This is a genomic window from Clostridium sp. HBUAS56017 (genome assembly GCF_007115085.1).
GTDB classification, from domain to species: Bacteria; Bacillota; Clostridia; order Clostridiales; family Clostridiaceae; genus Clostridium; species Clostridium cibarium.
The window spans coordinates 1-57,671 of record NZ_SULK01000007.1 but is presented as its reverse complement, the minus strand read 5'-3'; the positions used below and the strand labels follow the sequence as shown (position 1 = coordinate 57,671).

The 57,671-nt window shown below is 29.3% G+C and carries 56 protein-coding genes, 1 riboswitch and 1 other annotated feature; of the genes, 4 read left to right on the top strand and 52 right to left on the bottom strand.

Features of this window, described 5'->3' with window-relative positions; all coding sequences use genetic code 11:
• Positions 1-291: 291 nt before the first annotated feature.
• From FAY47_RS08120 to hemA, 18 genes are all read right to left on the bottom strand, one after another.
• Positions 292-831, bottom strand: coding sequence for a GNAT family N-acetyltransferase (locus FAY47_RS08120; RefSeq protein WP_143316204.1), 540 nt, complete (start codon positions 829-831; stop codon positions 292-294).
• Positions 832-1,070: 239 nt separating this feature from the next.
• On the bottom strand, positions 1,071-1,865 hold the full coding sequence (locus FAY47_RS08115; RefSeq protein ID WP_185966768.1) for an abortive infection system antitoxin AbiGi family protein: 795 nt from the start codon (positions 1,863-1,865) through the stop codon (positions 1,071-1,073).
• 323 nt (positions 1,866-2,188) lie between these two features.
• Complete coding sequence (locus FAY47_RS08110; protein ID WP_143316202.1) at positions 2,189-2,707, bottom strand: hypothetical protein; 519 nt, start codon at positions 2,705-2,707, stop codon at positions 2,189-2,191.
• A gap of 86 nt (positions 2,708-2,793) precedes the next feature.
• A complete protein-coding gene (locus tag FAY47_RS08105; RefSeq protein WP_143316201.1) occupies positions 2,794-4,350 on the bottom strand; it encodes an ABC-F family ATP-binding cassette domain-containing protein in 1,557 nt (518 codons plus the stop codon).
• A 136-nt stretch (positions 4,351-4,486) separates the two neighbouring features.
• Positions 4,487-5,035: a DUF3867 domain-containing protein gene (locus FAY47_RS08100; protein ID WP_143316200.1), complete on the bottom strand. Its 549-nt coding sequence runs from the start codon at positions 5,033-5,035 to the stop codon at positions 4,487-4,489.
• Between the two features lie 93 nt (positions 5,036-5,128).
• Positions 5,129-5,656 (bottom strand): hypothetical protein, encoded by a 528-nt coding sequence (locus FAY47_RS08095; RefSeq protein WP_143316199.1) that lies wholly within the window; start codon positions 5,654-5,656, stop codon positions 5,129-5,131.
• Between the two features lie 88 nt (positions 5,657-5,744).
• A complete protein-coding gene (locus FAY47_RS08090; RefSeq protein WP_143316198.1) occupies positions 5,745-6,530 on the bottom strand; it encodes a sirohydrochlorin cobaltochelatase in 786 nt (261 codons plus the stop codon).
• Between the two features lie 2 nt (positions 6,531-6,532).
• On the bottom strand, positions 6,533-7,816 hold the full coding sequence (hemL, locus tag FAY47_RS08085) for a glutamate-1-semialdehyde 2,1-aminomutase (protein WP_143316197.1): 1,284 nt from the start codon (positions 7,814-7,816) through the stop codon (positions 6,533-6,535).
• 4 nt (positions 7,817-7,820) lie between these two features.
• On the bottom strand, positions 7,821-8,792 hold the full coding sequence (hemB, locus tag FAY47_RS08080) for a porphobilinogen synthase (RefSeq protein WP_143316196.1): 972 nt from the start codon (positions 8,790-8,792) through the stop codon (positions 7,821-7,823).
• Positions 8,792-10,270: a uroporphyrinogen-III C-methyltransferase gene (gene cobA / locus FAY47_RS08075; protein ID WP_143316195.1), complete on the bottom strand. Its 1,479-nt coding sequence runs from the start codon at positions 10,268-10,270 to the stop codon at positions 8,792-8,794. The genes hemB and cobA overlap by 1 nt, the downstream gene beginning before the upstream one ends.
• A 4-nt stretch (positions 10,271-10,274) precedes the next feature.
• The gene (gene hemC, locus FAY47_RS08070) at positions 10,275-11,153 is read right to left on the bottom strand and encodes a hydroxymethylbilane synthase (RefSeq protein ID WP_143316194.1); all 879 of its coding nucleotides are present in this window, start codon (positions 11,151-11,153) and stop codon (positions 10,275-10,277) included.
• 168 nt (positions 11,154-11,321) lie between these two features.
• Positions 11,322-12,284 (bottom strand): sulfite reductase subunit C, encoded by a 963-nt coding sequence (asrC, locus tag FAY47_RS08065; protein ID WP_143316193.1) that lies wholly within the window; start codon positions 12,282-12,284, stop codon positions 11,322-11,324.
• 12 nt (positions 12,285-12,296) lie between these two features.
• Positions 12,297-13,088, bottom strand: a complete 792-nt coding sequence (gene asrB / locus FAY47_RS08060) for an anaerobic sulfite reductase subunit AsrB (RefSeq protein ID WP_143316192.1) — start codon at positions 13,086-13,088, stop codon at positions 12,297-12,299.
• Between the two features lie 2 nt (positions 13,089-13,090).
• Positions 13,091-14,098 (bottom strand): anaerobic sulfite reductase subunit AsrA, encoded by a 1,008-nt coding sequence (gene asrA, locus FAY47_RS08055; protein WP_143316191.1) that lies wholly within the window; start codon positions 14,096-14,098, stop codon positions 13,091-13,093.
• Between the two features lie 10 nt (positions 14,099-14,108).
• Positions 14,109-14,882: a formate/nitrite transporter family protein gene (locus FAY47_RS08050; RefSeq protein WP_143316190.1), complete on the bottom strand. Its 774-nt coding sequence runs from the start codon at positions 14,880-14,882 to the stop codon at positions 14,109-14,111.
• 108 nt (positions 14,883-14,990) lie between these two features.
• Positions 14,991-15,665 carry a Crp/Fnr family transcriptional regulator gene (locus FAY47_RS08045; protein WP_143316189.1) on the bottom strand — a complete coding sequence of 225 codons (675 nt, stop codon included), beginning with the start codon at positions 15,663-15,665 and terminating at the stop codon, positions 14,991-14,993.
• On the bottom strand, positions 15,655-16,320 hold the full coding sequence (locus FAY47_RS08040) for an NAD(P)-dependent oxidoreductase (protein WP_185966767.1): 666 nt from the start codon (positions 16,318-16,320) through the stop codon (positions 15,655-15,657). The genes FAY47_RS08045 and FAY47_RS08040 overlap by 11 nt, the downstream gene beginning before the upstream one ends.
• Positions 16,278-17,477 (bottom strand): glutamyl-tRNA reductase, encoded by a 1,200-nt coding sequence (hemA, locus tag FAY47_RS08035; protein ID WP_143316187.1) that lies wholly within the window; start codon positions 17,475-17,477, stop codon positions 16,278-16,280. The genes FAY47_RS08040 and hemA overlap by 43 nt, the downstream gene beginning before the upstream one ends.
• Positions 17,478-17,745: 268 nt before the next feature.
• Between hemA and FAY47_RS08030 the strand changes: the two genes are divergently transcribed.
• Entirely contained in the window at positions 17,746-18,387 is a 642-nt protein-coding gene (locus tag FAY47_RS08030) for an undecaprenyl diphosphate synthase family protein (RefSeq protein WP_143316186.1), read from the top strand.
• Positions 18,388-18,442: 55 nt separating this feature from the next.
• Here FAY47_RS08030 and FAY47_RS08025 read toward each other — a convergent pair whose 3' ends face one another.
• From FAY47_RS08025 to metA, 5 genes are all read right to left on the bottom strand, one after another.
• Entirely contained in the window at positions 18,443-19,867 is a 1,425-nt protein-coding gene (locus FAY47_RS08025; RefSeq protein WP_143316185.1) for a HAMP domain-containing sensor histidine kinase, read from the bottom strand.
• 1 nt (position 19,868) lies between these two features.
• A complete protein-coding gene (locus FAY47_RS08020; RefSeq protein WP_143316184.1) occupies positions 19,869-20,570 on the bottom strand; it encodes a response regulator transcription factor in 702 nt (233 codons plus the stop codon).
• Between the two features lie 121 nt (positions 20,571-20,691).
• Positions 20,692-22,044 carry a sodium-dependent transporter gene (locus FAY47_RS08015; protein ID WP_143316183.1) on the bottom strand — a complete coding sequence of 451 codons (1,353 nt, stop codon included), beginning with the start codon at positions 22,042-22,044 and terminating at the stop codon, positions 20,692-20,694.
• An 81-nt stretch (positions 22,045-22,125) separates the two neighbouring features.
• Positions 22,126-23,124 (bottom strand): tyrosine-protein phosphatase, encoded by a 999-nt coding sequence (locus FAY47_RS08010; RefSeq protein ID WP_143316182.1) that lies wholly within the window; start codon positions 23,122-23,124, stop codon positions 22,126-22,128.
• Positions 23,125-23,134: 10 nt separating this feature from the next.
• Entirely contained in the window at positions 23,135-24,058 is a 924-nt protein-coding gene (gene metA, locus FAY47_RS08005; protein WP_143316181.1) for a homoserine O-succinyltransferase, read from the bottom strand.
• 237 nt (positions 24,059-24,295) lie between these two features.
• Between metA and ade the strand changes: the two genes are divergently transcribed.
• Positions 24,296-26,032 (top strand): adenine deaminase, encoded by a 1,737-nt coding sequence (gene ade / locus FAY47_RS08000; protein WP_143316180.1) that lies wholly within the window; start codon positions 24,296-24,298, stop codon positions 26,030-26,032.
• Between the two features lie 153 nt (positions 26,033-26,185).
• On the opposite strand, the gene yidA is transcribed toward ade, so the two are convergent.
• Positions 26,186-26,995: a sugar-phosphatase gene (gene yidA / locus FAY47_RS07995; RefSeq protein WP_143316179.1), complete on the bottom strand. Its 810-nt coding sequence runs from the start codon at positions 26,993-26,995 to the stop codon at positions 26,186-26,188.
• A 132-nt stretch (positions 26,996-27,127) separates the two neighbouring features.
• Between yidA and FAY47_RS07990 the strand changes: the two genes are divergently transcribed.
• Complete coding sequence (locus FAY47_RS07990; RefSeq protein ID WP_143316178.1) at positions 27,128-28,045, top strand: hypothetical protein; 918 nt, start codon at positions 27,128-27,130, stop codon at positions 28,043-28,045.
• A gap of 79 nt (positions 28,046-28,124) precedes the next feature.
• A complete protein-coding gene (gene ytaF, locus FAY47_RS07985; protein WP_143316177.1) occupies positions 28,125-28,748 on the top strand; it encodes a sporulation membrane protein YtaF in 624 nt (207 codons plus the stop codon).
• 76 nt (positions 28,749-28,824) lie between these two features.
• Here the strand turns inward: ytaF and FAY47_RS20260 are convergent, their stop codons facing one another.
• The 28 genes from FAY47_RS20260 to FAY47_RS07855 form a co-directional block, all read right to left on the bottom strand.
• Positions 28,825-28,962, bottom strand: coding sequence for a clostri-philic family protein (locus tag FAY47_RS20260; RefSeq protein WP_185966766.1), 138 nt, complete (start codon positions 28,960-28,962; stop codon positions 28,825-28,827).
• A gap of 58 nt (positions 28,963-29,020) precedes the next feature.
• Entirely contained in the window at positions 29,021-29,659 is a 639-nt protein-coding gene (locus FAY47_RS07980; RefSeq protein WP_143316176.1) for a peptidylprolyl isomerase, read from the bottom strand.
• 14 nt (positions 29,660-29,673) lie between these two features.
• A complete protein-coding gene (locus FAY47_RS07975; RefSeq protein WP_143316175.1) occupies positions 29,674-30,078 on the bottom strand; it encodes a DUF3785 family protein in 405 nt (134 codons plus the stop codon).
• Between the two features lie 156 nt (positions 30,079-30,234).
• The gene (locus FAY47_RS07970) at positions 30,235-32,541 is read right to left on the bottom strand and encodes a hypothetical protein (protein ID WP_143316174.1); all 2,307 of its coding nucleotides are present in this window, start codon (positions 32,539-32,541) and stop codon (positions 30,235-30,237) included.
• Positions 32,542-32,593: 52 nt separating this feature from the next.
• Positions 32,594-33,613, bottom strand: coding sequence for a prepilin-type N-terminal cleavage/methylation domain-containing protein (locus FAY47_RS07965; protein WP_143316173.1), 1,020 nt, complete (start codon positions 33,611-33,613; stop codon positions 32,594-32,596).
• A gap of 13 nt (positions 33,614-33,626) precedes the next feature.
• On the bottom strand, positions 33,627-35,792 hold the full coding sequence (locus tag FAY47_RS07960) for a hypothetical protein (protein ID WP_143316172.1): 2,166 nt from the start codon (positions 35,790-35,792) through the stop codon (positions 33,627-33,629).
• Positions 35,793-35,803: 11 nt separating this feature from the next.
• Positions 35,804-36,727 carry a prepilin-type N-terminal cleavage/methylation domain-containing protein gene (locus FAY47_RS07955; RefSeq protein ID WP_185966765.1) on the bottom strand — a complete coding sequence of 308 codons (924 nt, stop codon included), beginning with the start codon at positions 36,725-36,727 and terminating at the stop codon, positions 35,804-35,806.
• Positions 36,728-36,736: 9 nt separating this feature from the next.
• On the bottom strand, positions 36,737-37,996 hold the full coding sequence (locus FAY47_RS07950; protein ID WP_143316170.1) for a hypothetical protein: 1,260 nt from the start codon (positions 37,994-37,996) through the stop codon (positions 36,737-36,739).
• A 1-nt stretch (position 37,997) separates the two neighbouring features.
• Positions 37,998-38,546 carry a PilN domain-containing protein gene (locus FAY47_RS07945; RefSeq protein WP_143316169.1) on the bottom strand — a complete coding sequence of 183 codons (549 nt, stop codon included), beginning with the start codon at positions 38,544-38,546 and terminating at the stop codon, positions 37,998-38,000.
• Between the two features lie 9 nt (positions 38,547-38,555).
• Positions 38,556-39,740 carry a type IV pilus assembly protein PilM gene (gene pilM, locus FAY47_RS07940; RefSeq protein ID WP_143316168.1) on the bottom strand — a complete coding sequence of 395 codons (1,185 nt, stop codon included), beginning with the start codon at positions 39,738-39,740 and terminating at the stop codon, positions 38,556-38,558.
• A 94-nt stretch (positions 39,741-39,834) separates the two neighbouring features.
• Positions 39,835-40,281: a prepilin-type N-terminal cleavage/methylation domain-containing protein gene (locus FAY47_RS21180; protein WP_207706229.1), complete on the bottom strand. Its 447-nt coding sequence runs from the start codon at positions 40,279-40,281 to the stop codon at positions 39,835-39,837.
• A 50-nt stretch (positions 40,282-40,331) separates the two neighbouring features.
• Positions 40,332-41,534: a type II secretion system F family protein gene (locus FAY47_RS07930; RefSeq protein ID WP_143316167.1), complete on the bottom strand. Its 1,203-nt coding sequence runs from the start codon at positions 41,532-41,534 to the stop codon at positions 40,332-40,334.
• 15 nt (positions 41,535-41,549) lie between these two features.
• Positions 41,550-43,241, bottom strand: a complete 1,692-nt coding sequence (locus FAY47_RS07925) for a GspE/PulE family protein (protein ID WP_143316166.1) — start codon at positions 43,239-43,241, stop codon at positions 41,550-41,552.
• 43 nt (positions 43,242-43,284) lie between these two features.
• Positions 43,285-44,037 carry an A24 family peptidase gene (locus FAY47_RS07920; RefSeq protein WP_143316290.1) on the bottom strand — a complete coding sequence of 251 codons (753 nt, stop codon included), beginning with the start codon at positions 44,035-44,037 and terminating at the stop codon, positions 43,285-43,287.
• A gap of 234 nt (positions 44,038-44,271) precedes the next feature.
• Positions 44,272-44,421, bottom strand: coding sequence for a hypothetical protein (locus FAY47_RS20255; protein ID WP_185966764.1), 150 nt, complete (start codon positions 44,419-44,421; stop codon positions 44,272-44,274).
• Positions 44,422-44,493: 72 nt separating this feature from the next.
• Positions 44,494-45,795, bottom strand: a complete 1,302-nt coding sequence (locus FAY47_RS07915) for a metallophosphoesterase (RefSeq protein WP_143316165.1) — start codon at positions 45,793-45,795, stop codon at positions 44,494-44,496.
• A gap of 112 nt (positions 45,796-45,907) precedes the next feature.
• Complete coding sequence (locus tag FAY47_RS07910; RefSeq protein WP_341480419.1) at positions 45,908-46,294, bottom strand: ACT domain-containing protein; 387 nt, start codon at positions 46,292-46,294, stop codon at positions 45,908-45,910.
• 90 nt (positions 46,295-46,384) lie between these two features.
• Positions 46,385-46,957 carry a xanthine phosphoribosyltransferase gene (locus tag FAY47_RS07905; protein ID WP_143316163.1) on the bottom strand — a complete coding sequence of 191 codons (573 nt, stop codon included), beginning with the start codon at positions 46,955-46,957 and terminating at the stop codon, positions 46,385-46,387.
• Entirely contained in the window at positions 46,941-48,281 is a 1,341-nt protein-coding gene (locus FAY47_RS07900; RefSeq protein WP_143316162.1) for a nucleobase:cation symporter-2 family protein, read from the bottom strand. Before FAY47_RS07900 ends, FAY47_RS07905 begins: the two co-directional genes overlap by 17 nt.
• Before the next feature lie 94 nt (positions 48,282-48,375).
• Positions 48,376-48,477: riboswitch (purine riboswitch) on the bottom strand.
• A gap of 38 nt (positions 48,478-48,515) precedes the next feature.
• Positions 48,516-49,682 carry an aminotransferase class I/II-fold pyridoxal phosphate-dependent enzyme gene (locus tag FAY47_RS07895; protein WP_143316161.1) on the bottom strand — a complete coding sequence of 389 codons (1,167 nt, stop codon included), beginning with the start codon at positions 49,680-49,682 and terminating at the stop codon, positions 48,516-48,518.
• Positions 49,679-50,161, bottom strand: coding sequence for an Lrp/AsnC family transcriptional regulator (locus tag FAY47_RS07890; RefSeq protein ID WP_143316160.1), 483 nt, complete (start codon positions 50,159-50,161; stop codon positions 49,679-49,681). Before FAY47_RS07890 ends, FAY47_RS07895 begins: the two co-directional genes overlap by 4 nt.
• Positions 50,162-50,211: 50 nt before the next feature.
• Positions 50,212-50,460 (bottom strand) — a binding site (T-box leader).
• 48 nt (positions 50,461-50,508) lie between these two features.
• Positions 50,509-51,714 carry a pyridoxal phosphate-dependent aminotransferase gene (locus tag FAY47_RS07885; RefSeq protein WP_143316159.1) on the bottom strand — a complete coding sequence of 402 codons (1,206 nt, stop codon included), beginning with the start codon at positions 51,712-51,714 and terminating at the stop codon, positions 50,509-50,511.
• Positions 51,715-51,817: 103 nt separating this feature from the next.
• On the bottom strand, positions 51,818-52,711 hold the full coding sequence (locus FAY47_RS07880; protein WP_143316158.1) for an ROK family protein: 894 nt from the start codon (positions 52,709-52,711) through the stop codon (positions 51,818-51,820).
• Positions 52,712-52,726: 15 nt separating this feature from the next.
• Positions 52,727-54,124 carry a glycoside hydrolase family 1 protein gene (locus FAY47_RS07875; RefSeq protein WP_143316157.1) on the bottom strand — a complete coding sequence of 466 codons (1,398 nt, stop codon included), beginning with the start codon at positions 54,122-54,124 and terminating at the stop codon, positions 52,727-52,729.
• Between the two features lie 181 nt (positions 54,125-54,305).
• Positions 54,306-55,712: an ATP-binding protein gene (locus tag FAY47_RS07870; RefSeq protein ID WP_143316156.1), complete on the bottom strand. Its 1,407-nt coding sequence runs from the start codon at positions 55,710-55,712 to the stop codon at positions 54,306-54,308.
• A complete protein-coding gene (locus FAY47_RS07865; protein ID WP_143316155.1) occupies positions 55,696-56,364 on the bottom strand; it encodes a response regulator transcription factor in 669 nt (222 codons plus the stop codon). Before FAY47_RS07865 ends, FAY47_RS07870 begins: the two co-directional genes overlap by 17 nt.
• Before the next feature lie 420 nt (positions 56,365-56,784).
• Positions 56,785-57,168 carry a DUF3783 domain-containing protein gene (locus tag FAY47_RS07860; protein ID WP_143316154.1) on the bottom strand — a complete coding sequence of 128 codons (384 nt, stop codon included), beginning with the start codon at positions 57,166-57,168 and terminating at the stop codon, positions 56,785-56,787.
• Positions 57,169-57,197: 29 nt separating this feature from the next.
• On the bottom strand, positions 57,198-57,554 hold the full coding sequence (locus tag FAY47_RS07855; RefSeq protein ID WP_143316153.1) for an arsenate reductase family protein: 357 nt from the start codon (positions 57,552-57,554) through the stop codon (positions 57,198-57,200).
• Between the last annotated feature and the right edge of the window lie 117 nt (positions 57,555-57,671).

The window sequence follows — 57,671 nt, the reverse complement described above, 5'->3', positions numbered from 1 at the left end:
AGTATAATTCCATTTTATGTTATAGTCAATATAATAATCCAACCTTGAATAAAAGATAAAGTAATAAATCAATTCAGATATGGCGCATCCTATTCTACAACTTTGAGTTATTTTCATTATATAAATAACATTGTATAACTTTCATATATCCCTAAATAAAATATCTATTATATAACAAAAACAGCCTAAACAATACTGTCTAAGCTATTTATATTAATCATCAAATAAGTTGTCGTTATATTCTTTTTAATGTCCAACAAAGACTCCATAACATGTGTAGTTTTCATATACTTAACACTTAAAGTCATTCCAATTTACTGGGGTAACTTTTTCATTTCGCCAATCTTCTCTTGTAATACCATAACCAATTGCATCATATGGTTTTCCATCTTGACCCACCCATGCTTTTCGATAATGTGCTTCTTTAACAAAACCACACTTATGAAATACACATCTCATAGCATAATTATCTTGCCTTGTATTAGCTTCTATTCTTTCTTTTTCAGAAAAATTATTAAATACATAATCAACAAGCCACTTAACAGTGATTGTACCAATTCTCATACCTTTGTATTTACTCAAAATTCTTATATCAAACAATGGGTCACCATCTTGTAAATCATAAATCCTTATCATTCCCACTTTTGTGTCTTTGTCTATAATAACCCAAAATGTTTTGCAGTCATCCCCAGTATAATGCTGATTTTCATAACTAGCTCTAATCCTTTCTGGCTTTGGATTAGGTGTTCCATAAAATTCCCATGTATCTGATGTTAAAAATTCTATAAGAATATCAATTTCATCTTTAAACTCTTCAAAGTATATTTTCATAATTTCATCCCCATCTATTTTCCTATAATACTTTATATCTGTGTAAATATTGTACTTAAATTATATTCCAAATACAAATATATAAAAATAGAAACAGCAGCAATACTTTTTAGTATCACTGCTGTTATCCTAAAACAATTATTTATGGTGTTCTAAAATTATATAAAACTACTAAACGATTTTAGTCGTCCATTTTTCACAGTCAGTTCCACATATATCTACAAATTAATATTCATGTATTAAAAATCACTTAATATTTGTTCTTTAGAAATTATACGTGTTTTTAATATATTCAACTTATTCTGAGAATAATTATCTCCTTTTATATTATCAATTTCTTTACATAACTTTAATATCTCATCCTCAGAGTTAACAACTATATATTTAATGTCATCTGGATTAAAACTTAATTTTGATATTTCAGACATCCTAATATTGTTATCTCTTCTAAAATCCTCATTTAAGTATTCATCTTTATTTAAAAACCAGCGAATTTTATTACTTTTAATACAATTTAGATCCGGTATATATCTCCATTCTCTTTCATCATAAAATCGCGTATGACTTCCATCAAAACTCTTTTTATTCCAGGCTTGTCCTTCATATGGTTTCATAAAAAATATAAAATGTGAAAGTAAATCAATTGATTGTGATAGACCTGTTAATATTTCATCAGTTATTTCACCACTGTTTTTCAATATTCTCATATCAACGCCTACTTTGCTAATGGCTTCTGTAGCTACTGAACCTTTTATTGAATATGCTACCGGATTAATCCCGTTAGAAACTCCCCATTCTTTTGATAAACCTATACCATATCCCCCGTAATTTTCAATATGATTTACAATCTGAGCAAGTTGTATATCACAAAAACAAACCATTGGAATAGCTATCTCTAAATTGTTACTTCCTATAAATTCAAATTTCTCCATGCAATATCTAGGGCTAAATTCATTTTTTAATATATTAATAATATTATCTATGTTATTTGTAAAATGAAATAACGTATTCGCACTTAAATATTTTTTTCCCATAAAAACCTCCATAATAAAACATCTCCATTAATTCTACCACATTGTCCATCTTAATCCAATTAATGTGTTATACATTACTTGTTTAGTATTCTTATTACTGCTATATAACTTCCTGTTTTTCAATTTTTTCAACATAAAAATGTATACTATTTTATAAGTTTATTTTGTATAAAAGTATTAAAAAATAGCTTAAGCAACACTGTCTAAGCTATTTATATTAACTATCAATTAAGTTATCATTACACTATCTTAGTTGTCCACTCTTTCTACCTTTATGACAACCATAAATCAAAACTTTATTCAAGATTTTACATTAACAAAACTTAAATATTCCACCAAAATACTTTAGGTTCTATTTCTTCACATTTTGAAACTTCAGTAAATTTAAATTCTATATCAAGATCATTTCTTCCAAAATGCTTTTCATTATCAATATCATAATATTGAATAACATCTACTTTATATAACCCATTTTTAATATTAAATCTAAACTTATCACAATACTTATCTGGAACTTTCTCATCTTCAAATTGTGCAGCCATAGTTAAACAAGTATACTCTACAAAACACAATTCGTTATTATCTACTTTTATATACCCCTCTTCTCTTCTAAAATATGAAGTATCAATAATGTTTTCTTCAAAGTTAACATTAATTCTCCAGTCTCCCTCTATGCCCTCATTAGTCATCTGACATACCAAAATATTATTATTTTTCATTTCTCGAACAAAATGTTCTCTAATCATAGGTAAATCCCAATCTTCATCTACAAATGTCTTGTACTGGTTAGAATTTACAAGTGCAATAAAATTGGTATCTCCAACATTAAATTTAAAATCCATTTCTTCTCCCATCAATTCAGACTCATATATTTTTATTAATTATAGCAAAAAGAGTTAGTTTTAGCACTAACTCCTGTAAAATTTCATTATACAATTTTAGTTGTCCATTCCTCACAGTTCCAAATATCTGTAACTACATCCCTATAAAACTCAGGTTCATGGGATACAAGCAAAATAGATCCCTTGAATTCCTTAAGTGCTCTCTTAAGTTCATCCTTAGCATCTTGATCTAAATGGTTAGTAGGCTCATCTAAGATTAATATGTTTGTTTCATTATTTATAATCTTACATAATCTAACCTTAGCAGCTTCTCCTCCTGATAACACCATTATCTTAGATTCTAATTGCTTAGTTGTAAGTCCGCACTTAGCTAGTGCTGCTCTTATTTCATATTGAGTATATGATGGGAATTCACTCCATACTTCTTCTATACAAGTATTAGTGTTTCCACTTCTATCTTCTTGTTCAAAGTAACCTATATGTTGATAATCACCTTTTTCAACTTCTCCGCTTAAAGGCTTAACTATTCCTAGAAGACTTTTTAAAAGAGTTGATTTTCCTAGACCATTTGCTCCAACTAATGCAACCTTTTGTCCTCTTTCCATATAAAGATTTAAAGGTTTTGTTAATGGGCTATCATATCCTATTACTAAATCCTTAGTTTCAAATATAACCTTCCCTGAAGATCTTGCAGCTTTAAAGTTAAACTCTGGTTTTGGTTTTTCCTTTGAAAGTTCTATTACTTCCATCTTATCAAGTTTCTTTTGTCTTGATTTAGCCATATTAGAAGTTGCAACATTTGCCTTATTTCTAGCAACAAAGTCTTCAAGTTTTGCTATTTCCTTTTGTTGCTTTTCATATGCTGCTTCTAGTCTCTTTTTGTTTTCTTCATATATTCTCTTAAACTCATCATAGTCCCCCACATATCTTGTAAGCTTTCTTTCTTCAACGTGATATATTAAGTTAACTACTGAATTTAAAAATGGAATATCATGAGATATTAATATAAATGCATTTTCATAGTTTTGTAAATATCTCTTTAACCATTCTATATGCTCTTCATCTAAATAGTTAGTAGGCTCATCTAGTAAAAGTATATCCGGATTTTGAAGTAAAAGTTTTCCTAAAAGGATCTTAGTTCTTTGTCCACCTGATAAATCATCTACATCTTTATCAAGACCTAAATCTAATAATCCAAGTCCTTTTGCTACTTCTTCTACTTTTGCATCAATAACATAAAATCCATTGTTGTCTAAAAGATCCTGAATAACAGCTGTTCTTTCAAGCATTTTTTCAAGTTCTTCTGGAGTACAATCTCCCATCTTTTCATATAGTCCATTCATTTCTGTTTCCATATCAAAAAGATATCTAAATGCATCTCTTAAAGCATCTCTTATACTTTCTCCCTTTTGAAGGGCAGCATGTTGATCCATATATCCAACTCTAACATTATTAGACCAAATTACCTTACCTTCATCTGGCATTAATTTCCCTGTAACTATATTCATAAATGTAGATTTACCTTCACCATTTGCACCAATAAGACCTACATGTTCTCCCTTTAATAATCTGAAGGAAACATCTTCAAAAATTGCTCTGTCTCCAAAACCGTGATTCATATCCTTAACTTGTAGTACGCTCATACCTTCCTCCTAAAATCAATTCTTAAATAACCTTCTTATATTATAAAGGATTTTGTCAAAAAAGAAACTGGGAAATTTCAAAAGTTGTATATAATTTAAATGGAGATGAGACATATTTATCCCTTCTCCATTTTATTTAGTACTCATATTTTTTTATATTCTCACATAATTTTATGGATAATAGTTTATCCCCTCTAACTTTCTTATAAGAACATAATAAATCACTTAACTCCAAATCGCCAAGATCTATTTTACCTTCACTTTGAATAATTACATTTTCTTCTTCCATAGTTATTTCAACATTATTTTTGTCATTCTTTATTTTATAAATAAAAACGGTCTTATTTTCAAGTCCACTTTTATACTTTTCTTGAAAGCCCATAGTCTTTTTTATACTTTCATAGCTTACATCTATATTTACTCCAACTTTTTTTAATTGATCATCAATGATAGAAGAATCAAATCCATATCTCTCCATAAGCTTCTTTTGAATATTTAAGAATTTATCTTGTGAAATATTATTTTCTTCCATATATTTATATATTTTTTCAGTAAATTCAGCCATAGTGATTTTACCTTCTGCCATTTCATAGTATAAAGAGTACATATAGTCTTCAAGCTTATCTACATCTTTTTCCTTAGCCTTATTTTTAAGCTCATTAAAATCTATAATTCTATCGTCCATACAATCACTCCTTTCCTATATTATATATCAAATACCGCTATTTAACTACAAAAAACTTAGAAAGGCATCTTATTAAGATGCCCAATATAGTAATCATTTATTCTTCTTTTTACCTGATTTTGAAAATACAACTTTTGATTCAATAATAGTTTTTCCTTCTATCCCCTTAGCTGCACTTCTATATAATAAAACATGTCCTACTATTGTTACAATGATACCTATAATAATGAATTGCCCAATTAGTTGACACAAAAATCCAAAAACAAATATTAATATATTTATTTCATATCTATCACATATTCTATTATAAATAAATAATTTATATATAACCCAAGCTGCGGTTATTATAAGCCCAATAGTCTCTATGCTCTCTAGCCCTAAGCTTAAAGCTGGACCACCTGTAATTAAACTAGCTATAGATAATATAATAAACCACATTGAGCCATTTCCTAGTTTAATTAGTAAATAATCATTACATATTGGAAGCCATGCAAACCATGGTTTACTTACTTTTTCTAACTTAGATATTTTAAACATTGCCATAGATGATACTATATAATTTGCTATAAAAAATAGAAAAGAAAAAATCAATAGCAAATTGCTAACTGCTATCTCGTTCATATTATCCCTCCACCCCATTGAAACCATTTACTTCTTCTCTGTCTAATTATATATTTTTTCTACAATTATGGCAATATTTACTTAAAACTTAGTTGTTTACATATTTTCTCAGCAGCTCAATAAAAATTTTTCTAAACTCTTCTCTTTCTCCTAATGATAGCATATCTTCTTCAACCTTAACTCCAAGAGCTTTTAACTTTGAACAATATGAAGTTTCCATTTCTCCAAAAATATCTTTTTTAGAATGATAACCTGAAAAAATTAAAAAACTAGTTAGTCTTATATAATCAATTCTATCTTCAAATATTTTCTGAACTGTTTCATCGAAATTTGGTCTTCCTTCAAAGGTAGAAAAATATATATTTTTTATATTTCTCCTATATAATTCTTCTTTTAATCTGATAAACGGTATATTTATCTTATTCTTAATTCCATGACCAACAAATAACATACTTTCTTTATTCTTAGAAACCTTACTAATTGCAGTAATAAGGCTTTCCACATTTTTAAGATTCCCTTTGTTATCTAAAGATAATAGTGGTTCTAAAACAGAAAGGAATCTAAATGAATCCTTTCTCTCTAAAACCAACTTTTGAAGCGCTTTATGTTCTTCATTTTCTATTAAGTATAAAGGTAATATTATTATTTCTTCATAGCCCTTCTCTTCTAATCTTTTAAGACTTCCTTCTAAACTAAATATTTGCATATCATATTTTAATAAAAGTCTTTCTCTTATAATTTTAGATGTAAAAACTGTAAATACCTCATAGGATTGAAATTCTTTTTTGATATCATCCCTAATAGGATATAAACATCTCTCTATATCATTTTTTTCAGAGGTTCCAAAAGAAGTTAACAGTATGACCTTTTTCATAATTAATCTATTTCCTTCTTTGCAAATTCTTCAAAGGCTTTAATAAATTTATATACATGTGTTATATTATGTTCTGTTGATAAGAAGAATGTTTCAAACTGTGATGGAGGTAAATGAATTCCGCTCTTAAGCATGTGTACAAAATATCTGTTAAATCTATCTACATTACACTTTTTAACCTTATCATAAGAATCAACTCTTTCATCACTAAAGAATAAAGTCATCATTCCACCAACTCTATTTATCCATATTGGCAAATTATATTTTTCACTGATCTTATATAAACCTTCTTCAAGCTTTCTTCCCACTGATTCAATATGGTTATAATATTCTGGATGATCATATAATTGGTTTAATGTAGAAAGCCCTGCTGCCATTACTATTGGATTCCCTGACATAGTCCCAGCTTGATATACTCCCCCCTTTGGTGAAAGATTCTCCATTATTTCTCTCTTTCCACCATAAGCTCCTGACGGAAGTCCACCACCAATAATCTTTGCATATGTAACTAAATCTGGTGATACGTTAAATAAATTTTGAGCTCCTTTAAAGGAAACTCTAAAGCCTGACATGACTTCATCAAATATTAGTAAGGCTCCATATTTATTACATAAAGTTCTTAAAACTTGCATGAATTCATTTTCAGCTTTAACTACTCCCATATTTCCTGCTACAGGTTCTATAATTACAGCTGCAATTTCATCTCCATATTTTTTAAATAAACTTGCAACTTGCTTTTCATCATTATATATACCTATTAATGTATTCTTAACACTATCTTCTGGTACTCCTAAAGAACCTGGTATTCCTTCTGTTAAGACTCCAGAACCAGCTTCTACTAAAAATCCATCAAAGTGGCCATGGTAACATCCTGCAAACTTAACTATCTTATCTCTTTTTGTATATCCTCTAGCTAACTTTATTGCGCTCATAGTAGCTTCTGTACCTGAATTAACCATTCTAACCATCTCAACTGAAGGCATGTTTTCACATATGAATTTACTCATTTTAAGTTCCAAATTTGTTGGTGCCCCAAATGCTAAAGCCTTCTCAGAAGTCTCTTTAATAGCTTCTACCACAGTATCATTACAGTGTCCAAGTATTAAAGGACCCCATGCAAGCACAAAATCTATATATTCATTTCCATCTTCATCTACTATTACAGCACCTTTACCAGACTTTATTATAGGAGGATTTATTCCCATGCCCCTATAAGCTCTAACTGGGCTATTAACACCACCTGGCATAAACTTTTTGCTTTCATTAAAAATCTTTTCATTTGACATATTCTTATCCTCTTTTACTTAAAATATTAGCTGCATAAATTGCATGATATGTTATTATAATCTTTGCTCCAGCTCTCTTTATAGAAGTAAGCATTTCCATAACCACTCTCTCTTCATCAATAAATCCGGCCTGAGCTGCTGCCTTAATCATTGAGTATTCCCCACTTACGCTATACGCAGCTATTGGAACATCTGTGCTACTTCTTACTTCTCTTATTATATCAAGATAAGATAATGCTGGCTTAATCATAATTATATCAGCACCTTCATTGATATCCATCTCAACTTCTCTAAATGCTTCTAATCTATTAGCTGGATCCATTTGATATGTCTTTCTATCACCAAACTTTGGTGCGGAATCAGCTGCTTCTCTAAATGGACCATAAAATGCTGAACAGTATTTAGCTGAATAGCTCATTATAGGTACATTAATAAATCCAGCTTCATCTAAAGCATCTCTAATGTAACCAATTCTTCCATCCATCATATCTGAAGGAGAAATCATATCTGCACCTGCCTTTGCATGTGACACTGAAATTTTCCCTAAGTATTCTAATGTTTCATCATTATCAACATATTCACCATGCAAAATACCGCAGTGACCATGATCAGTATATTCACACATGCAAACATCAGTTATTACATAAATAGAACTATCTATTTCTTTTATTTTTCTTACTGCTTTTTGAACTATCCCATCATCATTAAAACTTTCTGAACCACAAGCATCCTTTTTATTTGGTATTCCAAATAATAAAACGCCCAAAACACCTGCATCTTTAATTTCTTTTATAATTTCTTCTAATCTATCTAAAGAATAATGATAACATCCTGGCATTGAAGAAATTTCTTTTTTAATATTTTCTCCCTCAACCACAAATATTGGTAATATAAAGTCCTTTACTGACAGTTCTGTCTCTCTTACTAAGCTTCTAATACTTTCGCTTGCTCTAAGTCTTCTTCCTCTATTAATCATTAAAATTTTGCACCTTCTTTTATTAATTCTGTTATTTCCTCCAAGAACCCCTCTTCAGAATGCTTGCTACACATATGCCCATCTAAACCCTTTTCTTTTAATGTCTTCAAAGTCTTAGGACCAATTGCTATAGCCTTTTTTTCTTTAATCTTCTCAAGACCTATCATTTCTATCATGTTATTAACTGTACTAGGGCTTGTAAATAAAATTATATCAACTTCTTGAAAGCTATTCCTATTTAATACTCTTCCTGCCACTGTATCATAAATATTTATCCTATCTACTTTAGCTCCTAACTTCTCCAATTCTTCTTTTAAAAGTTCTCTACTCTTAGAAGAACATGGAATTAAAACTCTTTCCCCTTTTTGAATACTTGGTTTTAAAGCTGATACAAGTCCTTCTCCAACAAACTCCCTTGCTGTTTTAAATGGCAAAATTCCTCTTTTCTCCAAAGCCTTTCTAGTTGCCTTTCCTATTACTGAAACTTTTGCTCTTATCTGTCTTATATCAATATTTCTTCTATATAAATAATCAAAAAATATATTAACTCCATTTACTGAAGTAAATAATATATGATCATATTTATCTAACTTACTTAGATATGGTTCTAAATTATTAGCTGTATTTTCTATCTTAATTGAATTAATTTCAGTAACCTCTGATCCTAATTCTATCAGCTTTTCCTTTAAACTTGATGCTTGTTCCCGAGATCTAGTTATACATATATTCCATCCATATAAAGGCTTTTTTTCATACCAAGCTAAATATTCATTAAGAGTAACTACTTCCCCAACTACTATTATACATGGAGACTTCAAGCCCGCCTCTATTACTTTTTCTTCAATATCATTTATTGTACCTACTACTTTTTTTTGCTTTGATGAAGTCCCTCTCATTATAACTGCTGCTGGTGTTACTTTATCTTTTCCATGCTCAATTAATTTTCCCATTATATCATGAAGGTTATTTAATCCCATCATAAATACTAATGTTCCATCTTCTTTAGCTAGAGCTTCAAAATTAACATTAAGAACACTTGCAGACATTCCTGTTACAACATGAAAACTTTGAGCTTTCCCTCTATGAGTTATAGGTATCCCTGCATAATTTAAAACAGATATGGGTGAAGGTATTCCTGGTATAACTTCAAAATCAATATTTTCAGCTTGAAGAGTTAATACTTCTTCCCCACCTCTACCAAAAACGTAAGGATCTCCACCTTTAATACGACCAACTATATGGCCTTTTTTCGCTAGTTTCACTATCATTTCATTTATTTCTTCTTGAGTTTTATAGTGCTCTCCTGGTTCTTTTCCACAGTAATATATTTCACAGTCTTCATTTAAATAGTTTAGTACATTATTTGATATTAATCTATCATAAAGAACAGCTGTACATTTTTCTAATGCTTTTACTGCCTTTAGTGTCAGTAATTCTTCATCGCCAGGACCAGTTCCTATTATATATACTTTACCCATAAATTTACCTACCATCTCCTAATATTTTTTGAGCTAAGATTTTACCAATCTCTATGTTATCTTCTACTTTGCCTCGTATATCTTTTTTTACAATCTTATTATTCACTTCATAGGCACCTATCATATATATGTCCGTACCTTCGAGTTTAGTATAAGCACCTATTAGACTATGACAGTCTCCATTTAAAGCTTTCATAAAACTTCTTTCAGCTTCAACTGCTATTCTTGTTTCTATAGAATCCAACCTTTTAAAATGCTCTTTAACCTTACTCCTCTTTAAGCACTCAACACCAAGAGCTCCCTGTCCTATAGCTGGTAGAAAAATTCTTGGATCAAAATAATCTGTAATAATATTTTCTAAATTTAATCTTTTCAAACCTGCTGCTGCTAAAACTATTCCATCTAATTTTTGTTCATTCATCTTTTCTAACCTTGTTTGAACATTTCCTCTTATAGGAACTATTTCTATATCACTTCTTATTTCCTTTAGAAACCTTCCTCTTCTTATGCTACTAGTTCCTATTTTAGCTCCACTTTTTAAATTTTTAAAGTTTATGCCTTCCCTTGAGATAAACACATCTCTAATATCTTCTCTTTCTGGCAAGGCTATAAGCTCAAATTCTTCTGCTAAATCAAATGGTACGTCTTTCATGCTATGAACAGCTGCATGAGCTTTTTCCTGAAGTAATGCCGTCTCTATATTTTTTGTGAATAATCCCTTACCACCTATTTTATCTAAAGTTACATCAAGTCTTCTGTCCCCTTCTGTAACCATTAATAATTTTTTAGCATCTATATGTTCTTTATTCTTTAATAATTCTATAACTCTATCTGCCTGCACTTGTGCTAAGCTGCTCTTTCTAGTAGCTATAATTAGCTCCATTATTATTCACCTCGTAATCAATACGTATATTTTTCCTTATATTCTATTTTATATTCTATGTCAAATCTAGTCCAATAAATTATATTCTTTCTTAAAACTATGAAAAATAGTCTTATATTCATTACTTAAGACTTAAGTAATAAATATAAGACTATATAAAGTAAAATTTTAATATTTTACTCCACTCCAATAGATATTTTCTTTTAATTTAGCTTTATCAGAAAGAGTTACTCCTTCAAGAACCCACTTTTTAAATTCCATAAAACCAGTTCTATCAACTATATATCCTATATGCTCTTTTCCACCTGGAGCATCTTTATCAATATATTGCTCTACATAGCCATAAGTATTTTTTATAATCTTAACTATACTATCTTCATCAACCCATACTATAAAATCTTCAGCTAGTCTTGGGTTCTTCTTACCAGACCTTCCCATTATAACTAATCTATAATATTTCTCTTTACTTCTAGTCCATGCACCTGTTGGGCAGTTCATTACACACTCTCCACAACCAATACATTTATCATGATCTCTTTCAATCTTATAGTTTTCCATATGTAAAGCTTCAGTAGATTTCTTCTTACATGCTCTTACACAAGCTCCACATGAAATACATCTATCTCTATTATACTCCGGCATTGTCATACCTAAAATACCAAAGTCATGGTTTCTAGCCTTAATACAGTCATTTGGACAACCTGTTAATGCTACCTTAAAGTGAAGATCATTAGGGAATATTTCTTTCTCTATTCTCTTAGCAAAATTAGTTGTATTATAGTTTGCGTAAGGACAAACATTATTTCCTATACAAGCTGAAACATTTCTTGTTCCTGCTGCTGTGTATCCTTTACCTGGAACTTCTTGATTTATTTCTAATCCAGCTATTATTGGTTGAAGTAATTCATTTACTGCATCCATATCACTAAATTTAATTCCTGGTATTTCAAAACCTTGTCTTGTAGTCATATGAACTGTTCCATTACCATATTTATCTGCTATTTCTTGAATTAAACCAAGGTATTCTGCCTTTAAATGTCCACCTGGAACTCTTACTCTTGAAGCTGTTATTCCTCTGTGTTTTGTTATTCTAAAAGCATTCTTTTTTAACTTTTTAGTATTAATATCCATACTTTGCTCCTCCTAATCCCTTAATAATTTACCCTTTGAGTAATTAAATACTGGTCCATCTAAACAAATGTATGTATCATCAATTCTACAGTGTCCACACTTACCAACTCCACAACACATTTTTCTCTCTTGAGAAATCCAGACTTGCTCTTCTGCTACTCCAAGTTTCAAAAACTCTTGTACAGTAAATTTCATCATCATAGGAGGTCCTACAACTATTACTTCTACATCTTCTATATTATCAAACTTTAGTTCACTTACATATTTAGTTACAAGTCCAACATTCCCTGTATAGCCTTCTTCTGCTCCGTCAACTGTAAGTATGAAATTCAAATTTTTCTTCCAAGTCTCTATATCATTTTTAAATAAAATATCGTTAGGAGATTTAAATCCTGAAATAACAGTTACTTTTTTAGCATCTTGAATATTGTTGGAAAAATAATCAACTATCCCTTTAACTGGTGATAATCCTGTACCTCCAGCAACTATTACAACTTCTTTTCCTTTATAATTTTCTATATCAAACCCATTTCCATATGGTCCTCTTAAGAATAACTTGTCTCCTTTATATTTAGTGAATATTTCATCAGTAACCTTACCAACTTTTCTAATTGTAAGATCAACATAATCCTCACCTATTCCACTTACTGAAATTGGAGCTTCACCAAACTTAGGTATTGAAACTTCAAAGAATTGACCTGGCTTAACATCACCTTTAAATGACATTCTAAAAGTAAATTCTATTTTTGTATGCTCTATTACATCTAAAACTTCTGATACAAATGGTAAATATTCATTATGCATAGTTATTTCACCTCATCCATAGCTTTTTCTAATTTATTAATACAATTTGAGAAAGATATATACTCAGGACAAATATCATCACATCTTCCGCATCCAACGCACATATGATATCCCCATCTCTTCTTATAATCATAAACTTTATGAAGGACTTTATATCTCATTCTTTCGCCTTTTGCTCTTCTAAAGCTATGTCCACCTGCCATATCTGTATATCCATCAACTTGACAAGATGCCCAAACTCTTCTTCTCTCTCCAGCCTTACCATTATCCTTATAGAATATATCTTGTGTTGTAAAGCATGTACATGTTGGACAAACAAAATTACATCTACCACAAGCTATACATCTTTCAGAGTATTCATTCCACATCTTTGAATCCATAACAGAAAGATCTAAATTATTTGGAATATTAACTTTAACTTCGTTTTCTTCTACAAAGTCAGGAGTTACATCCTCATTAGCTGTTTCTATATTCTTTAGAATATCTTCAAACTCTTCATCTTTAACATCTAAAAGCACTTCATTGCCTAATACTTTTATATATGCATTATATTCATCTGTTTTATTTGTCTCCATATTTACGCAGAAACAATTTTCATAACTTTTTGTACAGCCCATTAAAATAAATTTTGCATTTTCTCTAATCTTTTTATAATATGGATCAACAAACTTATTTCTTAAATAAATATCATCTATCCTTTTTAATGCGTGTATATCGCAACTTCTTAAAAATATAAGCACTTTCTTTTCTTTAGCTTTTGGTTCTTGTACTGTATCCTCTGTAAAGAAAAATAACGTTTGTGTTATAGGAAGTAAAACTTCTTTATATGAAAATGAAGATTTTGCATTAAACTCCACTTCTTGAATTTTTTCTATTTTTCCATATTTAACTCTATCTGTATCTGAAAATCTTCCTTCACCCTTAAATACTTTTGGTGCATAGATTTCATATTCCTTTGACAAGTTATCTAAAACTAAGTTCATACTGTTTAAGTCAATTTTATATCCCATGATCCACCTCTTATTTATTCTTATTTCTTGAAATTATGTAATAAGGTATTGCTAAAAATACTATTCCTCCTACCATGTTTCCTAAAGTTACAAATAGAAGATTGTATCCATATCCATATACTGACACTGATGCAGAAAATGGAGAAAGCAGACCTATTGTCATAAGTGTCATATTGGCAACACTATGTTCAAATCCTGTTGTTATAAATGCAAAAAGACACCAAAAAATCATAATTAACTTTGAAGATTCTTCTTTACATTTAAAAGAACACCAAGTTGCTAAACACACTAAAAGATTACAAAGTATTCCTCTAAAAAATAACTGAGATCCTCCTAAATGCATTTTAGTTTCTGTAGTTTTTGCAATAAACTCTCCTACTGGTCCATTTGAAAGACCTGCTAAATAAAACATATACCCAGTTAATATTGATCCAAATAAGTTTCCAATAAAACTAACTATCCAAACCTTTATACTATCTCCTAAAGTAACCGTCTTCTTTAAAAACCCAACTGCCATAACAAAATTATTACCTGTGAATAATTCTGCTCCTGCCATTATAACTAAGCTTAATGCTACACCAAAGGACACCCCCATAAGAATTTTTGTTAATGGCGATCCACCACTACTAAGTAATCCTCCAATTGTAAATATAAGCATAATTCCAATTCCAACATAAATTCCAGCAAGCATTGAACTTATAAAATAACCAACTATATTATTACGTAAAAGACCTATCTTTGCTTTTGCTGATTCTGATACTTTTTTAATTTCATCTCCAAACATTAAATTCACTCCTTCCTTTACTTTGTTATTATAATCACAATTTTATATTGTTATTATAATAACAATATAAAAAAAACTCTGTGAGAATAATCACAGAGTTTGTTAGAATTATTTTTTAAAAAACTTAGCTAAATCATCTAAATCTTTTACTACAAATTTTTTATTTTTAATTACTATGAGCTCTTTATCTTGTAGGACCTTTAAAGCTCTAGATATGGTTTCTCTTTGCGTTCCAAACATATCCGCTAAATATGTTATGGATATTTTTAGGTTAATTTCTGTTCCACTCTCTTTATTAATTCCATAGTCTTTTGCTAGCTTCCAAAGCTTAGCTGCTACCCGTTTTTCTACCTTTATAGGGGTAGAATTTTTAAGTTGCCTATATAACCTTCTGACCTTTTTAGCTAAAGAATTAACAACTTCCTTTGTGAGGCTAAAATCTTTTTCCATCACTCTAATAAAGCTATCCTTTTGAAAACATAGTACTTCTGCATCTTCAAAGACCTCACAATTAATTGAAGCTGGTAAATCATCTAAAATAACGTCGTTTAATATACTTCCTTTTCCTAATATAAAAATAATTTTCTTTTGTGCTTTTTCACTTATTTTATAAAGTACTGCCTTCCCACTTAATAATATAAAAATTGTATTAACCTTATATTTATCATAGAAAAGTTGCTCACCTTTTTTTATTTCTCTTACGTTACATATTTCACATAAACTTTCTATTGTTTCATCCTTTAAATTCTTAAATATTTCTATTTCTCTTAATTCATCTTTCATATAATATCATATCATCCTCATAAAATAATTTTAGCACCACATTCTCTTTGCCTTTTTCGAAAAAGAAAAAGAAATCTTCAGAAGCCATAAAATTCGTAATACTTTTTTTTAGATTAGGAAATTTTTTAGCTTTATTTCTAATAGAAGTTGTATATCCAATAAAATCATCATACTTTTTTAAATAATTTTCCGCTTTTTCACCCATCATTAATGAACCTTTTGGATTCCCTCCTTTTGAACTAATACCTAAGATAAAATTCTTCATATCTTTCTGAACTGGAATAGCCCCCATCCCTTCAGTAAATGATTTTGAATTTATATATATTTTATACAAACTATTACAATCGTGCTCAATTCTTCTTATATCCTCATCATTATCTATAACAATAATTATTAAATGTTTATCTAAAATAAAACTTTTATTATATTCTCCTCTTATTATCTTTAAATTATACTTTAACAACTCTTCAAATTTCTTCTCGTAATCAATTGAAAGAACCTCTACATAGCAACCTCTTTCTAATAAATGTTTGGCTTTTATATATCCACCTTTACCTGCCCCTATTATACCTACCCTTAATTTACTTGATAAAAGAGAAAGCATCGAAAAACTTATTTCTCCTCCAGAAAGATCTTCCTTATGATTCTCAAACATTCTTCTCCACCATCCTTTAGCCATTCCTCCTTCAATACCTCTATTGCTCTATTTACATATGAATCTGAAGTACTATTTATAAGCATTTTTGCAAGTGCTAAATCTTCCTGGCTTTTACTTTTATGCTCAAAAGTTAATATCCTCTTTTCACTTATCTTTTTACCATTATCTTTTAAATTTCTTATTGTTGGTGATAGCTTTCTAAGCTTAATCCACTCATCATATTCTTTAATATATTTCTCAATTATATATCTATAGGAATTCATTCTCTGGACTCTTAAACTTCTATTGTCATCTTCAATTTTACTTATTTCATCTATATTAAATACTTTTACCCTATCTATATTTATTAAATCTTCATCCACATCTCTTGGAACTGCCATATCATATATAATTATATCCTTACCTTTTTCATCAATATTATTTCTACTTATAACCACATGTGGCGCGGATGTACAAGAAACTACTGCATCCATATCATTAATATATTTACTTTTTTCTTTAAAATTAAGTATATTAACACCATTTAACTCTTCTGCTTTTTTAGAATCTCTTAGCACCAAATATATATCTTTAATCTTATGGCTTAGTAAATATTTTATAGTTAATTTTCCGATCTCTCCATAACCAATAACCATTACCTTTTTGCATTCTCTTTTTATTAAGCTATTTACTGCAATTGAGACAGCTGATACCGGTATTTCAAAAAGATTAGCTTCTTTTCTAAATTTCTTTCCGCAAGTAACTGCCTCTTGAAATAACCTACCTAGTTCGCCACCCGCTCCCTTTAATTTTGCAGAATAATTATGAGCTTCTTTAACTTGACCAAGTATTTGATCTTCTCCCATAATTTTTGAATGATATCCACAAGCAACTTCAAATAAATGTTTATAAACATCTCTTCCTTCTCTGTAAAATATATATGATAAAAGTTCAGTATCCCAATCACTTATTTTGAATATTTCTTTTATTACTTTATCTTTATCTAAAGAATGATTCAAATAAATTTCTGTTCTATTGCAAGTACTTACTATAACAACTTCCTCAACTTTTTTTAATAATTCATTTATAATATCTTCTTTTTTGCTTTCTTTTATAGTTAACTTTTCTCTTATATTTATTTGAACATCTCTTTTAATAGCTATTAATCCAATCATACTACCTCTCCAAATCTATGCTTATGTAAACTGATTTTATTATACTAGAAAAAATAGTGGAATCTCCACTATTTTAAAACATCTTGTATAAATTTTTCTCCCCTCTTTTATGTATATCTTTATTTTACCTCTTGAAGTACTATATTCCAAGAATTTTATTGATATATTACATATTCCCCTACTAAGTTAAACTTTATTTAACTATAATGGATAATAATTTATTTAAAGCTAATACTATATCTAAGTTATTATTAAAGGAGTGAAAAATATGAGAATTCCTAATCATATTGGTATAATCCCTGATGGAAATAGACGCTGGGCTTTAAGTAACGGATTGACTAAAGATAAAGGATATGCCCTTGGAATTAATCCTGGATTATTACTTTTTAAACAATGCGAAAAGTACGGAATTAAAGAAATTACATTCTACGGCTTTACCGTAGATAATACTAAAAGACCTGCTGTTCAAAAGGAAGCATTTATCAACGCTTGTATAAAGTCGGTTAAAATTCTCTCAAAAGAGAACTCTGAACTATTAGTTATAGGCAATACCAATTCCCCTTCATTTCCTAAAGAACTTCTACCATTTACAAATAGAAAAACCTTTGGCCATGGAGGTACAAAAGTTAATTTTTTAGTTAATTACGGTTGGGAATGGGATTTAAACTTATTAAAAAATTCTGATAAAACAAAAAAGAACATAGTTAATAATATACGATCAAACGATATTTCAAGAATTGACCTAATTATACGATGGGGAGGTAGACGAAGACTAAGTGGTTTTCTTCCCGTTCAATCAGTATATTCAGACTTCTACGTTATCGATAACTTTTGGCCTGATTATAGACCTGAAGACTTGGACGAAGCTCTTAACTGGTATAATACGCAAGATATTACTCTAGGTGGCTAATACTACAAAAAAATCTGGAGAACAATAACAAAATTCTCCAGATCCTAATCTTATATTAAGTATTTCTAAACATTTTTATTGAAAAAACTGTACTTTCATCTTTTCTATCTGTATATAAATCAATTTCTCCACCATGATTTTCTACTATTTTCTTTGCAATAGCTAATCCTAATCCTGAGCCTCCATCACTGCTTCTACTTTCATCACCTCGTACGAATACATCAAATACCTTGTCACGAATAGCATCTGATATTCCTACTCCACTATCAGCAACCTCTAAAAGCAAATACCTTTTAAAATTCTTTATCTCTATTCTAAGTTTTGTTCCTTCAGGATTATATTTTATAGCATTTTCTATTAAGTTACTTATTACTCTTCTAAATAACCTTGCATCTATAGAAAAATTAATAGCTTCATCAGGAATCCTTACTATAAGATCAAAGTTTTTCTCTTCCAATTCATCATAGAAGTTAACTAAAACTTGTCTTGTAAATTCACAAATATCAACACTTTCTAGTTTTAATACATATTGTGTGCTATCCATTTTTACATATTCAAATAAATCATCCACTAGTTCTCCGACATGCTCTGCTTTATTATATATAGTCTTATAATATCTTTCCTTTTTTTCTTCATCTTCAATAAGTCCTTCATAAAGTGCTGCTGAAAAACCTCTAATGGTAGTAATTGGTGTCTTTATATCATGTGATAAATCTATAAGCATTCTCGTTTTACTTTGCTCTAATCTAGCATTTTCTTCTTTACTATTTTTTAATTTATCTATAAGGAAATTAATAGTATCACTTATAACTATAAATTCCTTTTGCCCTTTAATAACAAGTTTTTCTTCATATTCACCTTCAATAACTTTTCCTAATGCCTCATCTATTTTCATAAGAGGTCTCTTTATCTTCTTTGCAGTCCAAATACTATATATAAGTATACTTATTAAAAATAAAGTAGTAGCTGCTCCAATAACCTTAAAATACACCTTGTACAATGGTTTACCAACTCTATATGGCATACTATTTAAATGCAAGGTTAATGTCAACTTATCTCTAGGAATCATTATTAATGCTATATAATGTTCTTCTTCACTTTTATTTATAGTCTTACATATAACATTAAACTCAGATTCCTTATTTCCCATGCTAATAGTATCTTCAAATTCCTTATCGGTATAACTTTTCTTAACATTATTAGCCTTACCATCTGTATAGATTACATTTTTATTACTATCAAGTACTTCTAAATATCCTCCTATACTTTTCAGAGCTGAAGTATCTATATTTTTATAATCATAATAATCATCATTCATAAGACTATATATGGGCACATTCTTTCCTTCCTCTATGTAATTAGAAAGCTTTACCCCTAATACAAAATAGCTGCCTACAAAAATGCAAGCAAGTATTATTACAAAGGTTATATAGTATTTGAATAAAGCAACCATAAGTTGCTCATTTTTTTTTCTTCCCATACTACCTTACCTTCTTTTCAAATTTATATCCTAATCCTCTTACAGTCTTTAAATATACAGGGTTTCTCGAATCCTCTTCTATCTTATCTCTTAATCTACTAATATGAACCATAATAGTATTATCACCACTCAAAAACTCTTCATTCCACACAGTCTCGAATATTTGATTCTTTGTAAGTATTCTTCCTGCATTCTCCATAAGAAATTTTAATATTCCATATTCAATTGATGTTAACTCTATTTCTTCTCCACGTACAATAACTCTTACATTATAAGAATCTAAAGACACGTCACCAATAACAATGGTTGTCCTATTTTCTTCATTAGAACTTAAGTTATACTTTCTTCTTATTTGTGCATTAACTCTAGCAACCACTTCTAATGGATTAAATGGCTTTGTTATATAATCATCTGCACCTAAATCTAATCCTAATATCTTATCTGAATCTTGATTTTTAGCTGATAACATTATAATAGGAATATTATATAAAGCCCTTATTTCTTTCACTACCCTATATCCATCAATCTTAGGCATCATTATATCTAAAATTGCAAGATCTAAATCTCTATTTTCTTTTACTCTTTTTATAGCTTCTTCTCCATTGACTGCTTTAACTAAATCATAGCCTTCCTTTGATAAATATAACTCCAATATTTCCAATATACCCTTTTCATCATCACAAATTAAAATTTTTCCCTTCATAAAAACCTCCTCATAAGTGGAAATATCACTTTTTACTAATTTATTTATAACTCATAAATTAGTTAACTAAAAAAAGTCCAATTATGGACTTTTCTTAATTATACAATATTTAACACCACTTTTAAATAAAAGTTTTTATAAAAACTATAATAATTAGCACAGGAGTAATGTATTTTATATTAAAATACACTGAATCCGCCAACGCCTTATTATTTAAAAGACCGTCATTAGTTAATTCTTTTTTCATATACTCTTTTTTTACAAAGTGTCCACATAAAATCACAAACAACAATCCATTTAGTGGTAGTAACACTTTGCTGGTAAGTACATCAAATAAATCAAATAAGTTATAATTAAATATTTTAAACTCTGCTAAAAGAGCACCTTCACCTACTGATAGTGCCGTCAAAGATCCTATAAACATTATTATAAATAAGTTTATTATTATGGCTTTTCTTCTTGTAAACTTAAATTCTTCTATAAATGTAGCTATTAAAACCTCTATTATTGAAATAGTAGCCATAGTTGCTGCCATCGCTGTAAGCATGAAAAATATAACTAATAATACTTCCCCGCCTGGGACCTTTTCAAAAATTAATGGTAGTGTATTAAATAATAATCCTGGTCCACCTGTAGGTTCTAATCCAAAGGAAAATACTGCTGGAAATATTGCAAGTCCTGCAAGCAACGACACCCCTGTATCTGCAAATGCTAACTTTGTTCCTGTTCCGATAAGGCTGTTATCGCTTGTAAAATAACTACTATATGTAGTCATTGAACCAGTTCCTATGGATAACTTTAAAAACGCTAACCCTAAAGCCGTTAAAACTACCTCAAATGAAATTTTAGAAAAATCAGGTTTTAACAAAAATACAATTCCATCTATAGCTCCACTAAGAGTCAAACTTCTACCTGCACATATTATAAGAAGTATAACAAGTAATGGCATTGCTACTTTAGTTATCTTTTCTATACCACTCTTTACACCAAAAGCCAGTATAATAGAAGCAACTATAACTATTGCTAATTGCCATGCTATAGGCTCTACCATACTTAATGTTGTTGCTCTAAAGATTTCAGCTGTACCTTCTGCTGTTATTCCTCTAAAAGTGCCTATTATAGATTTAAATACATATGAATATACCCAACCACCAACAACTGTATAAAAGAACAATATGGAATATGAAGCTATAATTCCTATAATTCCTACACTTCTAAAAACTCTATTTTCTGTTACAATTTTTGTTGCTCCTAAAAGATTTTTTCTAGTTCCTCTTCCTATGGAAAATTCACTTATTAAAGTAGGTAATCCTATAAAAAACACACAACATAAATAAACTATAATAAATGCTGCGCCACCATTTTCACCTACCATATAAGGAAACATCCATATATTCCCGAGACCTACAGCTGAACTTAATGTTGCAAGAAATGCCGTTAAACTTGAAGAAAATCTTTCTCTCTGCTTTTCCATAAAATCCACTCCATTATCCTTTTTCTTTAGTTTATTTAAGTAATATAAATCTTGCTTACTAGATATAGAATCTTGCAATTATTAATACAATAGCCTATTTTTTAATTCCTTTCGCTTCTTTCTTGTAAGCCCATATTCTTTTTCAAGATAATTATCTATATTACCATATCTATTTCTTATACTTTCGAATGAAGCTTCTAATAACTCTCTTTTTACTTCTAACATATATTTTAAAAGCTTAATTCTATCTTTATTAATTATTCTTTCCTGAATCTTAGAAATTATTTTTTTATTTATTTCTTTTCTATAAAAATTAGTTTTTAAATAATCATCCATAATAGTTTCTTCAGGAACTCCTAATATAGAAAGAATTAGTGCAGCAGCAAAACCAGTTCTATCCTTGCCTGCTGAACAATGAAACACAATCGGCAATCTTTTTTCATTTTCCAAGCAATAGACTAGTTCTCTAAATGCAGGATTATTAAAACACATGGAACTATATCCCTTAACTAAAATTTTCTCTATCTCTTCACTTGCAATATCATTTGAAAATATAGACATCATGTCAAAATCATCTTCAATTTTATCCATAACCGACATTGCTGATAAATTTATATATTCTATTCCCTTAATGGCTATATCAGGGCTCTCCCTTACTTCTCGTAAAGACCTAAAATCTAATATAGTCTTTATATTTAAATTTTTAATATACCTTATATCTGAGGCAGTTAGTGAAGACAATTTATCTGATCTATAAAATGTATTCCATTTTACTCTCCTACCATCTTCACTTTTATATCCTCCTATATCTCTAAAATGATGTATTCCCTCAAATGGTAATAGGATTTCTCCAACTACTTCATGATGGTACCCTTCTGCTCTTAATATAAAAAGATTTCTTCTTTCCACATCAGGATCTGTAATCTTTACTTCATTAACACCATTTACCTTTGTTAAGAAAATTTCAGTATTCCCTACTAAAGCAAAGATACTAACATTGTTAACATTTTCATCTTCCCAAGTTATTTTAAGTTCTTTTTCCGTAAGTCTCAAAATGCGGATTGATTTGAAATACTTCATTAGCTCCCCCTTAGCTATTTTTTATATCTGAAATATTGAAAGGTGTATTTTGATATACACAATAATTTAGCCAATTAGCAAAAACTATATGTGCACTTCCTCTCCATCTCATAGATGGAACTAAATCAGGATTATCGTCTGGAAAATAATTTTTAGGAATATTAATTTCCATACCTTTCTCCTTATCTCTATAATATTCATCCATTAATGTATTTCTGTCATATTCTAGATGTCCAGTTATAAATATTTTTCTATTATCTCTAGTTGCAACTATAAATACACCAGCTTCATCAGATTCAGAAAGTATTTGAAGTTCTTCAACTTTCTCAATATCTTCTCTTCTTACTTCTGTATGTCTTGAATGCGGAGCATAAAAAATATCACTAAGTCCCCTAGTTAATTCTGCTTTTTCGTCATTAACTCTATGTGAAAATACTCCAAATTTCTTTTCATCTAATAAATATTTTGGAATGCCATAATGATAATAGAGCCCTGCTTGTGAAGCCCAACAAATATGTAATGTTGAGAATACATTGCTCCTGCTCCATTCCATAATTTCCTTTAATTCATCCCAATAAGCTACTTCCTCAAATTCTAATCGTTCAACTGGTGCCCCGGTAATAATTAACCCGTCAAACTTTTCATCTCTTATCTCATTAAAATAACTATAAAATTTATCTAAATGCTCTATTGGTGTATTCTGAGAAGTATAACTCTTAGTTTGTACTAGCTTTATTTCCACCTGAAGAGGTGTATTAGATAAATATCTTAATATTTGATTTTCAGCTTGTATTTTTTTTGGCATTAAGTTTAATACAGCTATCTTAAGTGGTCTTATATCTTGAGTATTAGCCCTTTCGTTATTCATAACAAAAATATTTTCATTACTTAATACTTTATATGCCGGTAATTCTGATGGTATTTTTATTGGCATATTAATCGCCCCCTTTATCTTTAATATTAAAGCATAAAATATGATAAATGTTAACAAAAAATTTTTCTTTAATTATTCTATGGATTTTATCATATTCATCTAATTTATCATATCATTATTAAGAAATAATAAAAAAAGCTTGATTATTTTTCATAAAGTTGTATCATAGATTCAATATAATTAATTTCGATCAAACTAAATTTCACACAATATAAGATAACATAGAGGTGGTAAAATATGAAAAAAATTAACTTTACTGAACAAATTAAAGGAGCTTCAAAGGAAATTCCTTGTGATTTAATAATAAAAAATATTTCTATTGTAGATACATTTGGACAAGATCTATTCATAAGTGATGTGGCAATAAAAAATGAATATATAGTTGGTATTGGTAATTATACTGGTAAAAATACAATAGATGGTACTAATAAATATATTTGTCCAGGACTTGTTGATGCTCATGCTCATATAGAATCCTCTCTAACTACTCCTAATGAATATAGCAAAATAGCTTTACTCCATGGAGTAACATCTCTTATTGCTGACCCTCATGAAATCGGAAACGTCCTTGGAATAGAAGGTATTAAGCTTTTAATGGATCTTAGTAAAAACATTCCTTTTGATTTTTACTTTATGCTTCCTTCCTGTGTACCTTCAACACCATTTGAAAATTCTGGAGCTATCCTTAATAATGAAGATTTAATACCTCTATATAACAATAAAAAAGTTCTAGGATTAGGTGAGGTGATGGATTGTGCATCAGTAACAAATTGTAAAGATGATATGATTGCAAAACTTTTATCTTCTATTAAAAGAAATAAAATAATTGACGGTCATGGAGCGGGACTTACCATAGATAACATAAATGCTTATTGTACTGCAAATATTAGAACTGATCATGAATGTTCTAATGCTAATGAAGCTATTGAAAAACTCAGAAGAGGAATGTATATATTCCTTAGAGAAGGTACAGTTGCTAAAAATTTAAAGGAGTTAATTTCCATAGCATCTATTAAAAATAGTAGGAGACTTTGCTTCTGTACTGATGATAAGCATATAGATGATTTAATTGCAACAGGAACTATAGATTCCTCAATTAGGTTAGCCATAGAATTTGGTCTTAATCCTTCTACTGCCATTCAAATGGCAACCATTAACCCTTGTGAATGTTATGGACTTAGAAACAAGGGTGCAATTGCCCCTGGATATAAAGCTGATTTTATTATTTTAGATGACTTAAATAGCTTTAAAATTAGTGAAGTTTATAAGGATGGTAAACTTGTAGTTTCCAATAATACAATTGTTTATAAAGAAACTTCAAAAATAGATTTAACTAATTTTAAAAACACAATAAAACTACCGAAATTAAGCGAATCATCATTTAAAATTGATATAGAAAATAAAAACTTTTTAAATATTATAGAAATAAATAAGAACAAACTAGAAAGTAACCATCTAAAAATTAAAATATCTGAATTAGAAATGGGATCTGAATTTGTATCATCTACAAAACAAGATTATTTAAAAGTAGCTGTCATTGAAAGACATAATAATACTGGCAATATAGGTATTGGTGTATTAAAAGGTCTTAACCTCAAAAAAGGGGCAATTGCTACTACCATAGCTCATGATTCCCATAACTTAATCGTTTGTGGAACAAATGATAGTGACATGCTTATGGCATCAAAAAATCTTAAGGATATCGGTGGCGGAATAGTAATTGTAAGTAATGGTAAAGTGCTCTCATCCGTTCAATTAGAAATAGCGGGATTAATAACTGCTCGTCCTTTTAATGAACTACTAGATGATCTAACTTCACTTTATATATCACTAAAAGAAGTATCCCCAAATATAGATTTTAATCCTTTCTTGACACTATCATTTTTATCATTACCAGTAATTCCAGATATCAAAATTACTGATAAAGGACTTTTTAACGTTTTAAATTTTGAATTTATACCTGTTGCAGAATAATTTATTAATACAAAGCTCTACTAACATTGTTCTGTTTCTTCTTAGCTATACAGATGTTATTATCTGAGAACTTCTAATATTTTACCAAAAATGACTATCACTCCTCATAGTGATAGTCATTTTAATTACTATTTAACAAGCATAAACTTTTTATTAATCATTTAATATAAACTTCTCGACTACTTCTAAAACTCCATCTTCAGTATTCTTCCCAGTTATATAATCAGCAATTTCTTTAATCTTTTCCGTTGCATTTCCCATAGCTACACCAAGACCAGCAAACTCTATCATATCTAAATCATTTCCTGCATCCCCTACTGCTATTATTTCTTTACTAGGAATATCTAAATAGTCTGCCAATGCTTTTAATCCAACACCTTTTCCTGATTCTTTATTTATTATTTCTAAAAAATATGGTGTACTCTTAACTACATTATATCTTTCATATATTTCACTTGGTAATGATGCAATGGCCTTATCTAAAATTTCAGGTTCATCTATAAACATTATTTTAACTATATGCTCATCTTCTTCAATAGTGTTAAAATCACATACTCTTATATCTATATCATTAATATTTGCTTCAACTTCTGTATACTTACTTACTTTAGGAGTTATTAGTCCTCTGGTAGGCGAGAATGCATGTATATTTACACCTAATTGTCTGCTTAATTCATATGCATAATGAAGATCTTTTCCTGTAAGTCCTACCTCACAGATTATTTCTTCTCCCTTTGTCTTTTGTACTAAACATCCATTATAACTAAGTACAAATTCATTGTCTTCAACTAATTCTAATTCATTTAAATACCTCTTTAATCCATCTACTGGTCTTCCAGAAGCTAAAACTACCTTAACTCCCTTTTTTCTTGCTTCTATTAGAGCATTTTTTGTTTTATCTGTTATTACCTTTTCATCATTTAATAATGTTCCATCCATATCTAATGCAATGATTTTGTACATAAAACTCATCCTCCGTTTTTTATTCTTAATCTATGTTAATAATTATAACATAAAAGAAACTTATATTTTACATATTTATTTACACACTTCCACATACTATAACGTAAGATATATTTTAGGAGTGATCTTTTTATGAAACACAAATTTAAACTATTTTTTGCCTTTATACTATCATTTTTTTTAATATTATTTTTAAATTTAGACAAACCTAAAAGTGCTTCTTATACAAAATCTGAATCTACCCCAAGTCTTTCCTTAGATTTTGAAAATAAGGATACTCTCCCTCTTAATTTTAGAAAAACTTCTGACTTAAGCAAGTTAAAAGATAAAAATCTAGAACTTATTGGTCTTGATACTTTAAATATATCTGGAAGTGCTCAATTTACATCACTTTCATTATTAAGACTTAAAGAAAATTTAAATACGCCACCACCTGTCGTAATTATAGATCTAAGGCAAGAATCTCACGGCTTCATTAATGGCAATGCTGTAAGTTATTATGATACAATCTGTAATGAAGGCTTATGCTTAAATGATATAAACCAAAAAGAAAATCAACTTTTATCTAATGTTACATTTGGAGAATCAATATCTCTTAGTGATGGAAAACATTCTCTAACCCCTACTTTGGTAGAAAATGAAGAAAAATTAATTAGACCAAATAACTTAAAGTATTTTAGAATTCCAGTTAAGGAAGGAGAAAGACCTACTGATGAAATGGTAGATAGATTTGTAAAATATACAAGTACTCTAAAAAAAGATACTTGGCTCCATTTTCATTGTAAGCTGGGAGATGAAAGAACTACCATGTTTATGATTATGTATGATATTATGAAAAATTCAAATAACACTGAATTGAATAATATTATAGAGAGACAAGAAGTTTTAGGAGATATTACCCTTCCTAAAAATGACTCTAAAATAGAGTTTCTAAAAAACTTTTACCAATATAATAGAGATAATCATGATAATTTAAAAACAACTTGGAGTGAATGGATAAAACAAAATAATATAGAAACTTATACAGCACAAAATGAACTTCCTAACTAAATTAGGGAGTTTATTTTGTAACTAAACTATTTATGACTCATACTATATTATTAACTAGAACTTTGTCGAGGTATGAGTTATGATTGAATCACTTTTACTAGTATTATCAGTATGTATAGATGCATTTGTTGCTAGTATTGCCTATGGTACAAATAAAATAGAAATACCAATTCTCTCATCTATAATTATCAGTAGTATTGGCTCATTATTTCTTGGTGTATCCATTTTTGCTGGGGGTTTTATTAAAGATTTTTTGCCTGGAAGCTTACCGACCCTATTAAGTTTCTCCATACTGATGATTTTAGGTATATATAGATTATTTGAAGGTTTATTTAAAAATTATATCCAGCAAAAAAATGCCTTAGACAAGCCTCTTAAATTCAAAATATTTGATATTAATTTTGTATTACAAGTATATGCAGATGAAACTAAGGCAGATTTTGATAAATCAAAGATCTTAACTGCTAAAGAATCATTATATTTAGCATCTGCCCTTTCTTTTGATAGCTTGGCTGTAGGTTTTGGAAGCAGTTTAGCTGGCGGGGGATATATTAGAACAATTATTCTTTGCTTTATAATCGGTATTATTATCGTACTACTTGGAGTTTTTATTGGTAAAAAACTACTAGAAAAATCTAATATTAACCTTTCTTGGCTCTCTGGAGTAATACTTATGATTCTTGCCATAAATAAACTTTTCTAAGTCATATTTTACACTTAACTAAAAAAACTGTCTTGTATTTAGACAGTTTTTTAGTTCTTATTAAGTTCAAAATAATCTAATAAATAGGTTCCCCATTATGGTTTTCATATTGTGGAGGATTCTTCTCATCCCCAACATTATCTTGATCCCTATGTAGCTTTTGTCTTCTCACGCCTTTTTGCATTCCATTGTTAGGCTGTTTACTTTTAGTCATACACTATCCCTCCTCATAAATATTATGGCTCTTAATAATAATATTTATGAGTGTACAACTACATCTTTTCTGGATCTTTATAATCTACTCCATTGGTATCAACCTTAATTGATTCAATCACTACCTCTTTTACAGGTTTATCGTTGTTTCCTGTTTGAACAGATTCAACTTTATGTACTACATCCATACCTTCTATAACCTTTCCAAATGCAGCATAATCGCCATCTAAATGGCTAGCTTCTTTAGTCATAATAAAAAATTGACTTCCAGCACTATCTTTTTGACTACTTCTAGCCATGGATAACACACCTTCTGTATGTTTTAACGTATTTTGCTTAAATCCATTGTTTGGAAACTCGCCCTTAATTGTATAATCAGGTCCTCCACTTCCATTTCCCTTAGGATCTCCACCTTGAATCATAAAATCCTTAATAACTCTATGAAATGTCAATCCATTATAAAAATTACTATTGGCAAGATAAATAAAATTATTAACTGTATTTGGTGCATACTCTGGATATAATTCCGCCTTAACCTTACCATAATCTTTGATAGTTATAGTTGCTACAGGTAATTTATTTTCTGTACTATCTTTTCCACTACTTTCTGATTTGTTACTACTAGTTCCACAACCTACTAAAAACATGCAACTTGCAAGAATTGTTGCTAATGTAAGTTTAAAAAACTTTCCCCCCATGATACTACATCTCCTTATACTTCAAATTCTTCTATTTCTATTTCAAAATAGCCACATTCGGCACAAATAATTATGCTTACTATATAACTATTATTGACCTTTCCTACCTTTTCTAATCTTGCATAACTCTCTCCTTCTTCTGTTTGAAAGCTATTAGAAACTACAACGCCATCTTTTGTATAAAGATAAAAGTGATATTCATAAAACTCATATGCTTTGCTTTTTCCTTGTTTTTCTGATTTACAATTTACACAAGAATAATTATAGTAAGCTTTTTCAAAATCCAATTTCTTTCCTTTTAATATCTCTAATATATAGTCTTCATCAATATCCTTAATAGGATTTTCTTCATCATTTAAGAAATCACCAAAATGTTCCTTATCTAAAGAATATTCTTTGCTATCAGCTAAAAATCTCATGAAAATTTCTCCTTTTTCCTTTAGTTATACTTTATATTATACCAAATTTTTCAACTTTGTTGCAATTTATATCTACTTATTTTCTAAAATAAACACCTCACTTAGAATACGATTCCTTATTAGCATATCCTAAAGCGAAGTGTGTCATAAATTACATTAAAATAAATTTGGTGGTTCTGCACTTATTATAGTAAACAATTGATTGCCCTTAAATGTTTTTTCTTCCAGACCTTCAACTACTCTTGAATATATTGCAGTATTAATATATTTATCGCCTTCCTCAGAATCTTTAGGAACTCTAACCATATACTTTAATAATACAATATCTCCACGCTGCCAACTATCTGGCATGTTATTTATAATTAACTTCTTAATTGACTTACCATCTGATTGTACTTCATCAATACAAGGTACAGTTAATTTATCTATATATTCTCCCTTCCTATATATATACAAATTAGCATCTTGTCCAATAAAATTCAATTTGGAATCTAAAATCAATTCTAACTTAACATCTTTTGCATAAACATTTGCATAGGTTAATATTGTTGCATTTGTTCCACTAGCTATATTAGTATCATCGCTCTTAATAATTATACTATCTCCACTTGTACCATTATCTAGTCCATGATATCTTGGTGTTGCTGGATCTATAACTCTTATATGTGGATCACTTATTAAATGTTTTACCGGATTACCTTGAACATCATTATAATGAACATAACTTCCGTTTTTCTTAAAATTTAAATCATCTCCAATTTCTTTGGGATAAACATCAAAATTAACTTGAAGTTTTTCTTTGCTTGCACCATCTTCAAGTAATACATACTCTCCTTTATCATTTTTCACATACCAATATGGCTTATATACATCATTCTCATCTCGTACAGAAACTAACTTAATGTTATCCATATTTTTTTCTATAATCCTATCTGATATAGGCTTTCCTGATGTTTTACCAAAGCTGTCTCCTAAATCAAACGTTAAGGTAAAGTTTTTAAACTCATATGCTTTCGGCTTTCCTTTAACAATGCTTTTAGCAACAAAATCCATTAAAAAATTATGCGATTCATTTATATACTTTTCATTTCTATAAAAATCACCTTCTAATCCCCCTATACTTTTATGAAATCTCTCCACACTTAAATCATCCTTGGAAGTTTCTCTTGGGTTCATTTGAAGTGTATAAACATTGTAATTATAGCCTCTTATTTCTTTAACTTGCTCTTCTGTTATTTGATAAGGTTTAGTCTTATCTTCAGGGTAATTAAGGTTTCCTGATACTATTAAAACTACATTTTTAATAGTTGGCTTTAACCCTTTTGCTAAATCTCTTCTATCCTTTTCATCGAATATTTCTTTTACTTTTTTAAATCCTTCTACTATCTTTTTTCCATTCCCGCCGTTCCAGGTTAATCCATTACACTCTGGGTCTGAAAACATACCACTGCATCCCTTCAAAGTTCTATCATTATATTGAGTATAATAATCTGTCAAATAAGAAGCTAATTCCTTTTCTACTTCATCATCCTGTCTTCCTGGAATCTTATCCTCATTACGCAAGTTATCCGGAACAGTTTTATAACCTACAACACTGTCAGAAAAAGATACTATTCCAAATTTATCTTTTCCTATTCTAAGATTATTTTGACCCGACAATTTATTCCACAACTCATTTTTAATTACAGATTGATTTTCGCCGCCGCTATTAGAATTTGAATTATCAACCAAAATTATTGTATCTGTGCCCCCATCAATTATATTTGGATAACTAAAATTTTCTGCATTTATTTCATAAGTTACATTAACTTTTTCATTTAGAATACTTGGATTAGGTTTTGCATTTTTACATGTGGCTGATATAGCGGGTATAACATTATTTGAAGATTCTCCTGCTACATTAACGTTTATACTGCTTGTCTGACTTAGTTCTTTAAAATATATCTTCCGATTATTACAAGTAATAAAAGAATTTTTCAATAAACTATCATCAATAATTACATTTAACTCCTTTCCATCAGCATCTTTAGGAAGCTTATTTACTTGAAAGTACAAACAAAATTCGATGGTAGTTTTCTTAAAATATCCATCTATAATTTTCTGAGTATAGTCATTTATCTTTTCACTTTTACCTTCTAAATAAATTATAGTACCTGGCGCTAAGTTATCTAAATTTACATTTCTATCTGATACTACGTTCTTATTACTTAAAAAGAACTCCATATCACTAAAACTCACTTCCTCTTCATCGGTTTTAAAAGAAGATATATCAATTTTACACTTTACTGGGATTTCTTTACCTGGACTATAATTTCCTTTTTCTGATGCCACTACGTCAAATAAAGGTTCCCTTATATCTCCGCTTCCCTCTTTAGCAAAAACATAGTATCCAATTGCTGATATAAACATGGTAAATATAAAAACACTTAAGGTAACTAAACCCACCCTATTTTTTCTTTCCATTTCTCTCCCCCATCTATTAGCTTAAATGTACTTCATTAATTGAAGATATTATTTAAGGTGATGAAAATTTAACAATTATATTTACAGGATATGTTTTATTATTAGGACCTTGGTCAAAACTTAACATCACAGAAATTTGAAATCCTGGCAAATCACTAAATCTTGTAGTTTTTCTATCTTTTTTCTCTATGCCTATTGGTATAATCTTAAATTCCTTTACATTATTTGATATAGTACTTTTATCTCCATTGCCATTAATAATTTCTAATTTTTTATCACTTTTTGAAATTGTTATATTATAACCATCATATTGCTTTAATACTACATTAGTAACTTGTAGTTCATCCTTGTCCCCTAATGTTAGGTCACTAAGTAATTTATCTTTTATATCTTCACTACCTGATAAACCAATTATCTCCTTAAATCCTTGTGATCTATATATACTTCTATATAATCTATCACTCAATTCTTTTCCTTCATTCTCCGCCTCTGTTACAAATTCATCCTTATTTCTAAGTTTTACTACTACACTAACAGGATTATTTACTGTAACTGATCCTTTTTTTAATATTAATATCATAGAAATCTCAAAGCCATTTAATTCTCTTACCATTTTGTTGTTTTTATTTTCTATTTGATTTAAATTTAATGGTTTAACTTTTAGTTCCTCAACATTTTTTGAAAGCACTTTTTCTCCAGAAGAGCTTATGATTTTTAAAGTCCTACCATCTAATAAAATTTCACTTATATTTTCAGATGAATTGAAAACTATATTTTTAATCTTAAACTTATCATCACTATCTAACGATATTGAACCTAACTTTTCGTTAATAACCTCCTTATCCTCAGGAAACTTAACTATACTTGTTATTTCCTTTGATTCAGTTCCTACTTTAAGTAACTTCTCCTCAATATCCTTGCCTTCTGTTTGTAATGTGTTTTGTAAATCTGCCTTTGTAAGACTTCTATTGTTAATGATCCAAAAAGTAAGTGCTGCTCCAAATATAACAAGTGTAAGGGATATAACGATTATTAATTCAATTAAAGTAACTCCCCTAGATTTTTTTTTCACTTATTTCACCCCATTACTTTATAATTTTCCATATCCCTTTCTTTAAATATCCATTTTCATCATAATCAATTAAACTTCCTGCTATATCATCTTTAAAATTCACATGAACCTTTGGATCTGTTATTCTATTTATAAATATTTCATCTAAATATTTTTTATTTATGGCATATATATGATTTGTCACATCTTTATCGTAAACTAAATTAATAATATTACTTCCTTCAATATATACATTGCCTGAAGTTATTATATTTCCAGTAAAATTTATCTCTCCGTCGCTGGAATCTATTTGAACATCACCATTAGTCACTATAAGAGCTCTCATATCCTCTTCATTAAGATCAATACTTTCATTATCATCTATTATAATTTTCCCTGGAGTAATCTTTACTTTTTCACCTTTTCCTCTCAAAATTACTTTTCCATAAAAATCATCTAATTCGTCAATTTGAAATTTTTTTTCTTTAATTTTTCCAAAATCAATTTGTTGAACAGCATTGTTTCCAATATCCTCTTTTTCATTTTCATTATCACTATGATCTCCAACTGTTCTTACAACCTTTCCTTGATTATATATATTACCAACTAAGTTATTACTATCCGTAGGTGTTAGTCCAAATGTAGAACCCATAGCTAATACATTTATTGTAAACTCATCTTTCTTACTATCTATACTTCTACTATATCCCTTTACTTCATTTTCTGCCTGCTCTTCCAAAGTTGCATTTCCATGAGCTCCATTATTATCAACATATGCTCCAGCAGAATATATCTTATTAAAAGTTATCCCCTTTGCCTTTTCAATATTATTACTTCTATTACTATTTCTCACATCGAAAAAATTGACAAAGTGATTAACTTTATCTTGAAGAGTTGCATTTACTTTAAATTCAATCAATTGAAGAGGATCATAATATTTTAAAATAACTTTATCGCTTGTACCTGGATCTGTATATGCAACATAATTTCCTTTAATTGCAACAGATTCTCCTGTTTGATATTTCTCCTTAGTATCAATATATGCTACTCCCATAATACAAGCATCCTCACTTACAGTTAACTTTGCATCTGTATTATTAACTATAATACAACTAGACTCTCGTGCTGCAAGATCAGGCTCCTTACTATAATCAACAGTTTTATCATTTATGCCGTAATAGTTTTTCATTACTGCATTACTTCCAGCTGAATCTAAAGTCAAGTCATTGTTTGTTATCAAATCCCCGCTAATTGTTAATAGATCACTTGCTGATCCACTTCCTCCTAAATAAGTATTTGAAGAATAAATGTTTCCACTTATTTTTGCACTCGTTTTACTTCCACCTATATTTACAGTTCTTGCAGTATAAATATCTCCAATCAACGTAGGGAAATCTTTTTCATCTATTACATCTGAACCAACCCCATTTAGCTTAATTCCACCATTATATTTATCAACAGAATAATTATTCATTTTCCCTGTTCCTATACCTTTTACCCATATATTCCCCTTTGCCTTAATCTTATTACTTTCATCAGTCATATCTCCATCAGCAGTAATAATTTTCCCATCATATACTGGGCTCATTTCAATATCAGTCCCTTTACTTACATCTATCCTCTTATAGTCTGGAGAGTTTATCACAAACTTTGTTTCAATTGTCTTGCTATTCTTATTTTTCTCCCCCTTAGTTTCAAATGTAGATTGCACAGTAATACAAATCTTTTTTTCACTTTCTACATGATTAAATTCAGTTATTTTAATATCCGCATCTTTATACTTATTATCTAGATATATAAAATCAATTTTTCCTCCTACCTTATACTCTGGATACTTAAAATCTAAAATACATTGTTTAAGATATGTTTGGCTTGTATCTACAAGATCTAACCCACTAAGCAGGTAATTGTAGAAATTATTCTTAAAATCTTTATTTTGCTTATCTTCATCTTCTTCAGTTTCAACATCTTTTCCTGCCTTAAGTATTGTTGCTTCTGAAGTTTTTCTAATTATGTTATAAACTACATCAAGACGCGAATCCGATTCATACATGTCTTGTAATCTCTTACTTTCAGCTACCCTACTTTTATATCCAGTAACCATCATTCCAAGCATAGCTATTGCTAAAACAAAAATTATTGATGTAACTGCTATTACAACTATCAAACTAGATCCTTTTTTCTTCACACATTTATTCATAATACTCCCCCCTAGTGTGATAGCGTTTTTTTAATTTCAATATTTTGTGATACAGAACTATTAAAAAGTATCTCACCATTTAATTGGACTTGAACATTAATATTATACAAATCACCTATCTTCTCATAGTTTGTTGTATTTCCATTTTTTCTAATAACAACATCTCCTAAAATAGATTCTACATTAATAATACCTCTCGCTTTTTCATCATCTGCTTCATCAATATTGGTTATAACATTTAACTTTATAGAATTTTTTCCACTACTATCTACTGTGCTATTTTTTATATTAATATTAAGTTCTTTTGTATAGTCTTTTCCCACATTTATTATTATGTTTTCAGAATCTAAATCTTTAATATTAGTAAATTCATCTATCAAATTATCAATATCATTATTATCTTTATAGGTAAACCTCATAGTATAATCTGTTTGATTTCCATTTGATATTTCAGCCATAATATTTTTAGCATCGCTAGAAAAGCTATCAGAAACTTCATCTTGTCCATCTTGCTTTGTACTAAGTTCACCAGCTTTAGGTAAATTAATTATAAAAACCGGTGTTTTGCTTTCATCATTATTTTTCAATTCTTTTTCCTGTTCCATATTTATTGTTACTTTATAATCATCCTTCCCCTTTGTATAAGTAAAATCCCCATTATATACTCCTTTATTTTTACTATCTTGCTTTATTTTAGACCCATTTAGCAATTCCAGCTCTTTGCCACTAAGTGTAAAACTCTTATAACTCTTAAACTCTTCCAATATCTTTTGCCCCTCAAAAGCTGCCGTTTGCTTTCTTTCACTGGTTTTACCTATTTTTACAGATTGTATTATTGAGTTAGCCAAAGGAATAATTAGCATTGCCAAAATAGCAACACTAATTATTACCTCAATAAGTGTAAAGCCATTATTGCACTTATTCTTAGAATTCACCTTAACCACCTACTTTTTAGTAACATTAACTGTCTTCCCTTCACTAGTTATAGTTACCCTTGGTTTATTAGAATCATCACTTCTTACAGTTACATTTACTTCTTTGCTCGTATTGTTTACTATTTTTAACTTTACTCCTGAAACATCACTTGTCCCCATCCTTTGTTCACTTAAAATATCTATTAATATGTTACCTGAACTTGGTATAAATTCTTTTCCTAAAGGATCATCTTTTGGATAACTATCTTTAGAAGTTTTATACTTATAATAATATTTTTCATCCTTCTCTATAAGCTCAATTGTTACATCTTCAAGGCTATCAATATCAGAATATAGATAACTCAATCTTGATTCATCATTTGATTTCCCCATGGTCAATGTTGGTAAATCCGAAGTTGGTGACCTCAATATCATAGCAAAATCATTTTTATTTTCCTTTTGACTTTGCTCTTCCAATGTAGAAGAATAAGCTCCTGTTGCAGCGCCTTTACTAAATGGTGCTTCTTTTCCATATACATTTACTATTGTCCATTTCAAATATTCCTCTGCTAAATCATTAAGCGGTGACATTCCATAGAATTCAAGTTGCATCTCTCCTGATAAATCTGTTTCAGATTTTAAATTAATTTTAATTGTTGGAACTACTATTTTCTTGTCATACCCTTTTAAAAATAGCAAGAAATTTTTTAATGCTCCGTAGCTTCCGGTAAATTTTATGCTTAGCTTCATCTGCTTTGATAGTGCACTTGTACTTTCTTTCTTCTCTGAATCTGTAGAAGATGAATTATCATTTTTCTCATCATTTTTAGCCTTTTCTTCCAAACTAGCTTTTTCTTCCGAAGACATTTTACCATTGTAAAAATCAGAAGAAAATTCTAAGCTATCCTTAAGTTCTCCTTTATCAGGTGCGTTCATTTTTTCAATTGGAGCCGATTTTTCACGATTAAATGTTATATCTCCTTTAAGTCCACTCTCTTGAAGTAATTTATCCAATTCAATTATTAATTTTTCTTGACTTATTGTTGGATAATATCCCTTTGTTCTACTACTAAGTTCATCATATAATGATTGCATATTATCCTTTCGACTATCCAGTGATTTAATTTCGTTCATTTCAGTATCATACTTATCTTGAAGCTTTATTTTTTCACTTTTCATATCGGATAACTTTTGACTTTGCTTTGAATATACAAAGGTATAATATAAGGCACTTATACCTAGTAACCCCACTATTATCAATAGATATTTCTCTTTCTTACTTATATTCATATTACTCAACATCCTTTAACGAACATTCTATTTCACAGCTATAGACTCCCGTTTCAACTATTTTACTTACATATACATTTTGAACATTTTTCAAACTATTCAAGTTATGCTCAAGCTCTCCAATTGCTGATCTTCTAGTAGCCTCTGCAATAATCTTTATTTTGTTTTTTTGCACATCAATGCTCGTAAAGCAAACTTCACTTGGCAGCGTAGAACTTAAAGCATTTAATAAGTCTGTATCTATAACCTCTCTACTCTTTATAGCCGTTGCTAACTCTGTAAAATCTTGATCATACAGATTTAATGATGCTGTTTTTACTGTAATCTCCCCTGATTCTTTCAATTTTGCTTTTAAGGTGTTATCTGAAAGTTTAGTGTTATAATCATCTATTTCACTTTGCACCTTATATATATTTACAGTGTTCCATATTAAAGATCCAATAATAATAGCTCCAATAACTCCTGAAGCAGAATATATATATTTCTTACTATCACTTTTCTCTTTTTTTATTCCTTGATAAGGACTAAAGAAGTTCAAATCCGTTCTCATATTAACCTCCTAAAGTCTTATTATGGAGCCTATTACATTTAAATATTCCCAAACAGGTTCCCCAATTACTTTTCTTGCATTTAACTCAACATGTTTTAAAAAGCTTATCTTTTCAACTTCTTTGTTTAATTTTTTTGTCATATACGTACTTAATCCTTTTAAATTTGCTGTTCCTCCATATATAAATATTTTATCTACAGGATTTCCTCCTGATTTATTGTTATAAAATTGTAATACCCTTTGAAATTCATCTAAAAAATCATCAATAGAGTCTCTTACAACTTGATTAAATTCATCATATTCATCTTCTTCTAATAAACTGGATTTCTGAATCTTAGCTGATTCTGTGCCCTTTATTGATATATTAAGTTTTTCATTTAATGCATTATTAATGTTATTTCCACCAAATTTAATTATTCTATTAAAATCTACCTTGTCATTCTTTATTATCGTTACATTTACTGTTGTTGCTCCCATATCAACAAAAGTAACAGTATTTTCTTCTCCTTCAATTTTCTTTGCTCCTATTTCAGTATAAGTTGCTAGTTTTTTTATAGAATTATAACTTACATCAAGAGCATACGGATTTTTTTCCAATGAATTTAATAACTGATAGTATCCCAAAGCAACTTGTTCAGGAAATGTGATAACATTTAATTTAAGTTTTATTCCAGTTTCCTCTTCCAATTCTTGTAAAACAATAAATTCAACAATATAGTTATCAAGGTTTATTGGAAGATATTGTTGAATTTCATATCGTGTTACAGTTTCTATTTCTTCATCTGATACTTTTGGAATTATAACCTCTCTATTTATAATGCTTGAAGAATTAGTAGTAATAATTCCTTCTTTTGCTCTTATCCCATACCCTTTAAAAGCATATTGAATTATTTCTCCTAATATCTCACTATCTAATATTTTTCCATCTGTTACTGCTCCTTCTGGAGTTGGTATTTGAAGAAGATTTGTTACCCTAAGTTTCCCTTTATAATATCTCCCTTCCCCCATTTTTATAAAGTTACTTCCTATATCTATAGCTACTACATTTTTAGCCATTTCCTTTACTTTTTTATTTGATTTCTTTTTTTCTAATTCTCCATCTTCATTTGGTTTTCTAAATATATCTTTTATATCAATGCTTCCTAGATCCTTAATCTTTGAAAAGCTTATTTTCTTATTAGTTTTAGTAGACATCTTTGTCACCTCTTTGCTTAATCTTTATATTTTAAGCTGCCATTTTATTAAAGTGTAAGACTTAAGTCTTACACTTTAATTAACTTAACAAACTTTAATCAAGTTTGTATGGAGTATTTGTTCCTGCGCTAGGATATATTTCTTCTTCGCTAGAACCACTAGCACTTTTCTTCACGCCTACTATAATATCGCCATTAGCATCTTTCTCAACATAAAAATCAGAATCCTTATAATCTTTTGCTTTTGCTTTTGGCACACTTTGAAGACTATTTTCTAGAGTTTTCCCATTACTATCTGTCACAGCTGATAATGCTTGCCAAGTGGTAGTTATAGCCTTTGGATTTTCTTCATCAAAAACCACAGCAGCACTTTGTATATTCTTTGCATTTGAAATATCAGCTTTGGCATTAGCTTTCTCTTTAATATCTCCAAACTTTGGAATTATCAAAGCTGCAAGAATTGCAATAATTGCAATAACTATAATAAGTTCAATAAGAGTAAAGCCCTTTCCTCTCTTCTTCTTCATTGAATTTTTTAACATATAAACCCCTCCTAGATATTTTGTAATATATTTAAATTTAAAATTTAAACCTACATTGCTGAATACATATCAACCATTGGTAGCATTATAGCCGCAACTATAAACCCGATTACTACCCCCATCACTATTATTAATAGTGGTTCTATTAATGCTGTGACATTTTGTATTGCTTCTTCAACTTCTTCATCATAAAAGTCTGCAGTTTTATTTAAAATATCATCTAACGAACCAGCTTCTTCACCTATTTTAATCATAGAGGGTAACATAGGTGGAAATATTTCTATTCTTTTAATAGGATCGCTTAACCCTTCTCCTCTAGCTACTCTTTCCCTGATTGTAGCTATTGCTTCTTCAGCCACCTTATTTCCAAGAACAGCTCCTACTATAGGCAATGCTTGTATTAATGACACCCCCGAAGCCATTAACGTTGACAAAGTTCTAGTAAATCTAGATACTATAATTTTTTTGCTTAACTTTCCTATAATAGGCATTTTAAGTTTTGCTTTACTTACAAACCACATTCCCTTTTCAGTTTGCTTATAATATATAAAACCTCCTATCAAGGCCATAATAATTAATAAGATAAATATAATATCTCTCTGTAAAAATCCACTTACAGCAAGTAGTGCCTTTGTTACAATAGGAAGTTTTACATCCATATCATTAAATATTTGAATAAAAATTGGCATTACAAAAATCATTATAATCATTACTGCTAGTACAGCTACAATTGATAAAATTATTGGATATATCATAGCCGATACTACTTTCTTATTGATTCTATTTTCCTTTTCGTAATTTACTGATAACCTAAGCATCATTTCATCTAAGTTACCACTAACTTCCCCCGATTCCACCATACTAGTTACTAGGTTTGGAAATATATCTCCATGTTTTTTCATTGCATCTGATAACATTTCACCCTTTTTAACATCAGCTTCTATTTGAGAAATTGCATCTTTTAAACTATAATTGTATAATTGATTTCTTAAAATATTTAATGCATTAGTAATAGATATTCCAGCATCTAACATAGTATAAAGCTGCCTACAAAACACTGATAAATCCTTTAATTTAACCTTCTTTCTAAATTTAAACTCAATTTTTTTACTTTCTACTATCTCTTCTATTCTTAGAGGATAGTATCCATTTGATGTTATCATAGAAAGTACTAAATCCTTAGAGTAAGATTCATATTCCCCTTCAACCTTACTTCCATCGCTCTTCATGGCCTTGTATTTAAACCTTTTCACAGCAATCCCACCTTTTTATACATCCTTTAATAAAGTTATTGTTGCAAGTTCCTTTACAGTAGTTATCCCACTTAAAACAAACTTTTTGCATTCTTCTTCCAACGTTGTCATACCATTTTTTTTTGCTATATCTCTTAGTTTGTCCAAATTTATATTATTTGTAATAGCTTCTCTAAAAGCTCTTCCAACTTCCATAATTTCATACACACCAATTCGCCCATAATAGCCAGTATTGTTACAATGTCCGCATCCTTTACCTCTGTGAAGTATTAATGGTTTATTAGTATCTTGATTAAGCACCTTTTTTTCATAATCTGATGCTTCATAACTTTCATTGCAATATGGACAGATTCTTCTAACAAGTCTTTGTGCAACTACCCCAGCTATTGATGTTGTTACTAAATATGGTTCTATTCCCATATCTACAAGTCTTGATATAGATGATGGTGCATCATTTGTATGTAATGTACTTAACACTAGATGTCCAGTTATAGCTGCTTTTATAGCAATTTGTGCAGTTTCATCATCTCTAATCTCACCTATCATTACTATATCTGGATCTTGCCTTAACACACTTCTTAGTCCACTTGCGAAAGTCATTCCTGCTTTCGAATTTACATTAACTTGATTTATACCATCAAGAGTATATTCAACTGGATCTTCTATAGTTATAATATTTACTTTATCTGAATTCAACTCGCTTAATACAGTATATAATGTTGTTGATTTTCCACTACCAGTTGGCCCTGTTACAAGCATTATCCCATTTGGGCTGGAAATGATATTTTCAAGTTTTTTCATGCTTTCAGAACTTAATCCTAATTGCTTTTTGCTAACCCTATAACTTTTTCTATCAAGAATTCTTATAACCACCTTCTCACCATTTATTACTGGTAAAATTGACACTCTTAAATCAACTTCCTCTTCTCCTATCCTTGTTATTATCTTTCCATCTTGTGGTACCCTTCTTTCAGCTATATTTAAACTTGATAAAATCTTTATTCTAGTCACTAGTGGTGCCAAGCTTTCTATACCAAGCCTATTTATAGTTTGAAGTTCACCATCTATTCTATATCTTATTCTTACTTCAGTTTCATAAGGCTCGATATGTATATCTGATGCCCTCATTTCTACTGCATTTTTGAATAATTGATCTATCATTTTAACTACAGGAGCATTTTTTACATTATCCATTTCTTCAATGTCTTCTTCAACTTCCTTATATCCCATAGTTTCTTTAAGCAATTCTTCTGCTGCTGCCTTAACTTGTTCGCTGCTATAAATTATCTCAATAAATTTTTGTATGTCTCCTTTAGTGGCAATATACGGTAGCACTTCAAGACCTGTTGATATGGAAACATCGTCTATTGCAAACATATTTAAAGGATCTTCAAAGGCAACTTTAATCTTATTATCTTCAAAACCAAAAGGTGCTAATATATATTTTTTGCACAATTTTTGTGACACTAGTTTAATAGCCTTTTTATCATATTGTATAAGGCTTAAATCCACCTTGCTTATTCCTGTTTGTTCCTCTATTGCATTAATTATATCGATTTCAGATACTACTTTACTTTCTATCAACACCTCTCCAAGCTTCTTACCAACTATTCTTTGATTGTTTAGTGCATTAACAAGTTGAAGTTCTGTAATCTTTCCTGAATTAACTAAAATGTCACCTAATCTCTTTCTATCTTTCTTTGCCATAAGCACACCTACCTTGTTTCTATAACCAAATCATATTTATTACCTAGCACAAAGAAATATACCAATTAATGATATTTACGCCAAAAAAAATAGCAGTAATAGTTCCGAGTACTAGATATGGTCCAAAAGCAATTTCATCTTTACGTCCTTTAAGTTTAAAGATTAAATACATTAATCCTACAACTCCTCCAGTTACAAAAGATATAAATATTGCAAAAATAATTTGTTTTATCCCTAAAAATAGTCCACAAATTGTTGCAATTTCTATATCTCCTTCACCCATTCCTCCTGTGACCTTTACAATTATATATATTATGAAAAATCCTATAATAGCACCTAAAGCGTAACCTCCGGGAAATTTGTTATCTATTTTCCATTTAATAATAAAAAAAACCCCTCCAGATACTGCTCCTACTATTGTGGTAATCCTATATACATATTGTGTTTGTAAATCTATTATTCCTATTACTACTAATATTGATAGTAAAATACTATATTTTATAAATTCAAATGTGCATCCAAACTTAATATATAATGCTACATATAATATTGCATTAGTAATTTCTACTAATGGATATTGTATAGATATCTTTTCCTTGCATTTCCTGCACCGTCCTTTTAGTATGAAATAACTTAAAACCGGAATTAAATCATAAAACTTTAATTTATATCCGCAGCTTGTACAATGCGACGGTGGAAAAGAAATAGACTCCTCATTTGGAATCCTACATATACATACATTTAGGAAACTTCCAATACTTAAGCCTATTAATATAATAAATAAGATAATATTCATCACCCCTTCATGAATAATTGCTAACCCCATTGTAAAACATTCCCAACTCTAAATCAATAATATTTTTACAATTAATGTATATATTTTCATAACATATTTTATTTTGAATATAATGTATATATTTTCAATAATTCAATAGTATACTCTATATTTCTCAAAAATATATCTTTTTATTTTTTAGACAAAAAAAGATTGTATTAATAAAAATTTACTAATACAATCTCTTTTTTAACCTTATATTTTTCCTGCTTTTTTATTGCCAGTCTTTGCTTTTCCTTGTATTTCTGGAACTGTTGGTTCTTGTTTTGTAAAACGTTGCTTATGATTACTTTCAGTTCCATGAGGTTCATTTTCATCAGGTCTTCTCATACCAGCTTTGGCCATAAAATCACTCCTTCTCTCTTAATACTTTTAGTTTCTTAAATTTGCAATAGAAATATTCCTTGAAAATTTATGTTATTTCTTTTTTGTTTTAAACATTCCTCCTACCGAGTTACTACTTTCTATTCCATAGGCATTAATAGCTGTTATTATTACTTCATATTCAGTTTCAGAATTTAACTTTTCAAATTCTTGAGATAAAACTTGCGGCATAGGAATTAAATAAAACTGTGAACTTACTTTGTACGTTTTCTCTATTTCTCCTGTTTTTCTATTTCTAAAATCATATTTGTAAGAATAAACTATATCTTCACTTTCACTCTTCTTATTTATCTTAGCTTGATTTGTTTCAATTCTACAATTCATACCTTCAATATCACTTACTCTAACATCATTTATATCGAAATATGGTTCCTTACTCTTTTCTTTTCTGTCATCTGTATATTTAAAATCTTTCTTTCCCTTTGAGATATCTATTATCCAATCTTCACCTATATATTGATTTGATAATAAATCTAATCTTTTAACCTTAACTACATTCCCTTTTACTTCTACTACCATCATCTGAAAAGCATTATCTGAGTAAGGCGGAATACTTCCATACATCATATCTGGCTCTAATTCAAAATAGCTTATTGTACTAGTATTAATAGCTGTAAAATCTTTTTGATATATACTTTTAGGATCATTCAAAGGATAATGTGAATGTCCTGAGAAATGTATAACTTGAGGATATTTTTTCAAAACTTCTGCTAAATCATTTGTATTCCATAAATCTGTACCACAAACTGTATTCTTTATTCCGTGGTGCATAAATACAAATATAGGTTTATTAGGATCCTCATTAACTGCTTCATCTAATTGTTCTATAAGCCAACTTTCATCTAAATAGTAATTACTTCCCCCATATTCACCTTCACTTGTACGTGGACTTAATGTTATAAAGTGATATCCATCTAAATTTATATTTTCTTTTGGATTTCTTCCTATAGTTGATTTAAAAAGTTCTGCTGAATTACCTTCATGATTACCCATTGATGCTATAATCTGTGTTTTTGCTTTTTTATTATCATTTATAATGTTTTTTACGACTTCGTATTCACCTTTTGATCCACTATCTGTTAGATCTCCTGCAATAGCAATAGCTTTCATATTACTATCTAAATTATAGATAGTTGAAAATACCTTTTTAAGTCTATCCCTTTCTCTAACTTTATGGGGTGCTATGTGCAAATCACTTATTACCGAAAATCTAATATCAACTTCATCACTTAAAGTATCAAATTTTGATTTAACACCAGCTTTCGGTATTTTGGCTACAAAAGCTATAATAACTAATGCAATTGTAATTAATGTGGTCAATATCTTCTTAATCATGATTTTCCCCCTGTTAATCTACTTACCCAATAATAACTTAACCATTAAACCTAAACTTAATACATATTTTCTTTTATAGACAATAAAAACATAGGATACTTTGTCCTATGCCTTAGTTATTAATATTAATTATATTATGGCCATTAGCAATCAATGTATTAATAGTTTTTTCTAAATCTTCTTCCTTTACTAGGATATAATCTGTATCAAAAGTTGAAATGGCAAATATGCTTATTTTTTCTTCTGCAAGAATGCTACTTATATTCGATAAAATCCCTATAAGTGAAAAGTCTAATGGTCCTTCAATTTTCAAAATTCTCCAGGTTCTCTCAACTTTTATTTCCTGGGGAATGTTTTTATCCTCACATACTATACTTAATTCATCTTCTGTTCTAGTTATCGAGGTAAACTTCTTAGAGTTAACCCATCTTGGAACTACTTCCTCATTATCAAGACGACAAACTATATAATTTTCTTCTAATACTTTTATATTCAATATACTCCCCTCCCATATAAATATCTATTTATTTTATTATAATACAAATCCTGTAATAATATAACAATTATTACAGGATTTTCGCAATATTATTTATTCTAAAAATTCAATTACTCCTTCATCTAATCTTTTTATCCTAGCTAGAGAATATACATCATATCCTTTTTTATCTAACAATTCTCTTCCTTTTTGAAAAGACTTTTCTATCACTATTCCTATTCCACCAACTCTTGCTCCGGCTTGCTCTATAATTCTTGCTGCCCCTAAAGCAGCTTCTCCATTTGCTAAAAAATCATCTATTATTAAAATTTTATCACCTTCACTAATATAATCTTTTGATAATGTGAGTTCATAATCTAGCCCTTTGGTGAAGGAATGTACCGTTGTTTGATATACACCATCTTTTAATATCTTAGATGTTTGTTTCTTTAATGTTACCATTGGTAGATTCATATGTAATGCAGTCATAACTGCTGGTGCTATTCCTGAACTTTCTATTGTAAATACCTTAGTTATACCTTTTCCCTTAAAATACTCATTAAAGCAAATTCCAATCTCTTTCATAAGTTTTGGATCTACGCCATGATTTAAAAATGAATCTACTTTTAAGACATTTCTATTTAAAGCTCGTCCTTCTTCTAATATCTTTCTATTCAATGACTTCATTATCATTTTCCTCCTTATTTTCTTCTTTTAGTATTTTATTTAAAATTAATGCCACTATTGTTCCTGTTGAAATTCCTGATGAAAATATCAATCTTATTCCTTCTGGAAGCTGCGATATAAATTCAGGTCTGAATGTAACACCAAGTCCTAATCCTATTGAGGCAGCAATTATTAAAATATTTCTATTATTCATTTCTATAGTACTTAACGTCCTAATTCCAGCAGCTGCAATAGTTCCAAACATGACTATCCCAACTCCACCTAAAACTGGTGATGGCATTATATTTATAAGTGCTGCAAACTTAGGCAAAAATCCAAGTGCTACTAGAAGTATCCCTGCCATAATAGCTACTTTGCGACTAGCATTTCTTGTTAATGGTATAAGTCCAACATTCTGACTAAAAGTAGTATTAGGAAAGGTTCCTAGAGCTCCTGCTAAGGCACTTCCTACACCATCTGATAAAACTCCTCTTCCTATAATCTTGTCATCAGCTTTTATTTTAGAAACTTCACATATAGTAGCTAAACATCCTACAGTTTCAATTACTGTGACAATATATGCAGGTACAAATGCCATTACATACTTTAAATTAAAATCCACTCCAAATTCAAATAATTTAGGAAACTCAAACCAACTTGCTTCTTTAACCAAGCTAAAATCCACCATGCCAAAAGGTATACAAACTACATATCCAATAACCATTCCTATTAGAACTGATGCAGAACTAACTATTCCCTTGCCATATCTATTAATTAGTAAAGTTATTATAAGCACAAACATGGCTATAGCAATATTCTTAATACTACCATAATCTTTACTTCCGTTTCCTCCTGCTGCCCAATCAATAGAAACAGGTACCAAAGTTAAACCTATCAAACACACAACAGTTCCTGTTACTATTTTAGGAAAAAACTTTAATAATGGCTTTATAAAAAAGCTAAGTATTACTTCTACTAAAGATCCTAATATAGTTGCTCCAACTACTGCCGGAAGTCCAGCGGCTGATCCAACTGCTATTATTGGAGCTACGAAAGTAAAGTCAGTTCCCATAACGCAAGGCACTTTTGCCCCTACAGGACCTATTCTTCTAGATTGCATTATAGTTGCAATACCAGATGCTAATATTGTAGCTCCAAGTATTGTTGTAGAAGCTTTTCCATCTAGTCCAAGTGCATTTGACACTACAAGAGGAACTGCTATAATTCCTCCAAATGCAGCGAAAATATTCTGAAATCCAAGTAATATTTGAACCATTGTACTTGGAGTATCATCAATATTGTACATTAAATCATCATTATTTAATTTCTTTTTAGTTTTCTCCATTTTTCTTCCTCTCTCACTTTTTGTTTAAAATATTTTATAAAATAAAAACAGCACCCCTTTTGAGGTGCTGTTTTTGAATATAATAAATAACTCTATTTAAAACAACTCACCTCGTAGTCTGCTATTTTACGGTTAGCAGGTAGAAACTTTGGGACCATATTTCCCACTTTATACGAGTTTCATATAACAAAGTCGATTATATCACAAATTATCATTTTATAAAAATTATTTATTCTACTTTAACCCATCTAAATATCTTTCAATTCTCTTTAAAGCTTCGACTATATTATCCATAGATGAAGCATAACAAGCTCTAATAAATCCTTCTCCACATTCTCCAAAAGCATTTCCAGGAACTGTTAGTACCTTTTCCTTCTTCAATAAATCTTCACAAAACTCATCTGAAGTCATTCCTGTTGCTTTTATAGATGGAAATACATAGAAAGCTCCTAAAGGTTCAAAGCAATCTAATCCTAATTTTCTAAAACCATCCACTAAAACCCTTCTCCTTCTATTGTATTCCTTAACCATCTTACTTACACTTTCATCTCCATTCTTTAATGCTTCTATAGCTGCATATTGTGCTGTTGTTGGAGAGCACATAATTGAATATTGATGTATCTTTTTCATTTCATTTAATAAAATAGAATTACCACAAACATATCCAAGTCTCCAACCAGTCATAGCATATGACTTCGAAAATCCATTAATAACAACAGTCTGATCTTTTACTTCTTTGAAAGAAGCTATTGATATGTGAGGTTCATCATAAGATAATTCTGCATATATTTCATCAGATAATATTATAATTTCTTTTTCTTTTAATAGATCTACCAAAGGCTGAAGTTCTTCTTTTGTCATAATAGCTCCTGTAGGATTATTAGGAAAAGGCATAATTAGAACCTTTGTTTTTTCTGTAATAGCATCTTCAAGCTCCTCTCTTGTAAGCTTAAAATCATTTTCTGCCTTTAAATTTATCACCTTTGGAGTAGCTCCTGTGAAAGTTGTGCAACCTTTATAGGCAACGAAACTTGGCTCTGGTATTATTACTTCATCACCAGGTCCAACCAAAGTTCTTAAAGCTATATCTATACCTTCACTTCCACCAACTGTTACTATTATTTCATTATCTGGATTATATGATAAATTAAATTTTCTATCTAAATATTTAGATATTTCTTGTCTAAGTTCAATAAATCCAGCATTTGAAGAATAATGTGTATGACCCTTTTCTAGAGAGTAGATTCCAGCTTCTCTTACATTCCAAGGAGTAACAAAATCTGGTTCCCCTACCCCCAATGAAATAACATCATCCATTTCGTTTACAATATCAAAAAATTTTCTTATACCTGAAGGAGGCATATTTTTCACGTTATCTTTAATCATCTTCTCTAGTATCATATAAAAATTGCCTCCCTATCATCTGTCTTTTCTTCCTTAAATATTGTTCCATGTTCTTTATATTTCTTTAATACAAAATGTGTTGCTGTTCCGTTTACGTACTCTTGACATGATAGTTTTTCAGCTACAAAAGAAGCTATTTCCTTCATACTCTTCCCTTCTACCATAACCATAAGGTCAAATCCACCTGAAGACATTAAATAACAAGCCTTAACATGGTCAAATTTATATATTCTTTCAGCTACGCTATCAAAACCAACACCTCTTTGAGGAGTAATCTTTACTTCTATTAGTGCTGTAACTGTTTCCTTCCCAACATTTTCCCAATTTATTAACGTTTTATATCCAGCAATTACACTTTTCTCTTCGTATTCCTTAATTGCTGCCCTAACTTCTTCTAATGATTTACCTGTCATAACTGCAATTTGTTCATCAGTATACCTGCTGTTTTCTTCTAAAATCTCTAAAATTTCTTCCATTTTAAATCCTCCATAAATATAAATTGAGTAATAAAAAAACTCCATCCCCAAAAAGGGACGAAGTTAATAATCCGCGGTACCACCCTAATAAGTAAATTTCTTTACTCACTCATGAAAGAATACAATCATATTCCTCCCTTTGTAACGTAAGGGCTACGGCATTATCTACATTAAGAATTATCTTAGTTCTCAATAAGCGATTCAAAGGCTGCTTCTTAAAAGATTTCTACTAAGTTTCACCTACCCTTAGCTCTCTAAAAGAAATTTATTTTAATACTCTTCCTTATCATTATCTTTTCATATCACATAAACATTATCTACTATAATTAATACTAAGTCAATGATAATTATTGATTTTTATTAATTATTTCATTACATTCCTTAGCCAATTTTGTAAAACTATCAAGTGACTTCACTATTTTTTCATAACTTATACAATAAGAAAGTCTAACATATCCTGGTCTACCAAAAGAAGTTCCAGGAACCATAAGTAAGTTATATTTCTTTCCTATTTCAACAAACTTTTTATCATTCTCAATTAATGCTTTTGGAAATAGGTAAAATGCCCCTTCTGGTTTTACACATTCAAACCCTAATGATATCAAGTGGTTATATAATAGGTCTCTATTCTTTTTATATATATTAACATCGACTTCTGCACCTAAAGTCTTAGCTATAACTCTTTGAAAAAGAGACGGTGCATTTACAAACCCAAGTATTCTATTTGCAACATTCAAAGAGCTTACAACATCTTTAAAATCATCTACTTCAGGATTTACTGCAATATATCCAATTCTTTCTCCTGGAAGTGACAATGATTTACTATAGGAATATCCTATAAATGAATTCTTATAGTAGTTAAGGATAAATGGCACTTTAACACCATCATAAGCTATTTCCTTATATGGTTCATCTGAAATTAGAAATATTCTAGTCCCATATTCCTTTTGTTTCTTTTCTAATGTTTCTGCCATTCTCTTAATTGATTCCTCAGTATATACTACTCCTGTAGGATTATTAGGTGAATTAATTATTATGGCTTTTGTCTTACTTGTAATTCCCTTTTCCAATGCATCTATATTAGGTTGAAAAGTTTTCTCTTCAGATTCTACTATAACAAGCTTTCCATCAAAATTTTTAACATAGTTTGCATATTCTCCAAAGAAAGGCGCAAAAGTTATAACCTCGTCTTCTGGGTTTAATATAGTTTTTAATATAATATTTAACCCTCCTGCAGCTCCGCAAGTCATTATTATATTTTCAAAATTTAAGTTAACACCATTTTTCTTATTTATGTATTTTGCAATTTCTTCCCTTACATCTTCATATCCTGAATTATTCATATATCCATGAACATAATTTGGACTTTCTTCTTGAAGTATATCTGATATAGCTTTTCTTATGGTTTCAGGTGGTTCTACATTGGGATTCCCCAAACTATAATCAAATACATTTTCCTCTCCATAAATTGCTGATAATCTCTTACCTTCTTCAAACATTGCTCTAATAGTAGAACTATTTTTAACTAATTCCTTCATCTTTTCTGAAATCATTTTTTTGCCCCCCTAAAATAATAATAGTAACTATAGTCCAATTTAATTATAGTTACTATTATATCATCTTTAAATCTTTTATATGCAATAGAAATAATAAAAGTTATTTATTATTTCTTGTTAAGTAATGATACAAAGCCCCGATTTTATTAGCATTATTCCCATATTTGCATTTCCTAATATTAGGTTTTATGACGCCATCTTCTTTCTCTAATAAAATATCTAACTTCTTATCTATGGAGCTAAGATAATTTTCTCTTTCACAAATAGCTCCCCCAAGAATTATAACTTCAGGATCATAGGTATACTGAATATTATAGATACCAATTGCCATATAAGTATAATATTTTTCAACCTCTTCTATTGCAATTTCATCTCCTTCTTCATAAAGCTTAAAAACCTTTAATCCATCTATCTCTTTCTCAGAAACACCTTTTCTAATTGCTACATTTTTAGCTAGTACCATTGTTGAGCCTATCTCACTCCAACTTGCAAATCCATCTTCATCATATTTTACAATTGAGTAACCAAATTCTCCTCCATGCAAATGAGTTCCCTTATGAATCTTTCTATCCTTAACTATTGCTCCTCCAATACCAGTTCCACAAACAACAAATGCTAAATCATTTTCGTCTTTACCTGCACCTAGCCACACTTCTCCTAGAGCAGCACAATTTGCATCATTTTCTATCTCTACATTTAATCCAGTCTTTTCTATCAAAATTTCTTTAAAATTAGGTCCATGAATATATGATATTGCACTAGTTCCTCCTATAATTCCAGTTTCACTATCTACAGCTCCTGGTGCACTAATAGCAATTCCTTGCAAGTTATACTTAGTCTTATTTTGATTAACTGATTTTGCTAAGCTATCGAAAAACAAATCCATATTTTCAGCTATATCAATCTTTTGATTATTTATAATTTCTCCATTTTCACTTATTATAGAAGATTTTACAGAACTTCCCCCAATGTCAAATACCATATAATTTTTCATATTGCTTCCCCCTAATTAAAATCCATTATTTTTTGATACTTCCTTAATCCATCTTCCTGACTTTTTAATAGTCTTCTTTTGTGTCTTTAAATTAACTGCAATAAATCCATATCTATTCTTATAAGCATTAGTCCATGACCAACAATCTATTGGAGTCCATGTATGATACCCAAAACAATTTGACCCCTCTTCTATACCCTTGTAAAGATATTCTAGGTGCTCTTTATAAAAATCAATTCTATAATCATCTTCAATTATTCCATCAGAATTTATATACTTTTCTTCGCCTTCTACCCCCATTCCATTTTCAGAAATGTACCAAGGAATATTTCCATAGTTATTTTTTATATTAATTGCTATATCATACATACATTCAGGATATATCTCCCAGCCCCTATATGGATTTATCCTCTTGCCGGGCATATCATAATTATCAAAATATTTGTCTGGCATCCACCCTCTTGAATTATCATAAAGAAACTCTTTTGCCTTTACTCTTCTTGGTTGATAATAATTAACCCCTAAGAAATCTATTATATTTTCTCTAATAATTTGAAGCTCCTCATCTGTTGATTCCCAGATTACATTATCATCTTTTAATATCTTCACAAGGCTTTCTGGAAATTCTCCCTTTACTGCTGGACTCAAGAAAGAATTATTAAAGAAATCGTCTGCAAATTCGCTTGCTTTGACATCTTCTTCATCCTGTGATCTTGGATATGATGGTGTTAGATTTAATATAATTCCTATTTGCCCTCCATTATTATTATATCCCATTTTCTTGAATTTTTGTATAGCTTTTGATGAGGCTAAATTAATATTATATAACACTTGTATAGCTTTTTTTCCATCTGAAATTAAAGGATAATGAAATTTATATAAATATTCACCTTCTACCACAACCATCGGTTCATTAAAAGTTGTCCAATATTTAACTCTGTCACCAAACAACTTAAATGCAGTTTCTGCGAACTTAACAAATAGATCAATTACATGCTTAGATTCCCATCCACCATATTTGTCATATAATTCTACCGGCAAATCAAAATGATGCAAATTTATTACAGGCACTATATTATTTTTTATGAATTCATCTATTATATCATTATAAAATCTAACTCCATCCTCATCTGGTTCGCCTGTTTCTAAATCTTTTATAAGGCGTGTCCATTGTATTGAAGTTCTTACACTATTAAGTCCAATATCCTTAATCATGGCTATATCTTCTTTATAACTATTGTAAAAATTAGATGCCACATCAGGACCAACCTTATCGAAAAATGCCTCTGGATCTATATCATACCAGTAATCAAAAACACTCCTATGCAATTTATTGAATCGACCCTCAGATTGGGGTCCTGAAGTAGCTGATCCCCACCAAAAATTATTAGGAAATTTAAATTTTGTAGTCATTATTATCTCCTCCATATCTATTAACTTTACCTTAAGTTTACAACTATGAAATATGAACGTCAATATAAAGTTATGACTTTTCTATAATTAGTTATATCTTTTAATTTGATTTGATATTAGATTTTCATAAATATAAAAAAATAGTATAAAAATATATCTCTATATCCTTATACTATTTCTATTATATAAATTCCATATTGAATACCACGTAGCCATCACTATATTCTAAATTGTATTTTATTGAATCATGCTTCTCTAAAATCAAATAAACTATATATAATCCTAGACCTGATCCTCCAGTTCTATTATTTCTAGATTTATCAACTCTATAAAATGCATGGAAAACTTTTTCCATATCCTCTTTTGGTATTTCTACACTTGTATTTTTTACTGATAGCCCATTACTATTCAAGTTAACTCTAACTTCTCCTCCCCGTGGAGAATGTTCAAAAGCATTTTTTAATATATTATTTAAAGCTTTCCTTAATAATTTCCTATCTCCACTTACAAATACATCATCCTCAATTATTTCATAAACACTTATCTTTTTCTTTTCAGAAAAATAGTAATTGCTTCTTAAAACTTCCCTCAACATTTCTGATATATCTATATACTCCCTATCAATTTCAAATCCACTGCACAGATTTTTTGAGACATTAATTATCTCCATAACTAAGTTTTCCATTACCTTAGTTACTTCATAAACTTCCCTCAAATACTTATCTCTATCTTTATATCTTCCTATTCCATGAATCATTCCTTGCACTTGGCCACTTATTATTGTTATAGGAGATTTTAATTCATGCGATATAACAGCCATGAATTCCCTTCTTTCCTTGTCTACCAGTAATTCTTTCTTTAAATCACTTTTTAATTGATCATTAGCTCTTTTTAGTTTTTCTATAGTCGTACTTAAATTACTTTTAACTATATCAAGACTATTGGATAACTGCCCTATTTCATCTTTATCATAACTATAAAAGTTTTGTGAAAAATCTAATTTAGCTATTCCTTCTGCCTTTTTTGTAAGTTGTATTAATGGTTTACTTATAACTTTTGAAAAAAATAAGGCTGTCATCATAGATATCATTAACGTTGATATTATTGCAAATGGCAAAAAAACCCTAATAATAGTTCTAATTTCTTCAGACCTTACTGGAATGTGAATATTTAAATTGCATTCTTTATTATCTATTTGCTTAAAGGTAAAATCTTTAGTTATATTTAATCTTGTTATATCTGATCTAGTACTTTTTAAATGATACTCACTTGGAATCACATATCCATCTCTAAAAGAAGTATATACAATTTTCCCATCATTATCAGTTATGGTCATCATAATATCATTGTCATAGGTAAAATCATCTAATTTTTCATTTAAATCATTAAACTTTGTTGTTTCCAGTTTGTCAATTAACTTATCTATTTTTTTATTTATTACATATTTCCTATAGTTTACATACACTGAGGGGGTAAATACTATAAGTGAAAGATGTAGTATTATAAATCCTATTAATAATGCTATAGTATTAGATAAAACAATTTTTTTTCTAATACCGAGATTATACCAACTACTTCCCCAACACATATCCAACCCCCTTAAGTGTTTTTATATAGTCATATCTTATCTTTTTTCTTATATTTTTCACATGGGCATCTATAACCCTAGTATCACCATAATATTCATATCCCCAAATATTTTCTATTAAAGATTCTCTGGCTGCTACCTTTGGATATATCTCTATAAGCATTTTTAATATGTTAAATTCTTTCAATGTTAATTCTATTTCTTCATTTTCTACGTAAGCTTTATATGTACTCAAATCAAGTTTTAATTCTTTAAAAACAAGTAATTTTCCTAAATTATTTGCTTCTCTTCTTCTTTTTAAGACTGCTTCTACTCTTTTGATTAATATATTAAAAGAAAATGGCTTCGTAATATAATCATCTACTTCTAACTCAAAACCTTTTACCTCATCTTCTTCACTACCTAATGCTGTTAAAAATATAATGCTTATTTCTTGATTATTTTTTCTTATCATCTTACATAATCCATAACCATCTAACTTTGGAAGCATCACATCTAAAATTACTAAATCATATATATTATTCTTGTACTTTTCATAGCCTTCCATACCATCACTAGCTGAATCTACCTTATAATCTTGAGATAGCAAAAACTCAACTACAAGTTCCTGTATCCTCAAATCATCTTCTACCACAAGAATTCTATTCTGCATTTTTATCTCCTCCGTAATTTTCCTCGTAGATTTATTGTTTACTTATATAATAACATGATATGACAAAATAATCCCGTATAAGACATAATCTTATACGGGATTATTTTTTTGCAATTAGTAATTAACCAATTGCACAACATTAAGACCATTTAATGTTAATCATTTTCTCATTTCTACCCATTACCTAGTTAAAAGTGTCCTCAATTTGATTCTTTCCCCAAAGAATCATTATACTCTTATAATTCCTAAAAAATAAAATTTAAAGACCTACTATTTTTCTTATCTTTAAATTAATAATTACTATGCTATTATAATAATATATCCATTTATATTTGTAATGAAATTAATGTGAATTTAACATGTAGTTTGCAAACAAAAAAAGTATATGAAGTTATATTTAACCCCATATACATATTTATACTAGTGTTTAAATTGTTTTCCTGCCTTTTCTGCTTTTCTTTCTTCAATCAAATTTTTAAGTAGCTGATTTAAAGTCCACTCAATTGATGTCTCTGTTACTACTGCCTTCATGGCTGGTGCTATCCTCATTTTTTTCATATTATCTATAAATATACTTACTTTTTTTGAATCTAAACTATTAAATATAATAGCTCTATCTTTTATCTCAGCATTATCAAGATTTTCTGTAATATTACCTACTATTATATCTTTAATAGTATTTTGAGAATTTTTCCATGTAACTTGAATTTGTTCTTTTATCCCTATCATACTAGCATATGCTTTAATTAATTTCTTTTCCTTTTCATTAAAGTTACATATAATTATACATTCCTTATCAATCATAATTTATCTCCTAACTCAAAATAAGAATTCTATTCAAATATTTCATTGTAGATTTCCTCTTTAAATCCTAACACTATTTTACTATCTTTTATTAATACCGGCCTTTTTACAAGCATTCCATTAGTCGATAAAATTTTAGCAGCTTCTTCCTTCGTTATATTTTTTACTTTCTCTTTTAAGTTCATATCTTTATATAAATTACCCGATGTATTGAAGAATTTCTTTGGCTCTAATTCACTTTTTTCCATCCAGTTCAATAATTCTTCTTCTGTAGGATTTTCCTCCACAATATGTCTATCCGTAAATTCTATATTCTTATCATTTAGAAATTTTTTTGCTTTCTTACATGTAGTACATCTAGGGTATTCAATTAATATAACACTCATATTCACACCTCTTATTAACTAATAATAATTATTATAGCATAATAATTTCAAAAAATCAAAATATAAATATACGTAAAAAAAGCTATCTTTTCTTTTCTGAAAAGATAGCTTTTTATA

Excerpts from the sequence above, each read along its gene's own strand:
- FAY47_RS08120 (WP_143316204.1), bottom strand. The coding sequence starts at position 831 with ATGAAAATATACTTTGAAGAGTTTAAAGATGAAATTGATATTCTTATA.
- FAY47_RS08115 (WP_185966768.1), bottom strand. The coding sequence starts at position 1,865 with ATGGGAAAAAAATATTTAAGTGCGAATACGTTATTTCATTTTACAAAT.
- FAY47_RS08110 (WP_143316202.1), bottom strand. The coding sequence starts at position 2,707 with ATGGATTTTAAATTTAATGTTGGAGATACCAATTTTATTGCACTTGTA.
- FAY47_RS08105 (WP_143316201.1), bottom strand. The coding sequence starts at position 4,350 with ATGAGCGTACTACAAGTTAAGGATATGAATCACGGTTTTGGAGACAGA.
- FAY47_RS08100 (WP_143316200.1), bottom strand. The coding sequence starts at position 5,035 with ATGGACGATAGAATTATAGATTTTAATGAGCTTAAAAATAAGGCTAAG.
- FAY47_RS08095 (WP_143316199.1), bottom strand. The coding sequence starts at position 5,656 with ATGAACGAGATAGCAGTTAGCAATTTGCTATTGATTTTTTCTTTTCTA.
- FAY47_RS08090 (WP_143316198.1), bottom strand. The coding sequence starts at position 6,530 with ATGAAAAAGGTCATACTGTTAACTTCTTTTGGAACCTCTGAAAAAAAT.
- hemL (WP_143316197.1), bottom strand. The coding sequence starts at position 7,816 with ATGTCAAATGAAAAGATTTTTAATGAAAGCAAAAAGTTTATGCCAGGT.
- hemB (WP_143316196.1), bottom strand. The coding sequence starts at position 8,792 with ATGATTAATAGAGGAAGAAGACTTAGAGCAAGCGAAAGTATTAGAAGC.
- cobA (WP_143316195.1), bottom strand. The coding sequence starts at position 10,270 with ATGGGTAAAGTATATATAATAGGAACTGGTCCTGGCGATGAAGAATTA.
- hemC (WP_143316194.1), bottom strand. The coding sequence starts at position 11,153 with ATGGAGCTAATTATAGCTACTAGAAAGAGCAGCTTAGCACAAGTGCAG.
- asrC (WP_143316193.1), bottom strand. The coding sequence starts at position 12,284 with ATGGATATTAATACTAAAAAGTTAAAAAAGAATGCTTTTAGAATAACA.
- asrB (WP_143316192.1), bottom strand. The coding sequence starts at position 13,088 with ATGCATAATGAATATTTACCATTTGTATCAGAAGTTTTAGATGTAATA.
- asrA (WP_143316191.1), bottom strand. The coding sequence starts at position 14,098 with ATGGGATATAAAATTGACTTAAACAGTATGAACTTAGTTTTAGATAAC.
- FAY47_RS08050 (WP_143316190.1), bottom strand. The coding sequence starts at position 14,882 with ATGTTTGGAGATGAAATTAAAAAAGTATCAGAATCAGCAAAAGCAAAG.
- FAY47_RS08045 (WP_143316189.1), bottom strand. The coding sequence starts at position 15,665 with ATGAAAGATGAATTAAGAGAAATAGAAATATTTAAGAATTTAAAGGAT.
- FAY47_RS08040 (WP_185966767.1), bottom strand. The coding sequence starts at position 16,320 with ATGTTTGAGAATCATAAGGAAGATCTTTCTGGAGGAGAAATAAGTTTT.
- hemA (WP_143316187.1), bottom strand. The coding sequence starts at position 17,477 with ATGATTGGATTAATAGCTATTAAAAGAGATGTTCAAATAAATATAAGA.
- FAY47_RS08030 (WP_143316186.1), top strand. The coding sequence starts at position 17,746 with ATGAGAATTCCTAATCATATTGGTATAATCCCTGATGGAAATAGACGC.
- FAY47_RS08025 (WP_143316185.1), bottom strand. The coding sequence starts at position 19,867 with ATGGGAAGAAAAAAAAATGAGCAACTTATGGTTGCTTTATTCAAATAC.
- FAY47_RS08020 (WP_143316184.1), bottom strand. The coding sequence starts at position 20,570 with ATGAAGGGAAAAATTTTAATTTGTGATGATGAAAAGGGTATATTGGAA.
- FAY47_RS08015 (WP_143316183.1), bottom strand. The coding sequence starts at position 22,044 with ATGGAAAAGCAGAGAGAAAGATTTTCTTCAAGTTTAACGGCATTTCTT.
- FAY47_RS08010 (WP_143316182.1), bottom strand. The coding sequence starts at position 23,124 with ATGAAGTATTTCAAATCAATCCGCATTTTGAGACTTACGGAAAAAGAA.
- metA (WP_143316181.1), bottom strand. The coding sequence starts at position 24,058 with ATGCCAATAAAAATACCATCAGAATTACCGGCATATAAAGTATTAAGT.
- ade (WP_143316180.1), top strand. The coding sequence starts at position 24,296 with ATGAAAAAAATTAACTTTACTGAACAAATTAAAGGAGCTTCAAAGGAA.
- yidA (WP_143316179.1), bottom strand. The coding sequence starts at position 26,995 with ATGTACAAAATCATTGCATTAGATATGGATGGAACATTATTAAATGAT.
- FAY47_RS07990 (WP_143316178.1), top strand. The coding sequence starts at position 27,128 with ATGAAACACAAATTTAAACTATTTTTTGCCTTTATACTATCATTTTTT.
- ytaF (WP_143316177.1), top strand. The coding sequence starts at position 28,125 with ATGATTGAATCACTTTTACTAGTATTATCAGTATGTATAGATGCATTT.
- FAY47_RS20260 (WP_185966766.1), bottom strand. The coding sequence starts at position 28,962 with ATGACTAAAAGTAAACAGCCTAACAATGGAATGCAAAAAGGCGTGAGA.
- FAY47_RS07980 (WP_143316176.1), bottom strand. The coding sequence starts at position 29,659 with ATGGGGGGAAAGTTTTTTAAACTTACATTAGCAACAATTCTTGCAAGT.
- FAY47_RS07975 (WP_143316175.1), bottom strand. The coding sequence starts at position 30,078 with ATGAGATTTTTAGCTGATAGCAAAGAATATTCTTTAGATAAGGAACAT.
- FAY47_RS07970 (WP_143316174.1), bottom strand. The coding sequence starts at position 32,541 with ATGGAAAGAAAAAATAGGGTGGGTTTAGTTACCTTAAGTGTTTTTATA.
- FAY47_RS07960 (WP_143316172.1), bottom strand. The coding sequence starts at position 35,792 with ATGAATAAATGTGTGAAGAAAAAAGGATCTAGTTTGATAGTTGTAATA.
- FAY47_RS07950 (WP_143316170.1), bottom strand. The coding sequence starts at position 37,996 with ATGAATATAAGTAAGAAAGAGAAATATCTATTGATAATAGTGGGGTTA.
- FAY47_RS07945 (WP_143316169.1), bottom strand. The coding sequence starts at position 38,546 with ATGAGAACGGATTTGAACTTCTTTAGTCCTTATCAAGGAATAAAAAAA.
- pilM (WP_143316168.1), bottom strand. The coding sequence starts at position 39,740 with ATGTCTACTAAAACTAATAAGAAAATAAGCTTTTCAAAGATTAAGGAT.
- FAY47_RS21180 (WP_207706229.1), bottom strand. The coding sequence starts at position 40,281 with ATGTTAAAAAATTCAATGAAGAAGAAGAGAGGAAAGGGCTTTACTCTT.
- FAY47_RS07925 (WP_143316166.1), bottom strand. The coding sequence starts at position 43,241 with ATGGCAAAGAAAGATAGAAAGAGATTAGGTGACATTTTAGTTAATTCA.
- FAY47_RS07920 (WP_143316290.1), bottom strand. The coding sequence starts at position 44,037 with ATGAATATTATCTTATTTATTATATTAATAGGCTTAAGTATTGGAAGT.
- FAY47_RS20255 (WP_185966764.1), bottom strand. The coding sequence starts at position 44,421 with ATGGCCAAAGCTGGTATGAGAAGACCTGATGAAAATGAACCTCATGGA.
- FAY47_RS07915 (WP_143316165.1), bottom strand. The coding sequence starts at position 45,795 with ATGATTAAGAAGATATTGACCACATTAATTACAATTGCATTAGTTATT.
- FAY47_RS07905 (WP_143316163.1), bottom strand. The coding sequence starts at position 46,957 with ATGAAGTCATTGAATAGAAAGATATTAGAAGAAGGACGAGCTTTAAAT.
- FAY47_RS07900 (WP_143316162.1), bottom strand. The coding sequence starts at position 48,281 with ATGGAGAAAACTAAAAAGAAATTAAATAATGATGATTTAATGTACAAT.
- FAY47_RS07895 (WP_143316161.1), bottom strand. The coding sequence starts at position 49,682 with ATGATACTAGAGAAGATGATTAAAGATAACGTGAAAAATATGCCTCCT.
- FAY47_RS07890 (WP_143316160.1), bottom strand. The coding sequence starts at position 50,161 with ATGGAAGAAATTTTAGAGATTTTAGAAGAAAACAGCAGGTATACTGAT.
- FAY47_RS07885 (WP_143316159.1), bottom strand. The coding sequence starts at position 51,714 with ATGATTTCAGAAAAGATGAAGGAATTAGTTAAAAATAGTTCTACTATT.
- FAY47_RS07880 (WP_143316158.1), bottom strand. The coding sequence starts at position 52,711 with ATGAAAAATTATATGGTATTTGACATTGGGGGAAGTTCTGTAAAATCT.
- FAY47_RS07875 (WP_143316157.1), bottom strand. The coding sequence starts at position 54,124 with ATGACTACAAAATTTAAATTTCCTAATAATTTTTGGTGGGGATCAGCT.
- FAY47_RS07870 (WP_143316156.1), bottom strand. The coding sequence starts at position 55,712 with ATGTGTTGGGGAAGTAGTTGGTATAATCTCGGTATTAGAAAAAAAATT.
- FAY47_RS07865 (WP_143316155.1), bottom strand. The coding sequence starts at position 56,364 with ATGCAGAATAGAATTCTTGTGGTAGAAGATGATTTGAGGATACAGGAA.
- FAY47_RS07860 (WP_143316154.1), bottom strand. The coding sequence starts at position 57,168 with ATGATTGATAAGGAATGTATAATTATATGTAACTTTAATGAAAAGGAA.
- FAY47_RS07855 (WP_143316153.1), bottom strand. The coding sequence starts at position 57,554 with ATGAGTGTTATATTAATTGAATACCCTAGATGTACTACATGTAAGAAA.